At 60.3% G+C, this 55,820-nt stretch carries 60 protein-coding genes and 1 pseudogene (2 of these 61 running past the window's edge); 56 read left to right on the top strand and 5 right to left on the bottom strand.

Translation table 11 applies throughout. From position 1 onward, the window contains the following. The 45 genes from pseG to AB4N43_RS08585 form a co-directional block, all read left to right on the top strand. A protein-coding gene (gene pseG, locus AB4N43_RS08805) for a UDP-2,4-diacetamido-2,4,6-trideoxy-beta-L-altropyranose hydrolase (protein WP_410921348.1) crosses the window boundary here: on the top strand, positions 1-522 show its 3' end. The gene continues 984 nt to the left of window position 1, outside the view; the window shows 522 of its 1,506 coding nt (coding positions 985-1,506); the start codon falls outside the window, past its left edge; its stop codon occupies positions 520-522. After that, complete coding sequence (pseI, locus tag AB4N43_RS08800) at positions 515-1,567, top strand: pseudaminic acid synthase (RefSeq protein ID WP_027922343.1); 1,053 nt, start codon at positions 515-517, stop codon at positions 1,565-1,567. The genes pseG and pseI overlap by 8 nt, the downstream gene beginning before the upstream one ends. A gap of 227 nt (positions 1,568-1,794) precedes the next feature. Next, a complete protein-coding gene (locus tag AB4N43_RS08795) occupies positions 1,795-2,721 on the top strand; it encodes a ketoacyl-ACP synthase III (RefSeq protein ID WP_027922344.1) in 927 nt (308 codons plus the stop codon). 96 nt (positions 2,722-2,817) lie between these two features. Continuing rightward, positions 2,818-4,110, top strand: a complete 1,293-nt coding sequence (locus AB4N43_RS08790; RefSeq protein ID WP_027922345.1) for a motility associated factor glycosyltransferase family protein — start codon at positions 2,818-2,820, stop codon at positions 4,108-4,110. Continuing rightward, positions 4,107-4,376 carry a hypothetical protein gene (locus AB4N43_RS08785; RefSeq protein ID WP_027922346.1) on the top strand — a complete coding sequence of 90 codons (270 nt, stop codon included), beginning with the start codon at positions 4,107-4,109 and terminating at the stop codon, positions 4,374-4,376. Before AB4N43_RS08790 ends, AB4N43_RS08785 begins: the two co-directional genes overlap by 4 nt. A gap of 254 nt (positions 4,377-4,630) precedes the next feature. Then, positions 4,631-5,482: a flagellin domain-containing protein gene (locus AB4N43_RS08780; protein ID WP_027922347.1), complete on the top strand. Its 852-nt coding sequence runs from the start codon at positions 4,631-4,633 to the stop codon at positions 5,480-5,482. 74 nt (positions 5,483-5,556) lie between these two features. Further along, entirely contained in the window at positions 5,557-5,922 is a 366-nt protein-coding gene (locus AB4N43_RS08775) for a flagellar protein FlaG (RefSeq protein WP_027922348.1), read from the top strand. An 82-nt stretch (positions 5,923-6,004) separates the two neighbouring features. Continuing rightward, positions 6,005-7,411, top strand: a complete 1,407-nt coding sequence (fliD, locus tag AB4N43_RS08770; protein WP_027922349.1) for a flagellar filament capping protein FliD — start codon at positions 6,005-6,007, stop codon at positions 7,409-7,411. Between the two features lie 128 nt (positions 7,412-7,539). Then, on the top strand, positions 7,540-7,935 hold the full coding sequence (gene fliS / locus AB4N43_RS08765) for a flagellar export chaperone FliS (RefSeq protein ID WP_027922350.1): 396 nt from the start codon (positions 7,540-7,542) through the stop codon (positions 7,933-7,935). Positions 7,936-7,945: 10 nt separating this feature from the next. After that, positions 7,946-8,242 carry a hypothetical protein gene (locus AB4N43_RS08760; RefSeq protein ID WP_008044601.1) on the top strand — a complete coding sequence of 99 codons (297 nt, stop codon included), beginning with the start codon at positions 7,946-7,948 and terminating at the stop codon, positions 8,240-8,242. A gap of 174 nt (positions 8,243-8,416) precedes the next feature. Then, positions 8,417-9,892: a sigma-54 dependent transcriptional regulator gene (locus AB4N43_RS08755; RefSeq protein WP_027922351.1), complete on the top strand. Its 1,476-nt coding sequence runs from the start codon at positions 8,417-8,419 to the stop codon at positions 9,890-9,892. Positions 9,893-10,019: 127 nt separating this feature from the next. After that, positions 10,020-11,225: a sensor histidine kinase gene (locus tag AB4N43_RS08750; RefSeq protein ID WP_460153779.1), complete on the top strand. Its 1,206-nt coding sequence runs from the start codon at positions 10,020-10,022 to the stop codon at positions 11,223-11,225. A gap of 5 nt (positions 11,226-11,230) precedes the next feature. Then, a complete protein-coding gene (locus tag AB4N43_RS08745) occupies positions 11,231-12,616 on the top strand; it encodes a sigma-54-dependent transcriptional regulator (RefSeq protein WP_027922353.1) in 1,386 nt (461 codons plus the stop codon). A gap of 171 nt (positions 12,617-12,787) precedes the next feature. Continuing rightward, a complete protein-coding gene (gene fliE / locus AB4N43_RS08740) occupies positions 12,788-13,117 on the top strand; it encodes a flagellar hook-basal body complex protein FliE (RefSeq protein ID WP_008072611.1) in 330 nt (109 codons plus the stop codon). 14 nt (positions 13,118-13,131) lie between these two features. After that, positions 13,132-14,919: a flagellar basal-body MS-ring/collar protein FliF gene (gene fliF, locus AB4N43_RS08735; RefSeq protein WP_059181381.1), complete on the top strand. Its 1,788-nt coding sequence runs from the start codon at positions 13,132-13,134 to the stop codon at positions 14,917-14,919. Beyond that, positions 14,912-15,931, top strand: coding sequence for a flagellar motor switch protein FliG (gene fliG, locus AB4N43_RS08730; RefSeq protein ID WP_007894195.1), 1,020 nt, complete (start codon positions 14,912-14,914; stop codon positions 15,929-15,931). The genes fliF and fliG overlap by 8 nt, the downstream gene beginning before the upstream one ends. A gap of 7 nt (positions 15,932-15,938) precedes the next feature. Then, positions 15,939-16,748, top strand: a complete 810-nt coding sequence (fliH, locus tag AB4N43_RS08725; RefSeq protein WP_027922355.1) for a flagellar assembly protein FliH — start codon at positions 15,939-15,941, stop codon at positions 16,746-16,748. After that, positions 16,738-18,096, top strand: coding sequence for a flagellar protein export ATPase FliI (gene fliI, locus AB4N43_RS08720; RefSeq protein ID WP_027922356.1), 1,359 nt, complete (start codon positions 16,738-16,740; stop codon positions 18,094-18,096). Before fliH ends, fliI begins: the two co-directional genes overlap by 11 nt. Before the next feature lie 6 nt (positions 18,097-18,102). Further along, entirely contained in the window at positions 18,103-18,552 is a 450-nt protein-coding gene (fliJ, locus tag AB4N43_RS08715) for a flagellar export protein FliJ (protein WP_027922357.1), read from the top strand. Between the two features lie 214 nt (positions 18,553-18,766). After that, entirely contained in the window at positions 18,767-19,078 is a 312-nt protein-coding gene (locus tag AB4N43_RS08710; protein WP_027922358.1) for an STAS domain-containing protein, read from the top strand. 5 nt (positions 19,079-19,083) lie between these two features. Continuing rightward, positions 19,084-20,787: an ATP-binding SpoIIE family protein phosphatase gene (locus tag AB4N43_RS08705; RefSeq protein WP_027922359.1), complete on the top strand. Its 1,704-nt coding sequence runs from the start codon at positions 19,084-19,086 to the stop codon at positions 20,785-20,787. Positions 20,788-20,817: 30 nt separating this feature from the next. Next, a complete protein-coding gene (locus AB4N43_RS08700) occupies positions 20,818-21,165 on the top strand; it encodes an Hpt domain-containing protein (RefSeq protein ID WP_027922360.1) in 348 nt (115 codons plus the stop codon). Positions 21,166-21,268: 103 nt separating this feature from the next. After that, positions 21,269-22,657 carry a flagellar hook-length control protein FliK gene (locus AB4N43_RS08695; protein WP_059181379.1) on the top strand — a complete coding sequence of 463 codons (1,389 nt, stop codon included), beginning with the start codon at positions 21,269-21,271 and terminating at the stop codon, positions 22,655-22,657. 222 nt (positions 22,658-22,879) lie between these two features. Beyond that, a complete protein-coding gene (gene fliL, locus AB4N43_RS08690) occupies positions 22,880-23,377 on the top strand; it encodes a flagellar basal body-associated protein FliL (RefSeq protein WP_027922362.1) in 498 nt (165 codons plus the stop codon). Between the two features lie 9 nt (positions 23,378-23,386). Next, complete coding sequence (gene fliM / locus AB4N43_RS08685; RefSeq protein WP_027922363.1) at positions 23,387-24,355, top strand: flagellar motor switch protein FliM; 969 nt, start codon at positions 23,387-23,389, stop codon at positions 24,353-24,355. Positions 24,356-24,423: 68 nt separating this feature from the next. Then, complete coding sequence (fliN, locus tag AB4N43_RS08680) at positions 24,424-24,882, top strand: flagellar motor switch protein FliN (protein WP_027922364.1); 459 nt, start codon at positions 24,424-24,426, stop codon at positions 24,880-24,882. Beyond that, positions 24,883-25,329: a flagellar biosynthetic protein FliO gene (fliO, locus tag AB4N43_RS08675; RefSeq protein WP_059181378.1), complete on the top strand. Its 447-nt coding sequence runs from the start codon at positions 24,883-24,885 to the stop codon at positions 25,327-25,329. It abuts the gene before it with no gap. Further along, the gene (fliP, locus tag AB4N43_RS08670; protein ID WP_027922366.1) at positions 25,329-26,087 is read left to right on the top strand and encodes a flagellar type III secretion system pore protein FliP; all 759 of its coding nucleotides are present in this window, start codon (positions 25,329-25,331) and stop codon (positions 26,085-26,087) included. Before fliO ends, fliP begins: the two co-directional genes overlap by 1 nt. Beyond that, a complete protein-coding gene (gene fliQ, locus AB4N43_RS08665) occupies positions 26,084-26,353 on the top strand; it encodes a flagellar biosynthesis protein FliQ (protein ID WP_007948918.1) in 270 nt (89 codons plus the stop codon). The genes fliP and fliQ overlap by 4 nt, the downstream gene beginning before the upstream one ends. Positions 26,354-26,356: 3 nt before the next feature. Then, the gene (fliR, locus tag AB4N43_RS08660) at positions 26,357-27,142 is read left to right on the top strand and encodes a flagellar biosynthetic protein FliR (protein ID WP_027922367.1); all 786 of its coding nucleotides are present in this window, start codon (positions 26,357-26,359) and stop codon (positions 27,140-27,142) included. A 3-nt stretch (positions 27,143-27,145) separates the two neighbouring features. Then, complete coding sequence (flhB, locus tag AB4N43_RS08655; RefSeq protein WP_059181377.1) at positions 27,146-28,285, top strand: flagellar biosynthesis protein FlhB; 1,140 nt, start codon at positions 27,146-27,148, stop codon at positions 28,283-28,285. 169 nt (positions 28,286-28,454) lie between these two features. Continuing rightward, positions 28,455-30,584: a flagellar biosynthesis protein FlhA gene (gene flhA, locus AB4N43_RS08650; protein ID WP_027922369.1), complete on the top strand. Its 2,130-nt coding sequence runs from the start codon at positions 28,455-28,457 to the stop codon at positions 30,582-30,584. An 11-nt stretch (positions 30,585-30,595) separates the two neighbouring features. Then, positions 30,596-31,930, top strand: a complete 1,335-nt coding sequence (gene flhF / locus AB4N43_RS08645) for a flagellar biosynthesis protein FlhF (protein WP_059181376.1) — start codon at positions 30,596-30,598, stop codon at positions 31,928-31,930. A 116-nt stretch (positions 31,931-32,046) separates the two neighbouring features. Continuing rightward, the gene (fleN, locus tag AB4N43_RS08640) at positions 32,047-32,877 is read left to right on the top strand and encodes a flagellar synthesis regulator FleN (RefSeq protein WP_003222917.1); all 831 of its coding nucleotides are present in this window, start codon (positions 32,047-32,049) and stop codon (positions 32,875-32,877) included. After that, the gene (gene fliA / locus AB4N43_RS08635; protein WP_007894214.1) at positions 32,874-33,614 is read left to right on the top strand and encodes an RNA polymerase sigma factor FliA; all 741 of its coding nucleotides are present in this window, start codon (positions 32,874-32,876) and stop codon (positions 33,612-33,614) included. The genes fleN and fliA overlap by 4 nt, the downstream gene beginning before the upstream one ends. A gap of 167 nt (positions 33,615-33,781) precedes the next feature. After that, the gene (locus tag AB4N43_RS08630; RefSeq protein WP_003183998.1) at positions 33,782-34,153 is read left to right on the top strand and encodes a chemotaxis response regulator CheY; all 372 of its coding nucleotides are present in this window, start codon (positions 33,782-33,784) and stop codon (positions 34,151-34,153) included. Between the two features lie 22 nt (positions 34,154-34,175). Then, the gene (locus tag AB4N43_RS08625; RefSeq protein ID WP_027922371.1) at positions 34,176-34,964 is read left to right on the top strand and encodes a protein phosphatase CheZ; all 789 of its coding nucleotides are present in this window, start codon (positions 34,176-34,178) and stop codon (positions 34,962-34,964) included. 54 nt (positions 34,965-35,018) lie between these two features. Next, positions 35,019-37,265 (top strand): chemotaxis protein CheA, encoded by a 2,247-nt coding sequence (locus AB4N43_RS08620; protein ID WP_460153774.1) that lies wholly within the window; start codon positions 35,019-35,021, stop codon positions 37,263-37,265. A 49-nt stretch (positions 37,266-37,314) separates the two neighbouring features. Next, on the top strand, positions 37,315-38,454 hold the full coding sequence (locus AB4N43_RS08615) for a protein-glutamate methylesterase/protein-glutamine glutaminase (protein ID WP_027922373.1): 1,140 nt from the start codon (positions 37,315-37,317) through the stop codon (positions 38,452-38,454). Further along, positions 38,454-39,194 (top strand): flagellar motor protein, encoded by a 741-nt coding sequence (locus AB4N43_RS08610; protein ID WP_027922374.1) that lies wholly within the window; start codon positions 38,454-38,456, stop codon positions 39,192-39,194. The genes AB4N43_RS08615 and AB4N43_RS08610 overlap by 1 nt, the downstream gene beginning before the upstream one ends. A 15-nt stretch (positions 39,195-39,209) precedes the next feature. Further along, complete coding sequence (motD, locus tag AB4N43_RS08605; RefSeq protein WP_027922375.1) at positions 39,210-40,100, top strand: flagellar motor protein MotD; 891 nt, start codon at positions 39,210-39,212, stop codon at positions 40,098-40,100. Between the two features lie 43 nt (positions 40,101-40,143). After that, the gene (locus AB4N43_RS08600) at positions 40,144-40,932 is read left to right on the top strand and encodes a ParA family protein (protein ID WP_027922376.1); all 789 of its coding nucleotides are present in this window, start codon (positions 40,144-40,146) and stop codon (positions 40,930-40,932) included. A gap of 27 nt (positions 40,933-40,959) precedes the next feature. Then, on the top strand, positions 40,960-41,832 hold the full coding sequence (locus tag AB4N43_RS08595; protein ID WP_059181374.1) for a CheW domain-containing protein: 873 nt from the start codon (positions 40,960-40,962) through the stop codon (positions 41,830-41,832). Between the two features lie 73 nt (positions 41,833-41,905). Further along, a complete protein-coding gene (locus AB4N43_RS08590) occupies positions 41,906-42,391 on the top strand; it encodes a chemotaxis protein CheW (protein ID WP_007946765.1) in 486 nt (161 codons plus the stop codon). Continuing rightward, entirely contained in the window at positions 42,392-42,784 is a 393-nt protein-coding gene (locus tag AB4N43_RS08585) for a DUF2802 domain-containing protein (RefSeq protein WP_027922379.1), read from the top strand. A 194-nt stretch (positions 42,785-42,978) separates the two neighbouring features. On the opposite strand, the gene AB4N43_RS08580 is transcribed toward AB4N43_RS08585, so the two are convergent. Beyond that, on the bottom strand, positions 42,979-43,308 hold the full coding sequence (locus AB4N43_RS08580; RefSeq protein WP_410921325.1) for an EscU/YscU/HrcU family type III secretion system export apparatus switch protein: 330 nt from the start codon (positions 43,306-43,308) through the stop codon (positions 42,979-42,981). Next, entirely contained in the window at positions 43,305-44,891 is a 1,587-nt protein-coding gene (fliK, locus tag AB4N43_RS08575; protein WP_460153771.1) for a flagellar hook-length control protein FliK, read from the bottom strand. Before fliK ends, AB4N43_RS08580 begins: the two co-directional genes overlap by 4 nt. Before the next feature lie 197 nt (positions 44,892-45,088). Between fliK and ccmA the strand changes: the two genes are divergently transcribed. From ccmA to AB4N43_RS08525, 10 genes are all read left to right on the top strand, one after another. Continuing rightward, a complete protein-coding gene (gene ccmA, locus AB4N43_RS08570) occupies positions 45,089-45,751 on the top strand; it encodes a cytochrome c biogenesis heme-transporting ATPase CcmA (protein ID WP_460153769.1) in 663 nt (220 codons plus the stop codon). Next, complete coding sequence (ccmB, locus tag AB4N43_RS08565; RefSeq protein ID WP_007946758.1) at positions 45,720-46,388, top strand: heme exporter protein CcmB; 669 nt, start codon at positions 45,720-45,722, stop codon at positions 46,386-46,388. Before ccmA ends, ccmB begins: the two co-directional genes overlap by 32 nt. 72 nt (positions 46,389-46,460) lie before the next feature. Beyond that, the gene (locus tag AB4N43_RS08560) at positions 46,461-47,216 is read left to right on the top strand and encodes a heme ABC transporter permease (protein ID WP_460153768.1); all 756 of its coding nucleotides are present in this window, start codon (positions 46,461-46,463) and stop codon (positions 47,214-47,216) included. Further along, positions 47,213-47,389, top strand: coding sequence for a heme exporter protein CcmD (ccmD, locus tag AB4N43_RS08555; protein WP_027922383.1), 177 nt, complete (start codon positions 47,213-47,215; stop codon positions 47,387-47,389). The genes AB4N43_RS08560 and ccmD overlap by 4 nt, the downstream gene beginning before the upstream one ends. After that, positions 47,386-47,841: a cytochrome c maturation protein CcmE gene (gene ccmE, locus AB4N43_RS08550; RefSeq protein ID WP_027922384.1), complete on the top strand. Its 456-nt coding sequence runs from the start codon at positions 47,386-47,388 to the stop codon at positions 47,839-47,841. The genes ccmD and ccmE overlap by 4 nt, the downstream gene beginning before the upstream one ends. 3 nt (positions 47,842-47,844) lie before the next feature. Further along, a complete protein-coding gene (locus tag AB4N43_RS08545) occupies positions 47,845-49,833 on the top strand; it encodes a heme lyase CcmF/NrfE family subunit (RefSeq protein ID WP_460153766.1) in 1,989 nt (662 codons plus the stop codon). Next, positions 49,830-50,366, top strand: a complete 537-nt coding sequence (locus tag AB4N43_RS08540) for a DsbE family thiol:disulfide interchange protein (RefSeq protein WP_059181373.1) — start codon at positions 49,830-49,832, stop codon at positions 50,364-50,366. The genes AB4N43_RS08545 and AB4N43_RS08540 overlap by 4 nt, the downstream gene beginning before the upstream one ends. After that, positions 50,363-50,833 (top strand): cytochrome c-type biogenesis protein, encoded by a 471-nt coding sequence (locus AB4N43_RS08535; protein WP_059181372.1) that lies wholly within the window; start codon positions 50,363-50,365, stop codon positions 50,831-50,833. Before AB4N43_RS08540 ends, AB4N43_RS08535 begins: the two co-directional genes overlap by 4 nt. Then, on the top strand, positions 50,830-52,032 hold the full coding sequence (gene ccmI / locus AB4N43_RS08530) for a c-type cytochrome biogenesis protein CcmI (RefSeq protein ID WP_027922388.1): 1,203 nt from the start codon (positions 50,830-50,832) through the stop codon (positions 52,030-52,032). The genes AB4N43_RS08535 and ccmI overlap by 4 nt, the downstream gene beginning before the upstream one ends. A 14-nt stretch (positions 52,033-52,046) precedes the next feature. Then, positions 52,047-52,451 (top strand): hypothetical protein, encoded by a 405-nt coding sequence (locus AB4N43_RS08525; RefSeq protein ID WP_027922389.1) that lies wholly within the window; start codon positions 52,047-52,049, stop codon positions 52,449-52,451. 47 nt (positions 52,452-52,498) lie between these two features. Here AB4N43_RS08525 and AB4N43_RS08520 read toward each other — a convergent pair whose 3' ends face one another. Continuing rightward, positions 52,499-53,386: a LysR family transcriptional regulator gene (locus AB4N43_RS08520; RefSeq protein WP_027922390.1), complete on the bottom strand. Its 888-nt coding sequence runs from the start codon at positions 53,384-53,386 to the stop codon at positions 52,499-52,501. Between the two features lie 148 nt (positions 53,387-53,534). After that, positions 53,535-54,254 (bottom strand): SDR family oxidoreductase, encoded by a 720-nt coding sequence (locus tag AB4N43_RS08515; RefSeq protein WP_123434066.1) that lies wholly within the window; start codon positions 54,252-54,254, stop codon positions 53,535-53,537. A 284-nt stretch (positions 54,255-54,538) separates the two neighbouring features. Here AB4N43_RS08515 and AB4N43_RS08510 point away from each other — a divergent pair. Next, positions 54,539-54,787, top strand: a pseudogene (locus tag AB4N43_RS08510) (type II toxin-antitoxin system HicB family antitoxin); the annotation flags it as partial. A 98-nt stretch (positions 54,788-54,885) separates the two neighbouring features. On the opposite strand, the gene AB4N43_RS08505 reads toward AB4N43_RS08510, so the two are convergent. Further along, positions 54,886-55,820 carry the 3' portion of an MFS transporter gene (locus AB4N43_RS08505; RefSeq protein WP_027922392.1) on the bottom strand. It continues 271 nt past the right edge of the window, so 935 of the gene's 1,206 nt are visible here — the last part of the coding sequence; its start codon lies off the right edge, out of view — the gene reads right to left on this strand; its stop codon occupies positions 54,886-54,888.

Below are 55,820 nucleotides of genomic sequence, written 5' to 3'. Positions count from 1 at the left end.
GCCGAACGCTCCCGGCAATGGGTCGATGGCCGTGGCGCGCAGCGTGTGGCGGCGGCATTGGCCGGTGCGGTTTTACAGATACGCCCGGCGACCCTGGGCGATTCGACGTTGTTGTTCGAGGGGCGCAATGCCCAGGCCGTGCGGCGCTGGTCGCTGGAGACCGGTGTCATTGACCGGCAAGCCCATCAAAACTGGCTGACCGCCAGCCTGAGCAATGACCAGCGCTTGTTATTGATCGCCGAGGCGGATGACGGCCCGGTCGGTGTGCTGCGTTATGACCGGCGTGGCGTTGAAGCCGAAGTGTCGATTTATCTGTTCGAAGGCCGTTTCGGGCTGGGCTGGGGCAGGGCGCTGCTGGCGCGGGGCGAGGCCTTCGTCACCCGTCATTGGCCACAACTGACCGCCATCACTGCTCAGGTTTTGCCGTCCAACCAGCCGTCGCTGAAGGTCTTTCGCGAAGCCGGTTTCACTCAGAGTGCCTGCGCGTTCACGCGCGTATTGAAGGATCACCGCAATGACTAGTTTCAAGATCGGCAACCGCTTGATCGGTGCTGACGCGCCGCCCTTCATCATCGCCGAGATGAGTGGCAACCATAACCAGTCGCTGGACATGGCGCTGCAAATCGTCGAAGCGGCGGCCAAGGCCGGCGCCCACGCCTTGAAACTGCAAACCTACACGGCCGAGACCATGACCCTGGACCTGTCCGAAGGTGAGTTCTTCATCAAGGACCCCAACAGTCTGTGGGCGGGCACATCGCTATATGCCTTGTACGAAAAAGCGCATACACCGTGGGAGTGGCATGCACCGATTTTTGCCCGGGCCAAGGAACTGGGGATGCTGGCATTCTCCACACCGTTCGATGACAGCGCCGTCGACTTCCTCGAAAGCCTCGACGTGCCGGCTTACAAGATCGCCAGTTTCGAGAACACCGACTTGCCGCTGATTCGCCGGGTCGCCGGCACGGGCAAGCCGTTGATCATTTCCACCGGCATGGCCAGCATCGCCGAGCTCGATGAAACCGTGCGCGCGGCCCGTGAGGCCGGTTGCAAGGACCTGGTGCTGCTCAAGTGCACCAGCACCTATCCCGCGACTCCGGCCAACAGCAATGTGCGAACGATTCCCCATCTGCGTGAATTGTTCGGTTGCCAGGTCGGTTTGTCCGATCACTCCATGGGGGTTGGCGTTTCCGTGGCCGCGGTGGCGCTGGGGGCGACGGTGGTGGAGAAGCACTTCACCCTCGACCGCGCGGCCGGTGGCGTGGATGCCAGTTTTTCGCTGGAACCGGCGGAGCTGGCCAGTCTGGTCGTCGAGACCGAGCGTGCCTGGCAGGCGATGGGCCAGGTGCATTACGGCGTGACAGAAGCCGAGCGCAAATCCCTTGTTTACCGTCGCTCGCTCTATGTCACCCAGGACATGGCCGCCGGCGAGCCCTTCACCACGGCCAATCTGCGCGCCATCCGTCCGGGGCTGGGCCTGGCCCCCAAGCACGCTGAAACCCTTCTGGGCCGCCGCGCCCGCCACGCTATCACGCGTGGAACCCCGCTGGACTGGTCCTTGGTCGAATAACACCTTATCGGCTTGATTCGGCAAAATAGAGTGACCTGTGAGTCATAACGCGCATCTTCACTGTATTGTATAAATCGGGAAGGTGGCGCCTGGCCTGTTTCTGGCCCAGTGATAGCCTTTTATTCTTCCCGCCGTCGCGGCTTCGGGGCGACGTTTTTCTCTGTTTGTCGGCGCCCTCGAATCCTTGCGAGCGGTGGTATTGGGCTGTTTATTATTGGGAAGCCGTAATGATTGGCATAAAAAGCATTGCGAGCTACGTTCCTGTAGCCGGCATAGACAATTACGCACAAGGTGCAAAATTCGAGAAGGATGAAGAATTCATCCTTGGCAAGATCGGTTCCGCTTTCCTGCCGCGCAAAGACGATGGGCAAGAAACCTCGGACCTGTGCGTCGAAGCAGCCAATGCGCTGTTCGCCAATAATCCTGATTTGAAACGTGAAGCGGTCGATGTGCTGATCGTGGTCACCCAGAACGGTGACGAAGAAGGCCTGCCACACACCGCGGCCATCGTTCAGGACAAACTCGGTCTGCCCACCACCGTGGCGGCGTTCGATATTTCCCTGGGCTGCTCCGGCTACGTCTATGGCATCTACGCAATCAAGGGCTTCATGGAAGCCGCCGGCCTGAAGAATGGCCTGCTGATCACGGCCGATCCATATTCCAAGATCGTCGACCCCGAAGACCGCAACACCACCATGCTGTTCGGCGATGCCGCCACCGCCACCTGGATGGGCGAAAACGCTCCATGGCAGTTGGGCAAGGCCAAGTTTGGCACCGACGGTTCCGGCGCGCCTCACCTGAAAGTGACCGATGGCGTGTTCTTCATGAACGGTCGTCAGGTGTTCAACTTTGCGTTGCTCAAAGTCCCGGCGCATTTGCATGAGCTGCTGGCCGATTCGCAACTGACGGCTGACGATGTCGATGCGTTCTGCATTCACCAGGGCAGTGCGGCCATTGTCGATGCCGTGGCACGGCGCTTCGAAGGCGAGCCGGAGAAGTTCCTCAAGGACATGGTCGAGACCGGCAATACCGTGTCGTCGAGCATTCCATTGCTGCTGGAAAAGCACGTACTGGATTCCAGCTGGAAGCGTGTAGCGCTGAGTGGTTTCGGCGTTGGTTTGTCGTGGGGCTCGGCGATCATCTATCGCCCTTGACGGCGACGCTTCAGTCAAAGAAAGCCAGACACAAAAAAAGCGCTCAAGGTGTAATCTTGAGCGCTATTTTTTTGCCCGGACAATAAGCGAGGCGGCATGAGCGAGTTCTTTGAGCACAACGTCGATGTCATCCAGCAGCGCTGGCCGGCATTGGCTGTGCGCTTGCTGGTGGAAGACACGAGCCTGTTGCAGGCGGATCTGGTGGAAGGCCTGGGCTCGACGTTGAGCATCAACGGCATTCAGTTGACCAGCCGCCATGATCGCAGCCGCGAGGCCAGGGTCCAGGCTGACAGCTTGCCGCTCGACAGCCCGGTGCTGCATGTTTACGGCACCGGTCTTGGCGATCTGCAAACGGCGTTGCTTGAGCGCATCGGGCTTGAGCGCTTGTACGTGCACATCCTCAACGGTGCGGTGTTCAACCTGGTGCTGCAATTGCTTGATCAGCAGCCGTGGCTCAGCGATCCGCGAGTCGAGCTGCTGTATGCCGGTGATCTTGCGGAAATCAAGCTGCCGTTTTTTGCCTTGCCGTCTGAACTGGTCCTGGCCGATGACTTCAGTGCGAAGATTCGTGATCGCCTGATCAGCGAAACTCACCTGGCCTTCAACAACCGAGAGTTCGACCCGCAGTCGCCCGAAATTATCGAGCGCATGCAAGCGTGTCTGGCGCTGGTGCAAACCGATCCTGACGTGACCGAATTATTCGCTACCCGTCCCGGCCAGGAGGTGTTCGTCATTGCCACCGGCCCGAGCCTGGAACAGCATTTCGAGACATTGCGCGTCATTCGCAGCCAGGCTGAGCGGCCGTTGTTCATCTGCGTCGACACCGCTTTTCGCCCATTGCTCAAGCATGGCATCCGTCCCGACGTGGTGGTCAGCATCGACCAGCGCATTTCAGCCCGGCACTTGCCGCCGGAAGACACGGCCGACATCACGCTGGTGTACATGCCCATGCTCGATCCATTGGTGCTCGAAGCCTGGCAAGGGACACGTCATTGCAGTTACTCCGCCAGTCCGATCTACCAGTCGTTGCGTGCGCAATTGCCCAGGGGCGAGTTGTATGTCGGCGGTAGCGTGATTCACCCGGCCGCCGACCTGGCGGTGAAGATGGGCGCAACGCAAATCACTTTGTTCGGTGCCGACTTCGCCTTCCCTGGCGACAAGACCCACGCAGGCTGGAACGACGGCGACCTGGGACCGCAACTGGGCGCCGCCAAACACTGGGTGCTGGATGGTCACGGGCAGCGCATCAAGACTCAGCTCAATTTCCGCAGCTATTTGTGTGAGCTGGAGCGGTTTATCGCCGGCCATCCGCAGGTGCGCTTCTATAACAGCAGTCGGGCAGGGGCGATGATCGCCGGAACCGTTTTTCATCCGGAGATCGCCTCATGAGTGCTCGTGAATCTTTTATTGCCGAAGCACAGCACTGCGCCACCTTGTTCCGTCTGGGGCGCGATGTAGAAGCGGGGCTGGCGATGACCGAGCTGGTTGGTGCGGTTCACCCGACGTTCGATACCAAGGCGCAGGACGTACAGCAGCAATGGGCGTTTGTGCTCGGTCAGATGTTTGCGTGTCAGGAAGCACAGAACTGGCTCGCCCTGGCAGATTATCTGGAGTACGAACTGGTCGAGTTGCTGACCGACAGCCTGTCCCTTTAAGCAATTTTTCTTCTGTCGGTGCAGGCGAGTCCTCGCCAATCCCGTCGCCGACAGTTCCCTGACGTCAGCTTTTCGTTGTTATCACGCTGCCAACCCCTTGATTTACAGGGGGTGGCAACGTGATGGCAAATATTTTTGAAAATCCCCTAAAGCAAGTTGCATTGGCGACGATAACTATTACGAAGGTTCTCTAGGCCATACCCGGCGGTTGCCAGGGCCGGAAGCCGCAGTACCCAACCAACGAGGAATTCGTCATGGCTTTAACAGTAAACACCAACGTCACATCGTTGAACGTTCAGAAGAACCTCAACCGTGCTTCCGACGCTCTGTCGACTTCGATGTCTCGCCTGTCTTCCGGCCTGAAAATCAACAGCGCTAAAGACGACGCCGCCGGCCTGCAAATCGCTACCCGTATGACCTCGCAAATCCGCGGTCAGACCATGGCTATCAAAAACGCCAACGACGGTATCTCGATCGCTCAGACCGCTGAAGGCGCGATGCAGGAATCGACCAACATTCTGCAGCGTATGCGTGAACTGGCTGTTCAGGCACGAAACGACTCGAACGGTACTCAAGACCGCGTCGCGCTGAACAAAGAATTCGCGGCAATGTCGGACGAACTGACTCGTATCGCCAAGTCGACCAACCTGAACGGCAAAAACCTGATCGACGGTACTGCTGGCACCATGACCTTCCAGGTCGGTTCCAACACCGGTTCGGCTAACCAGATCACTCTGACCCTGGCTTCCGGCTTCGACGCCGTAACCCTGTCTGTTGACTCGGCTACCCTGCAGATCACTGGTAACAGCTCGGCAACTGCTCAGGCTTCGTTCTCTGCTGCAATCACCAAGATCGACGTGGCTCTGCAAACCATCAACACCAGCCGTGCCGACCTGGGTGCTGCACAAAACCGTCTGACCAGCACCATCTCCAACCTGCAGAACATCAACGAAAACGCCGCCGCTGCACTGGGTCGCGTACAAGATACCGACTTCGCTGCTGAAACTGCACAGCTGACCAAGCAACAAACTCTGCAACAAGCTTCCACCGCAGTTCTGGCTCAGGCCAACCAACTGCCATCCGCTGTACTGAAACTGCTTCAGTAATAGCTGATTGAGTTTTGGCGAGGGGTGTGCGCTGGTCGTGCCCTCTCGCTTTTTTACTTTTAGAGGTGATGGACATGGATATGAGCGTGAAGCTGAACTTGTCTTATCCGGCGGCCAAGCACGCGACTCCGGTTGCCGACAAGGCTGCGGAAAAGCCTCAAGCGGCGCCCGCGAAAGTGGTCGACGTCAAGGACGCGCGCAAGACGGCTCAAACTGAACAGGACAAGCTGAAAATGGCGGTCCAGGAAATTGAAAAATTCGTTCAGTCGGTCAAGCGTAACCTGGAGTTCTCGATCGATGAGCCTTCAGGGCAAGTCGTGGTGAAAGTCATTGCCAGTGAGTCGGGTGAGGTGGTTCGCCAGATCCCCAACGAAGAAGTCTTGAAACTGGCCAATAGTTTGAATGATGCAAGCAGCTTGTTGTTCAGCGCGAAAGCCTGACAGCTGGCACGAATTTTGTTGCTATGTTCTTTTGGGCGTTGTAGTGGTCAAAAGACCGGCGACACACTGAAGGGAGTTCCACATGGCAAGTCCAATTTTACCGGGCACGGGTTTAGGTTCAGGCCTTGATACCGGTGCTATCGTCAAAGCCTTGGTCAACGCTGACAAAGCGGCCAAACAAGGTCAGATCGACCGTGGGACCACGACCAACACGGCGAGCATCTCCGGGATTGGTACGCTGAAGTCGCTGCTGGCCACGTTCCAGAAAGCACTCACCGATCTGGGCAGCACCACCACCCCTCAGTTCACGGGTTATTCGGCAACGTCCTCCGACCCCAAAGTACTGACTTCCACGTCCAGCAACACCGCTGTTGCCGGCAATTACGTGGTCAAAGTCACCAGTCTGGCTACCTCCTCGAAAGTCGCCTCTGCGGCCTTTGCTGGCGGCGCGACCAGTCCGATCACGGCAGGCACGCTGACCATCACCCAGAACGGCACCAGCTATCCGGTGACCGTCGGTGCGGGCGCCACGTTGCAATCGGTGCGTGATTCGATCAACAGCCAGTACCAGGCCAGCGGCCTGAGTGCCAACATCGTGACCGACAGCTTCGGTTCGCGCCTGGTGTTGGGTTCGACCACGACGGGTGCAGGTTCCGATATCTCCGCGACCGGTATCCCCGAGCTGACCATCGACGGCACAGCCCCTATGGCGGCCGTACCGACCGCCACTTCTTCGGGTGCGATTGGCGGCCTGGCGGCGGATGCGGTGTTCTCGGTGGATGGCCTGGCGATGACCAGCAAGTCCAACACCGTCGACAAGACGATCTCTGGCTTGAGCCTGGTCCTGACCGGCGCCGGTACATCGACCGTTAACGTTGCGACCAACAACGATGGTCTGAAGGCATCGATCCAGAAGTTTGTCGACGCCTACAACGCCGTTGCCAACGCGGTGACGTCCTTGACCAAGCCGTCCCTGGACGACGATGGCAAGCCGACTGTCTCGGCTGCGCTGACCGGTGACCCGTTGCCGCGCTCGCTGTTGGCTGCTATTCGTGGGCCGTTGTCCCAGACCGGTGCCGGCGACAAGCTGACCGTGCTCTCGCAGTTGGGGATCACCACGGACCAAAAGACCGGTGCGTTGAACTTCGACGGCACCAAGTTCACTGCTGCGATGAACGACAAGAAGCTCGGTGGCGAAGTCCAGACCCTGTTTACCGGCACCAACGGTCTGCTCGAACGCATGAACAATGTGATCAAGCCGTACACCGATACCGGTGGCATTCTCGACACTCGCACCACCAACCTGAATGTAACCAAAACCAAGCTGACGGCTGATCAGGCTGCCTTGGATCGTCGGGTCGAAACACTGACCGCTGTACTGACCAAAAAGTACAACGACATGGATACCCTCGTCGGTAAGTTGAAGGCAACCGCCAGCAACATCACCGGAATGTTCGAGGCCATGGCCGCGCAGCAGAAGAACTCGTAACACGCAAAACGCCAAAAGCCCGGCAGCGTTTTCAAGCGCTCCGGGCTTTTTGCATTTGAATCTAAAGTTTTTTGACGCGTTGTCGATACACTGGTTAGACGAACTACAGAATTTTGATGAGGTACAACATGAATCCAATGTTAGCCCTTCGCCAATACCAGAAGATTGGCGCTCAAGCGCAAACTTCCGAAGCCAGCCCTCATCGACTGGTACAGATGCTGATGGAAGGTGGTCTGGACCGTATTGCCCAGGCCAAAGGCGCCATGGAGCGTAAAGACATTCCTAACAAGGGTGTTTTGATCGGCAAGGCCATCGGCATCATCGGTGGTTTGCGTGAAGGTCTGGACCTTGAGAACTCCATCGAAACCGTCGGTGAGCTCGACAATCTCTATGCCTACATGATGAAGCGCCTGGCTGAAGCCAACATCAAGACTGACCCGAAGATTCTCGACGAAGTCGCTGATTTGCTTCGTACAGTCAAAGACGGTTGGGATGGTATTGCCGCACCGGGTCCGCAGTTTTAAGGAGATCACCATGAGTCTTGTATTGCAGCGAATCGAACACACCCGCGACGCCCTGGTCGGTGCATTGGCCGAGCGCAATTGGGAAGCCATCGGTGAGTTGGATCTGGCGTGCCGATCCTGCATGGAAGACGTTTTGAGTGAGGCTTCGGTGGACGAGGCCGCGTTGCGCGACAACCTTGAGGAGTTGCTGGGGGTCTACAAGCAGCTGCTTGAAGCCGCGACGGGGGAGAGGCAAGCGATAGTCGACGAGATGTCGCAGATCCATCAAGCACAGAACGCGGCAAAGGTTTACCATCTGTTTGGTTAATTAATCCTCGGTTAATCCAAACATAGTGCGCCATAAATTTGACTGTGCACGGTTTTTTGACTTAACTAGTGGCTGGTTACAGATTTCAGGCGTGTACAGGCAGAATGTGTCTGCAAGCGTCTAGCTTGCCCCATCATTTTTGGGCATTGAGTTGACTAGGGAAGTTGCTATTGCATGTGGCGTGAAACCAAAATTCTGCTGATTGATGACGATAGCGTCCGCCGCCGCGACCTGGCGGTGATTTTAAATTTTCTCGGTGAAGAAAATTTACCCTGCGGAAGCCATGACTGGCAGCAGGCTGTCGGCTCTTTGTCATCAAGTCGTGAAGTAATCTGCGTCCTGATCGGGACGGTCAATGCTCCTGGCGCACTTACGGGCTTGTTAAAGACACTCGCAACCTGGGATGAGTTCCTTCCGGTTTTGTTAATGGGCGATAATTCTTCCGTTGACCTGCCAGAAGACCAGCGTCGCCGAGTGCTTTCGACCCTCGAAATGCCGCCCAGCTACAGCAAATTGCTCGACTCCCTGCACCGTGCCCAGGTCTATCGCGAGATGTACGACCAGGCCCGCGAACGCGGTCGTCACCGTGAACCCAATCTGTTCCGCAGCCTTGTCGGCACCAGCCGGGCGATTCAACACGTCCGTCAGATGATGCAGCAAGTGGCCGACACCGACGCCAGCGTGCTGATTCTTGGTGAGTCCGGTACTGGCAAGGAAGTGGTTGCGCGCAACTTGCACTACCACTCCAAGCGTCGTGACGCGCCGTTCGTTCCGGTCAACTGCGGGGCGATCCCGGCCGAGTTGCTGGAAAGCGAATTGTTCGGCCACGAGAAGGGCGCCTTCACCGGGGCGATCACCAGCCGTGCAGGGCGTTTCGAACTGGCCAACGGCGGTACGCTGTTCCTTGATGAAATCGGCGACATGCCGCTGCCGATGCAAGTCAAGCTGCTGCGCGTGCTTCAGGAGCGTACGTTCGAGCGCGTGGGCAGCAACAAGACCCAAAGCGTCGACGTGCGCATCATTGCCGCGACTCACAAGAATCTCGAAAGCATGATCGAGATCGGCACCTTCCGCGAAGACTTGTACTATCGCCTGAACGTGTTCCCGATCGAGATGGCGCCATTGCGCGAGCGCGTCGAAGACATCCCGTTGCTGATGAACGAGTTGATTTCGCGCATGGAGCACGAGAAGCGCGGCTCGATTCGTTTCAACTCGGCAGCGATCATGTCGCTGTGCCGTCACGGCTGGCCGGGCAACGTTCGCGAACTCGCCAACCTGGTGGAGCGCATGGCGATCATGCACCCGTACGGAGTGATCGGCGTGGTCGAGTTGCCGAAGAAATTCCGCTACGTCGACGACGAAGACGAGCAACTGGTCGACAGCCTGCGCAGCGATCTGGAAGAGCGGGTGGCCATCAACGGTCACACCCCGGACTTCACCGCCAACGCCATGCTGCCGCCCGAAGGCCTGGACCTGAAGGACTACCTCGGTGGTCTGGAACAGGGTCTGATTCAGCAGGCGCTGGATGATGCCAATGGCATTGTCGCGCGTGCCGCCGAACGCCTGCGGATTCGGCGCACCACGCTGGTGGAAAAGATGCGCAAGTACGGCATGAGCCGTCGCGATGGAGATGAACAGGCGGAGGATTGACGCCTGTTTTTCAAGTCCTTCATTTTTCGGTGGTTTTTTTTAGGCACGGGTATTGCTACATCCCTCGCAACGTTCCGTTTAACTGACGGTCAGCCAGCGAGAGAGCACGATGCCCCAAGCCGCCCAGATGTCTCCTGTCCCAGACGCTTCGGGACAACCGTCGTCCGTAGAGCAGGCAAGCCGGCTTGGCCTTGAGCAGGCGTTTGCGCTGTTCAGCCAGATGTCGAGTCAGCTGACCGATTCCTACAGCATGCTTGAAGCCCGGGTCACCGAGCTCAAGGGCGAGTTGGCGGTGGTCAGTGCCCAGCGCATGCAAGAGCTGGCGGAAAAAGAACGCCTGGCCAATCGTCTGCAAAATCTCCTCGACCTGTTGCCCGGTGGTGTCATCGTCATCGATGCCCAAGGCATCGTGCGTGAAGCCAATCCGGCAGCGTGTGAATTGCTCGGGCTGCCGCTCGAAGGCGAACTCTGGCGTCACGTCATCGCCCGATGCTTCGCGCCTCGCAAGGACGACGGTCACGAAATCTCGCTCAAGGACGGTCGGCGACTTTCGATCGCCACTCGCTCGCTGGACGCCGAGCCGGGTCAATTGGTGCTGCTTAACGACCTGACTGAAACCCGTCATCTGCAAGATCAACTGGCTCGCCACGAACGCTTGTCTTCCCTGGGGCGAATGGTTGCCTCGCTGGCGCATCAGATTCGCACGCCGTTGTCGGCCGCATTGCTGTACGCCAGTCACTTGACCGAGCAGGAACTGCCGGTCGCTACACAGCAGCGGTTTGCCGGTCGCCTGAAAGAGCGTCTGCATGAGCTGGAGCATCAGGTTCGCGACATGCTGGTGTTTGCTCGCGGCGAGTTGCCACTGACCGATCGCGTCACGCCCAAGCAACTGATGCAATCGCTGCAAGCGGCGGCACTGACGCAGGTCCAGGACCTGCCCGTGCGTTGGCAGTGCGACAGTCATGCTGGCGAGTTGCTGTGCAACCGCGACACGCTGATCGGGGCGATCCTCAACCTGATCGAGAATGCAATCCAGGCGAGTGCCGGTGATGTCCGTTTGAAGGTTCACTTGTACACCCGCGAGGAGAGCCTGCGCGTGTGCGTCAGCGACAGCGGCAGTGGTATCGACAGCACGGTGCTGGCGCGTCTGGGTGAGCCGTTTTTTACCACCAAGACCACCGGAACCGGCCTGGGCCTGACCGTGGTCAAGGCCGTGGCCCGTGCGCATCAGGGCGAATTGCAACTGCGCTCGCGGCCGGGGCGTGGCACCTGTGCGCAGGTGGTCCTGCCGCTTTTTTCGGGTGACAAGTCCGGCGCTCAGGGAGCGGAATGAAAGGCATGGCAATCAAGGTTCTACTGGTCGAGGATGACCGCGCGCTACGCGAGGCGCTGGCCGATACGCTGATGCTGGCGGGGCACGATTTCAAGGCAGTCGGTTCGGCCGAGGACGCGCTGGCGGCAGTCGCCGTCGAGGCGTTCAATCTGGTGATCAGCGACGTCAATATGCCGGGCATGGACGGGCATCAGTTGCTTGGCTTGCTGCGATCGCGTCAGCCGCAACTGCCGGTATTGCTGATGACCGCTCATGGCGCCGTCGAGCGCGCAGTCGATGCGATGCGCCAGGGCGCTGCGGACTATCTGGTCAAGCCGTTCGAACCGAAGGCCTTGCTGGATTTGGTCGCGCGTCACGCGTTGGGCAATCTCGGTACGGCCGAGGGCGAAGGTCCGGTGGCGTTCGAGCCGGCCAGCGCGCAATTGCTGGAGTTGGCCGCCCGAGTGGCGCGCAGTGATTCCACGGTATTGATCTCTGGCGAGTCCGGCACTGGTAAGGAAGTGCTGGCCCGCTACATTCACCAGCATTCCCACCGCGCCAGTCAGCCGTTTATTGCGATCAACTGCGCCGCGATCCCCGACAACATGCTCGAAGCCACGTTGTTCGGCCATGAAAAGGGTTCGTTCACCGGTGCCATCGCAGCGCAGGCGGGCAAGTTCGAGCAAGCCGACGGCGGCACCATTCTGCTCGACGAAATCTCCGAAATGCCCCTTGGGCTGCAGGCCAAGCTGCTGCGGGTTTTGCAGGAGCGTGAAGTCGAGCGCGTTGGCGCACGCAAAACCATCACCCTGGACATTCGGGTCGTTGCCACGACCAACCGTGATCTGGCCGGTGAAGTGGCGGCGGGGCGTTTTCGTGAAGACCTTTACTATCGACTGTCGGTGTTTCCGCTGGCCTGGCGTCCGCTGCGCGAGCGCACCGCCGACATCCTGCCGTTGGCCGAGCGACTGCTGGCCAAGCACGTCAATAAAATGAAGCACGCGGCGGCGAAACTGTCGCCCGAGGCGCAGGCGTGCCTGATCGGCTATCCGTGGCCGGGCAATGTGCGTGAGCTGGACAATGCGATCCAGCGTGCGTTGATTCTGCAGCAGGGTGGTTTGATCCAGCCGCAGGATTTCTGCCTGTCGGGGCCGGTGGCCTGTGCGCCGTTGCCGACGTTGGCAGCCGCACCGTTGCGAGCAGTCGAGGTGGATGCTGAGTCGGCTGGCGCATTGGGCGATGACCTGCGGCGTCGGGAATTCCAGATGATCATCGATACCCTGCGTTCCGAGCGCGGTCGTCGCAAAGAGGCCGCCGAGCGCCTGGGCATCAGCCCGCGCACCTTGCGCTACAAGCTGGCGCAGATGCGTGACGCCGGCATGGACGTGGAAGCGTACCTGTTCGCCACCTGACCCCTGTGGCAGCCGGACGGAGGCTTCGCCAGCTGCTAAATAGTGCGTTATGGCTTGAATAGGGGAGCGCTTTTGTTTGCAGTGGCCACGGAGCTGGCACCCTTGTTGCTAACACCTCAGTACCCGCCGAGTGAGTGTCAAAAAATTGCGGGTCGCCAACGAGAGTAGATCATGAGCCAAGGTATTGAATTTAATCGGTTGATGCTGGATATGCGCTCCATGCAAATGGATGCCATGTCTGCGCCGAAATCGACTGCCGCAGTCCCTGAATTGGGTGGCAGCAGCTTTTCCGACATGCTCGGTCAGGCCGTCAATAAAGTGAACGACACTCAGCAGGCATCCAATCAGCTGGCCAGTGCCTTCGAAATCGGCAAAAGCGGCGTTGACCTGACGGACGTGATGATTTCCTCGCAGAAGGCCAGCGTGTCTTTCCAGGCGTTGACGCAAGTGCGCAACAAACTGGTTCAGGCTTACCAAGACATCATGCAGATGCCGGTTTAAGGACGAATTGAGTCATGGCAGAAGCAGTCGCCGATAACGTTCCGGCCAAGGCCACCCCAATAGACGGCAAACCGCCGCTGTTCGGGTTGTCCTTCCTGGAAAACCTCTCCGAGATGACCATGTTGCGTCAGGTAGGCCTGTTGGTCGGCCTGGCTGCGAGCGTGGCGATTGGTTTTGCCGTGGTGCTGTGGTCGCAGCAGCCGGACTACCGGCCTCTGTACGGCAGCCTTGCCGGTATGGATGCCAAGCAGGTCATGGACACCCTGGCCTCCGCCGATATTCCTTACACCGTTGAACCGAACTCCGGTGCCTTGTTGGTCAAGGCCGATGATTTGTCCCGTGCACGACTGAAACTCGCGGCGGCTGGTGTCACTCCCAGCGACGGCAACATCGGTTTTGAAATCCTCGACAAGGACCAGGGTCTGGGGACCAGCCAGTTCATGGAAGCGACCCGTTATCGTCGCGGCCTCGAAGGCGAACTGGCGCGGACCATTTCCAGCCTGAACAACGTCAAGGGTGCCCGCGTGCACCTGGCGATTCCGAAAAGCTCGGTGTTCGTGCGTGATGAACGCAAGCCAAGCGCTTCGGTACTGGTTGAGCTGTATTCCGGTCGTTCGCTGGAACCGGGCCAGGTGATCGCGATCATCAACCTGGTCGCGACCAGTGTTCCTGAACTGAGCAAATCGCAGATCACCGTCGTCGACCAGAAGGGCAACCTGCTGTCGGATCAGGCGGAGAACTCCGAACTGACCATGGCCGGCAAGCAATTCGATTACAGCCGCCGCATGGAAACCATGCTGACCCAGCGCGTGCACAACATCCTGCAACCGGTGCTGGGCAACGATCGCTATAAAGCCGAAGTGTCTGCCGATGTTGATTTCAGCGCCGTCGAGTCGACCTCCGAGCAGTTCAACCCGGATCAGCCGGCGTTGCGCAGCGAGCAGTCGGTCAATGAACAACGCACCGCCAGCAATGGCCCGCAAGGTGTGCCGGGGGCCTTGAGCAACCAGCCACCGTCGCCAGCCTCGGCACCGCAAACCACCGGCGGCTCGACGGCCTCGGCCGGCATGGTGCAGCCAGGCCAGCCGTTGATCGATGCCAACGGTCAACAAATCATGGACCCGGCCACCGGTCAGCCAATGCTGGCGCCGTACCCGGCGGACAAGCGTCAACAATCCACCAAGAACTTCGAACTCGACCGTTCCATCAGCCACACCAAGCAACAGCAGGGCCGATTGAATCGCCTGTCGGTGTCGGTGGTGGTCGACGATCAGGTCAAGGTCAACGCGGCTAACGGCGAAACCACCCGTGCGCCGTGGAGCGCCGACGAATTGGCGCGCTTCACTCGCCTGGTGCAGGACGCGGTCGGTTTCGACGCCAGCCGTGGCGACAGCGTCAGCGTGATCAACATGCCGTTCTCCGCAGAACGCGGTGAAGTGATTGCCGACATTCCGTTCTACTCGCAGCCGTGGTTCTGGGACATCGTCAAGCAAGTGCTGGGCGTGTTGTTCATCCTGGTGCTGGTGTTCGGTGTGCTGCGTCCGGTGCTCAACAACATCACCGGTGGCGGCAAAGGCAAGCAACTGGCCGGCATCGGCAGCGACGTCGAGTTGGGTGGCATGGGCGGCCTGGACGGCGAACTGGCCAACGACCGCGTCAGCCTCGGCGGCCCGCAAAGCATCCTGCTGCCGAGCCCGAGCGAAGGCTATGACGCACAGTTGAATGCAATCAAGAGTCTGGTGGCAGAAGACCCGGGTCGCGTGGCCCAGGTCGTGAAAGAGTGGATTAACGCAGATGAGTGATAACCGAGCCGTTGCCGCCAAACTGACCAAGGTCGACAAAGCCGCGATCCTGCTGCTGTCCCTCGGTTCGACCGATGCTGCCCAGGTGTTGCGCCACATGGGGCCTAAAGAGGTCCAGCGCGTGGGTGTAGCGATGGCCCAGATGGGCAACGTGCACCGCGAGCAGGTCGAACAGGTCATGAGCGAGTTCGTCGACATCGTCGGCGACCAGACCAGCCTGGGCGTCGGTTCCGACGACTACGTGCGCAAAATGCTCACTCAGGCATTGGGCGAAGACAAGGCCAACGGCCTGATCGACCGTATCCTGCTGGGTGGCAACACCAGCGGCCTCGACAGCCTGAAGTGGATGGAACCGCGCGCCGTCGCCGACGTGATCCGTTACGAGCACCCACAGATCCAGGCCATCGTGGTCGCGTACCTTGACCCGGATCAGGCCGGCGAAGTGCTCGGCAACTTCGACCACAAGGTACGCCTGGACATCATTTTGCGAGTCTCCTCGCTGAACACTGTGCAGCCAGCGGCCCTGAAAGAACTCAACCAGATTCTCGAGAAGCAGTTCTCCGGCAACTCGAATGCCTCGCGCACCACCCTGGGTGGCATCAAGCGTGCGGCCGACATCATGAACTTCCTCGACAGCTCGATCGAAGGTCAACTGATGGACTCGATCCGCGAAGTCGACGAAGACCTGTCCGGTCAGATCGAAGACCTCATGTTCGTGTTCAACAACCTGTCCGATGTCGACGACCGCGGGATTCAGGCGTTGCTGCGCGAAGTGTCTTCCGACGTGCTGGTGCTGGCCCTCAAGGGTTCGGACGAAGGCGTCAAGGAAAAGATCTTCAAGAACATGTCCAAACGGGCGGCCGAACTGTTGCGCGACGACCTCGAGGCCAAAGGCCCGGTGCGCGTCAGCGACGTGGAAACCGCGCAGAAAGAAATCCTCACCATTGCCCGCCGTATGGCCGAAGCCGGAGAAATCGTTCTCGGCGGGAAGGGCGGCGAAGAGATGATCTAAGGTCACTATGTCGTCCAAACATGATGAGTCCCAGACCGACCTGATTCGCGGCAAGCACGTTGCCGGTTTCGACGTCTGGGCGCTGCCCAGTTTCGACCCTTTCGTCCCGGAACCCGAGCCAGAACCTGAGCCCGAGCCGCCGGAGATGGAAGAAGTGCCGCTGGACGAAGTCCAGCCACTGACCCTCGAAGAACTCGAAGCGATTCGCCAGGAAGCCTACAACGAAGGCTTCGCGGTGGGCGAGAAAGAAGGATTCCACAGCACCACGCTCAAGGTTCGTCAGGAAGCCGAAGCAGCGTTGGCGCCGAAGATTGCCGGTCTTGAGCAGCTGATGGTCAACCTGTTCGAGCCTATCGCCGAGCAGGACACCTTCATTGAGAAGTCCCTGGTCGACCTCGTGCAGCACATCACCAAACAAGTGATTCAGCGCGAACTGGCCATCGACTCGACACAGATCGAACACGTCATGCGTGAAGCGCTCAAGCTGCTGCCGTTGGGCGTGGGCAATGTGCGCCTGTACATCAATCCGCAGGACTTCGAACAAGTCAAAGCCCTGCGCGAGCGCCACGAAGAAACCTGGCGCATCGTCGAAGACGAGTCGCTGTTACCTGGCGGTTGCCGGGTTGAAACCGAACACAGCCGTATCGACGCCACCGTCGAAACCCGCGTCGCCCAGGTCATGGCCAAACTGTTCGATCAGTTGCACGATCAGGCGTTGCATCCGTCTGCGCCGGATCTGCATCTGGAACTGCCGGTCGATGAAAAGCCTGCTGTCGCGCCGGTCGACGCGGAACTGGACGTCCCTGATGCGCCTTGACCGCACCAGCTTCGCCAAACGCCTGGGCGGTTACGCCGAGGCCACTGAACTGGCTGGCGCGCCGATCCTTGAAGGCCGCTTGCTGCGCATGGTCGGCCTGACCCTCGAAGCCGAAGGCTTGCGCGCCGCCATGGGCAGTCGCTGCATGGTCATCAACGACGACAGCTACCACCCGGTGCAAGTCGAAGCCGAAGTGATGGGCTTCTCCGGCAGCAAAGTCTTCCTGATGCCCGTCGGCAGCGTCGCGGGTATTGCGCCCGGTGCCCGTGTGGTCCCGCTGGCCGATACCGGTCGTTTGCCAATGGGCATGAGCATGCTCGGTCGGGTGCTTGATGGCGCCGGTCGTGCGCTGGACGGCAAGGGCGGGATGAAAGCCGAAGACTGGGTGCCGATGGACGGCCCCACCATCAACCCGCTCAAGCGCGAACCGATCAGCGAACCGCTGGATGTCGGCATTCGTACGATCAACGGGTTGTTGACGGTCGGTCGCGGTCAGCGGCTCGGGCTGTTCGCCGGTACCGGTGTCGGTAAATCGGTGTTGCTGGGCATGATGACGCGCTTCACCGAAGCCGACATTATCGTCGTCGGGCTGATCGGTGAGCGGGGTCGAGAAGTTAAAGAATTCATCGAGCACATTCTCGGTGAAGAAGGGCTCAAGCGTTCCGTGGTCGTGGCGTCGCCGGCGGACGATGCGCCGCTGATGCGTCTGCGCGCGGCGATGTACTGCACGCGTATCGCCGAATATTTTCGCGACAAGGGCAAGAACGTCCTGTTGCTCATGGATTCCCTGACCCGTTTCGCCCAGGCCCAGCGGGAAATCGCGCTGGCCATCGGCGAACCGCCCGCCACCAAGGGCTACCCGCCGTCGGTGTTCGCCAAGTTGCCCAGACTGGTGGAGCGCGCCGGTAACGCCGAGAAGGGCGGTGGTTCGATCACGGCGTTCTACACCGTGTTGTCCGAAGGTGATGACCAGCAGGACCCGATTGCCGATGCTGCGCGAGGCGTGCTCGACGGCCACATTGTGTTGTCCCGGCGTCTGGCCGAAGAAGGTCACTACCCGGCCATCGACATCGAAGCGTCCATCAGCCGGGTCATGCCGTCGGTGGTCAGTCCGGAACACATGGCTCGCGCGCAGATGTTCAAGCAGTACTGGTCACGCTATCAGCAGAGTCGCGATTTGATCAGCGTCGGCGCGTACGTGCCGGGCGGTGATCGTGAAACCGACACCGCGATCTCCCTCCAGCCAGCCATGGTCACTTACCTGCGTCAGGGTTTGAACGACAACATCGGCATGGGCGCCAGCGTCAACCATCTCGCGTCCATCTTCGCTCCTGCCGCGGGCGGCTAACCGGCCATGGCACTGAGCCGAGCCGCGCGCCTGGCGCCCGTGGTGGACATGGCCGAAAAGGCCGAGAAAGCCGCAGTCATGCGCCTCGGGCATTTTCAGGGTCAGGTGCGAGTGGCGGAAAGCAAGCTCGCCGACCTTGAAGCCTTCCGCCTCGAATACCAGGAACAATGGATCGTGCGCGGCAGCAGTGGCGTTTCCGGCCAGTGGTTGCTGGGGTATCAGGGCTTCCTGGCGCAACTCGGTACGGCCATCGATCAGCAGCGGCAGAGCCTGAACTGGCACCAAAACAACCTGAACAAGGCGCGCGATACCTGGCAGCAGGCGTTTGCCCGTGTCGAAGGCCTGCGAAAACTTGTACAGCGCTACATGGACGAGGCACGGCAGCTGGAAGACAAGCGTGAGCAGAAATTGCTCGATGAGTTGTCGCAGCGCTTGCCCAGACAGGATCCGTATTGAATCAGTGGTTCCGTGTCATCGTTCTTCTCGGGCAAGCCACGCTCCCACAGGTCTTGTGTTGATCGTATTTGCTTTGCACGACACGAATCCTGTGCGAGCGAGGCTTGCCCGCGAAGGCGTACTCGAAGACACTGCAAACTATCAATCTTGCTCCCCTTCCAACCAAGTGCTAAACCTTGTACAGCACGTTAGCCAATGACAGGGAAGCCGTTAAATGTCAGTCAATGCAGAAGTCTCCCAGGATGGGAAAAAGCTCACGATTTCGATCAAGGGGCGATTCGATTTCGCCAAGCACCAGGAATTTCGTGAGTCGTACGAGCGTCACAATGGCGGAAAAATGCCGAATTCGGTCGTGGTTGACTTAAAAGAAGCGACCTACCTCGACAGCTCCGCGCTGGGCATGTTGCTACTGTTGCGGGATCACGCCGGGGGTGACAACTCCGACATTCGCGTGGTCAACAGCAATTCGGACGTGAGAAAGATCCTCGCCATCTCCAATTTCGACAAGCTGTTCAACGTCACTTGACTGCCATGCAGTCGCTCGAACCCCTGACGATCCTCATCGCCGAAGACAGCGCGGCCGATCGCATGCTGCTGTCGAGCATTGTCCGCCGCCAGGGCCATAACGTGCTGACGGCCGCCAATGGTGCCGAGGCGGTCGAAACGTTTCGTCAGCAGCAACCGCACCTGGTGTTGATGGACGCGATGATGCCGGTGATGGACGGTTTCGAGGCGGCACGGCAAATCAAGCTGCTCGCCGGGGAAACCCTGGTGCCGATCATCTTCCTGACCTCGCTCACCGAAAGCGAAGCCCTGGCCCGATGCCTGGAGGCTGGCGGCGACGACTTTCTGGCAAAGCCTTATAACCCAGTGATCCTCGCCGCCAAGATCAAGGCGATGGATCGCTTGCGTCGCTTGCAGGCCACGGTGTTGCAGCAGCGCGACCTGATCGGCAGGCATCATGACTATTTGCTCAATGAGCAGCGGGTGGCCAAGGCGGTTTTCGACAAGGTCGCGCATTCCGGCTGCCTGAATGCACCGAATATCCGCTACCTGCAATCGCCTTATGCGCTGTTCAACGGTGATCTGCTGCTGGCTGCCTTTACCCCGGCGGGCGACATGCACGTGCTGCTGGGGGATTTCACCGGCCATGGTTTACCCGCGGCCGTGGGCGCCATGCCCCTGGCCGAAGTCTTCTATGGCATGACCGCCAAGGGTTACGGCCTGTCCGAAACCCTGCGCGAGATGAACGCCAAGCTCAAACGCATCTTGCCGGTGGACATGTTCTGCTGCGCAACCTTGCTGTGCCTGAGCTTTCAGCGACGCTCGGTGGAGGTCTGGAATGGCGGAATGCCGGATGGGTATCTGCATTCCATCGCCACGGGTGAACGCAAGCCGCTGACGGCCCGTCACTTGCCACTGGGCGTGCTGAGCCCGCAAACGTTCAATGACCGCACCGAAGTGTTCCCGATGGCTGTCGGGGACCGAGTGTTCCTGTTGTCCGACGGGGTCATCGATACGTGCGATGGCAATGAGCAGTTGTTTGGTGTGGACCGGTTGCAGCAGGTGTTTGCAGCCAATCGTCAACCTGACGCATTGTTTGGGGAAATCAAGCAGGCGCTGCGCAATTTTGGCGGTGAGGCCCGGGATGATGTGAGCATGGTCGAGGTCAGCCTGCTGGAGGCGACGCAACTGACGCCGCCGGCGCTGGTGTACTCCGACAGTGGCCAGTCCTGTCCACTGGACTGGTCGGTGAATTTCGAGTTTCGCGCCGAGACCCTCAAACGCTTTAATCCGCTGCCGTACCTTTTGCAGTTACTGCTTGAGGTCCACGGGTTGCGGGCTCAAAGCGGCGCGCTCTACAGTGTGCTCGCCGAGCTGTACTCCAATGCGCTGGAGCACGGCGTGCTGGGGCTGGACTCAAGCCTCAAGCGCGATGCGTCGGGTTTTGCACGCTATTACCAGCTACGCAATGAGCGGTTGGAGGGATTGCAGGACGGTTTTGTGCGGGTGCATTTGCAGGTGACGCCAGAAGGCAAGGGCGGTTGCCTGGTCGTTCGGGTTGAAGACAGCGGCAAGGGATTTGACGTGGCGCGTGTGCTGGAACGCCCCCTGGATGGCGTCCGTTTGTCGGGACGTGGTGTCAGTCTTGTCCGCCAGTTGGGCCGTAACGCCAGTTGGTCTGACGAGGGTCGTTGCGCACGCGTGGAGTTTTCCTGGGAGGCTCTGGCATAATTCACCCATTCTTGATCAAGGAGTGAGCAAGTGGCTGACACACATCTGGACCCAAACGTGCTGAGCGCGTTGCAGGAAGTGATGGAGGATGAGTATCCGGAGCTACTGGATACGTTCATTCGCGACTCCGAAGAGCGTTTGAAGCTTCTGCAGAATTATGCCGATGCCATGCAACTCAGGGATGCTGCCCACAGCTTCAAAGGCAGCAGCAGCAACATGGGCGCCACTCGCCTGGCTGAGCTGTGTCATGAGCTGGAGCAGCGCGCCAACCAAAAGAGCCTCGCGGGCATTGAAAAGCTGGTGGGGGAAATCGACGGCGAATTCGCCATCGTCCGACCGCTTTACGAGGCAGAAAAACAGCGTTCTCTCTCCGAGTAACCTGACCACCCGGCGCTTTTAGCGCCGGATGGTTAAACCTGGCTCGACCCTTGCAGACATCTCGCTCACTGTACCTACGATCCCAGTGCAGCGGAGACCGTTTATGCCCGTTACCCCTAATTCACTTCTTCAGGCCAGCACAGCGGCCAAGACGCTTGCCGCGTCCGCCAATACCCCGGCGGTGGCTGCCGAGCCAGGGGACAAGGCGTCCAGCTTTGCTGAGGTCTACGCCAATCAGGCTCAAGACAAGCCTGTCGCGGCCGCTGATAAACCGGCCAAGCCAGCGACGGACAATGCGCCGCAAGGCACTGCAAAAACAGACGGCAGCAGTGACAAGGCTGCCGCCCCGGAACCTGCGGTTGCCGATAGCGGCAATTCCTTGCCCGCCGAAAAACCGGCGCCGGCCGAGGATGCGGTTGCCGATGATGTCGCACCGGATACCTCCGAGACGCCGGTGGCCGACACCGCGCCAGCCGACCCAAGCCTCGATCCGTCCCTTGATCCAGCCTTGATGGCAGTCGTGCAGCCGGTGATCGCGGCACCCGTCGAGCCCGCTGCGCCGGTGGCCGTTACCGCACAACCGGCAGTGGCATCACCCGTTGCGGCGACCACGGCTGCCGCCCCTGCGCAAACGGCTCCTGCGCCCGTCGCTGCAACCGCCGACAGTGATTTCGATCCTGAAGCCGATCCGCTCGATGCCCTGCCGGCAGTGCGCCTGGCCATGGAGCAGAGTGGTCACGTTTCCGCGTCCAGCCAGTCCCAGCCCAAAGCGTCGCCGGCCCAGGCCCAGGCTGACGGCGAACTGACCTCGGCGCAGAATTTTGCCGCCGGCATGGCGAACATGCTCGACGTGCAAGCCGACAAGGACAGTACCAGCCAGGGCGGCGAGAAGGCGTTCAGCGGTCTGATCGATGACGGCCTGAAAGACCTGAAATCCGCCAGCAGCGACACCCGTGTCGATGACTTCGCCAACCGTCTGGCGGCATTGACTCAGGCGGCCACGCCGAAAACAGCCAACGCCTTGCCGGTGAATCAGCCGATCGCCATGCACCAGAGTGGCTGGACCGAAGAAGTGGTCAATCGGGTCATGTACCTCTCCAGCGCCAATCTCAAGGCGGCCGACATTCAGTTACAACCGGCCGAACTGGGGCGCTTGGACATTCGGGTGAACATGGTCCCGGATCAACAGACTCAGGTCACCTTCATGAGTGCCCATCCAAGCGTTCGTGAAGCGCTGGACAGCCAGATGCATCGCCTGCGTGACATGTTCACCCAGCAGGGCATGGGGCAGGTCGACGTCAACGTGTCCGACCAGTCCCGTGGCTGGCAGGGACAGGGCCAGGAACAGGCGCAACAGGGGCAGGGTGGTCGCACCCATGCCAGTGGTGGTCGCCTCGACTCAATGGATGAAGAACTCGCGCCGACGGTGGCTGAAGTGGCGCAAGCTGCTACCAGCGTGATTGGCTCCAGCGCCGTCGACTACTACGCCTGATAAAAACGCAAAACCCTTGTAGGAGTGAGCCTGCTCGCGATAGCGGTGTAACAGTCAACGAAGCGGTTGAATGTTACTGCCTTATCGCGTTCAGGCTCGCTCCTACATTTTTTGTGGTGTCCCTGAAATCCCCGCCCAGCGCCCTCCCGACACTTCTGGCATAACACTTGCTCTTGCCTTGCCGTGCGACTGTGAAAACCCGAATAGTGACGGATTATTGGCATGGCGAAGAGCGAAGCAGTAGTAAAAGACCCCGCAACCAAAGGCAAGATCAAGCTGATTGTTTTGATCGTGGTGGCCTTGCTGCTGGCGATCGGCATGTCCGTGGGGGCGACCTGGTTCTTCATGCACAGCGCCCAGAGCAAACCGGTTGCGGCGGAAACCGCCGTGGTCGGCAAGCAGCCCGCGATTTTCGAGCCCATGGCGCCGGCCTTCGTGGCTAACTACAACCAGAATGGCCGTCAGCGCTACATGCAGGTGAGCATCACCATGCAGGGCCGCAACCAGGCCGATCTGGACGCGCTCAAGGTGCACATGCCGGTGATCCGCAACAACCTGGTCATGCTGTTCTCCGGTCAGGATTTCAACACCCTGGCCACGCCGGTTGGCCAGGAAATGTTGCGTCAGAAGGCCACGGCCAGCGTGCAGGAAGTGGCGCAGAAAGAACTCGGCAAAGTGGTTATCGAACAGTTGCTTTTCACTAATTTCGTACTGCAGTAGGAACACGACATGGCCGTGCAGGACCTGCTGTCCCAGGATGAGATCGATGCGCTGTTGCATGGCGTCGACGATGGTCTGGTACAGACCGATAACGTTGCTGAACCCGGCAGCGTCAAAAGCTACGACCTGACCAGCCAGGATCGCATCGTCCGCGGACGCATGCCGACTCTGGAAATGATCAACGAGCGTTTCGCCCGCTACACCCGCATCAGCATGTTCAACATGCTGCGCCGCTCGGCGGACGTTGCCGTCGGTGGTGTGCAGGTGATGAAGTTCGGCGAATACGTGCACTCGCTGTACGTGCCGACCAGCCTCAACCTGGTCAAGATCAAGCCGTTGCGCGGCACTGCGCTGTTCATCCTCGACGCCAAGCTGGTGTTCAAGCTGGTGGACAACTTCTTCGGCGGCGATGGCCGTCACGCCAAGATCGAGGGGCGTGAATTCACCCCGACCGAACTGCGCGTGGTGCGCATGGTGCTGGAGCAGGCCTTCGTCGATTTGAAGGAAGCCTGGCAGGCGATCATGGAAGTGAACTTCGAGTACATCAACTCGGAAGTGAACCCGGCCATGGCCAACATCGTCGGCCCCAGCGAAGCGGTGGTGGTGTCGACCTTCCACATCGAACTCGATGGCGGTGGCGGTGACCTGCACGTGACCATGCCGTACTCGATGATCGAGCCGGTGCGCGAAATGCTCGACGCCGGTTTCCAGTCGGACCTCGACGATCAGGACGAGCGCTGGGTCAACGCCCTGCGTCAGGACGTGCTGGATGTCGACGTGCCGATCGGCGCTACGGTTGCCCGTCGCCAGTTGCGCTTGCGCGACATCCTGCACATGCAGCCGGGGGACATTATCCCGGTCGAGATGCCGGAAGAAATGATCATGCGCGCCAATGGCGTGCCTGCGTTCAAGGTCAAGATGGGCTCGCACAAAGGCAACCTTGCGTTGCAGGTGATCGAGCCGATCGAGCGCCGCTGACCGGCGCTCAAACCTCCTTGTTTTAACAGACTGCTACTAACCGAATTTTTGCCCGCCGAGGACAAATGATGAACGACGATATGAACGCGCAGGACGACCAGGCGCTGGCTGATGAATGGGCTGCGGCCCTGGAAGAAACCGGTGACGCCGGTCAGGACGATATCGACGCCTTGCTGGCTGCCGATACCGCTGGCTCGTCGTCCAACCGTCTGCCGATGGAAGAGTTCGGCAGCGTGGCGAAGAACAACGACCCGGTGAGCCTGGAAGGTCCGAACCTGGACGTGATCCTTGATATCCCGGTGTCGATTTCCATGGAAGTGGGCAGCACCGACATCAACATCCGTAACCTGCTGCAACTCAACCAGGGTTCGGTGATCGAGCTCGATCGTCTGGCCGGTGAGCCGCTGGACGTACTGGTCAACGGCACGCTGATCGCTCACGGCGAAGTGGTCGTGGTCAACGAGAAGTTCGGCATTCGCCTGACGGACGTGATCAGCCCAAGCGAACGCATCAAGAAGCTGCGCTAAGTGAAAAAGGTTCTGGGGTGTGTACTGGCGATGCCCTTCAGTGCGCTGGCCGCCGAGACGGTTGCGACCGCTACGACGGCGGCCGCGCCGGCGGTCAGCAGTGGCGTGGCCGGGCAATTGACGCAGTTGGTCTTCGGCTTGCTGCTGGTGCTGGGGTTGATCTTCTTCCTCGCCTGGCTGTTGCGCCGGGTCCAGCAGGCCGGGCCGGCCGGCAAAGGGCAGGTGATCGAGTTGATCGGTTCCCGCGCACTCGGTCCCCGTGATCGTCTGATGCTGGTGCAGGTCGGCAACGAACAGATTCTGCTTGGCCTCAGTCCTGGCACCATCACCGCGTTGCATGTGCTCAAAGAGCCGGTGCAAGTGCCGGGCGTGACTGAAAAAGCGACCCCGGAGTTTGCCCAGCGTCTATTGGAGATGCTCGGCAAGGATCAAAAGGATAAGAAGTAATGGGTGCGTTACGCATCGTCTTGACGCTGGCCCTGATGTTGGCTGCGCCGCTGGCGTTCGCCGCCGATCCGTTGTCGATCCCTGCGATCACCTTGGGCACCAACGCCAATGGTGCTCAGGAATACTCGGTCAGCCTGCAAATCCTGCTGATCATGACCGCGCTGAGTTTCATCCCGGCGTTCGTCATGCTGATGACCAGCTTCACGCGGATCATCATTGTCTTCTCGATCCTGCGCCAGGCCCTGGGCCTGCAACAGACACCGTCGAACCAGATCCTCACGGGCATGGCGCTGTTTCTGACGCTGTTCATTATGGCGCCGGTGTTTGACCGGGTGAATCAGGACGCCTTGCAGCCGTATCTGGCGGAAAAACTGACCGCCCAGGATGCCGTCGCCAAGGCTCAGGTGCCGATCAAGGACTTCATGCTGGCGCAGACGCGCAGCAGCGATCTTGAATTGTTCATGCGCCTGTCCAAGCGCACCGACATCGCGTCGCCCGATCAGGCGCCGCTGACCATTCTGGTGCCGGCGTTTGTCACGTCTGAGCTGAAAACCGCGTTCCAGATCGGCTTCATGATTTTCATTCCGTTCCTGATCATCGACCTGGTGGTGGCCAGTGTGCTGATGGCGATGGGCATGATGATGCTCTCGCCACTGATCATTTCCCTGCCGTTCAAGATCATGTTGTTCGTGCTGGTGGATGGCTGGGCGTTGATCATCGGTACGTTGGCGAGCAGCTTCGGCGGTGTCTCGCCATGACGCCGGAAGTCGCGGTAGACATCTTTCGCGAAGCGCTGTGGCTGACCACGATGATGGTTGCCGTGCTGGTGATCCCGAGCCTGCTGGTCGGCCTGTTGGTGGCGATGTTCCAGGCCGCCACGCAGATCAACGAACAGACCCTGAGCTTCCTCCCGCGCTTGCTGGTCATGCTGGTCACGCTGATCGTTGCCGGCCCATGGCTGGTGCAGACGTTCATGGAATACATCCTGCAGTTGTACGGCAGCATTCCTCAGGTCATTGGCTAAACCATGCCGTCGCTGTTGCAACTGACCGACACCCAGATCAGTACCTGGGTGGCGACGTTCATGTTGCCGCTGTTTCGCATCGGCGCCCTGCTGATGGTCATGCCGGTGTTCGGTACAACGCTGGTGCCCAAACGTGTGCGTTTGTACTTTGCGTTGGCGATCACCGTGGTGATCGCTCCGGGGCTGCCGCCGATGCCGCCGGTCAATGCGCTGGACTTGAGTGGGCTGCTGCTGATCGCCGAGCAGATCCTGATTGGCGCGATTCTGGGTTTTTCCTTACAGCTGTTCTTTCAGGCCTTCGTGGTCGCCGGGCAGATCGTTTCCATTCAGATGGGCATGGGCTTCGCGTCGATGGTCGACCCCACCAACGGCGTTTCGGTGGCGGTGATCGGGCAGTTCTTCACCATGCTGGTGACACTGCTGTTCCTGTCTATGAACGGGCATCTGGTGGTGTTCGAAGTCCTGACTGAAAGCTTCACCACCCTGCCGGTTGGCAGCGGATTGTTGGTCAATCATTTCTGGGAACTGGCCGGCAAGCTCGGCTGGGTCCTCGGTGCGGCGTTGTTGTTGGTGTTGCCAGCGATCACGGCGCTGCTGGTAGTCAACATCGCGTTCGGCGTGATGACCCGGGCCGCGCCGCAGCTGAATATCTTCTCTATCGGTTTTCCGCTGACCCTGGTGCTCGGGCTGTTCATCGTCTGGGTCGGGCTGGCGGACATCATCAATCAGTATCAACCGCTGGCCACCGAGGCCTTGCAGTTTTTACGCGAACTCGCACGGGCGCGCTGAGTCATGGCTGAGAGCGAAAGCGGTCAGGACAAAACAGAAGACCCCACGGAGAAGCGCAAAAAAGACTCACGGGACAAGGGTGAGATTGCGCGTTCCAAGGAGCTCAACACCCTGGCGATCATGCTCGCCGGCGCCGGCGGCCTGCTGGTTTTCGGCGGCGCCCTCGCGCAGGAAATGATGGAGCTGATGCGGATGAACTTCACGCTCTCGCGGGAAGTGATTCTGGATCAACGCAACATGGGCACCTTCCTCCTGCATTCGGGGCAGATTGCGCTGGTGGCGATTCAGCCGTTGATGATCACCTTGCTGCTGGCCGCGTTGATCGGTCCGATTTCCCTGGGTGGCTGGTTGTTCGCAGCGGGTTCCATGGCACCGAAGTTCAGTCGCATGAATCCTGGCGCGGGGCTCAAGCGGATGTTCTCGGCCAAGGCCATCGTCGAGCTGCTCAAGGCGTTGGCGAAGTTTCTGATCGTGCTGTTCGTGGCACTGGCGGTGTTGTCTTCCGACATCGACGACCTGATGCGCATCGCGCACGAGCCGTTGGAGATGGCGGTCATTCACAGCCTGCAAGTGGTGGGCTGGAGCACCTTGTGGATGGCCTGCGGGCTGATCATCATCGCCGCCGTCGACGTGCCGGTGCAGTTGTGGGAAAGCCACAAGAAACTGCTGATGACCAAGCAGGAAGTGCGCGACGAGCACAAGGATCAGGAAGGGCGGCCGGAGGTCAAACAGCGCATCCGCCAGTTGCAGCGCGAGATGTCGCAACGGCGGATGATGGCGGCCATTCCCGAGGCCGATGTGGTCATCACCAACCCGACCCACTACGCCGTGGCGCTCAAGTACGACCCGGACAAAGGCAGCGCGCCGGTGCTGCTGGCCAAGGGCAGTGACTTCCTGGCCTTGAAAATCCGCGAAATCGCCGTGGCCAACAATGTCTTGCTGCTCGAATCGCCCGCCCTGGCGCGTTCGATCTATTACTCCACCGAGCTGGAGCAGGAAATACCCGGTGGCCTGTACCTGGCGGTCGCCCAGGTATTGGCTTACGTCTACCAGATCCGCCAGCACCGCGCCGGCAAAGGCAAGCCGCCTGAGCCGCTCAAGGATGACCTGCCGATTCCACCGGATCTGCGCCGCGATTCCTGACCCACCCCTGTAGCAGCTGTCGAGCCTCGCAGGCTCGACAGCTGCTACAAAAAAACTCCAATCAATCCCTCTATTTACCTCCTCTGCAAAAGTTGGAAGGCTTCTTGCAATAGCCGCTTTGCGCCAGCTTCAGGCGTCAAAAGTTTGCTTTAAAGGAACGGGGAAAACCGTGGATCGCTCTCAGTTATTCAACAGTGCTCGCACAAACGTTGCCGACTTAAGTCGGGGCAATCTGGGCGTGCCGTTGTTGCTGCTGGTCATGCTGGCCATGATGATGCTGCCGGTGCCGCCGTTCCTGCTGGACGTGTTCTTCACGTTCAACATCGCACTGTCGATCGTCGTTTTGCTGGTCTGCGTCTACGCCTTGCGGCCGCTGGACTTCGCGGTGTTCCCGACCATTCTGCTGGTCGCGACGTTGCTGCGACTGGCGCTGAACGTGGCCTCCACGCGGGTGGTGATGCTCCACGGTCAGGACGGCCACGCCGCCGCCGGTAAGGTGATCCAGGCCTTCGGTGAGGTGGTGATCGGCGGTAACTACGTGGTCGGTATCGTGGTCTTCGCGATTTTAATGATCATCAACTTCGTCGTGGTGACCAAGGGTGCCGGGCGGATTTCCGAGGTGAGCGCGCGCTTCACCCTCGATGCGATGCCCGGCAAACAAATGGCAATCGACGCCGATTTGAACGCCGGCCTGATTGATCAGAACCAGGCCAAACTGCGCCGGATGGAAGTCGCCCAGGAGGCTGAGTTCTACGGTTCCATGGACGGTGCCAGCAAATTCGTGCGCGGTGACGCCATTGCCGGCCTGTTGATTCTGTTCATCAACCTGATCGGCGGCATGGCGGTCGGTATCTTCCAGCACGGCATGACCTTTGGCGATGCCGGTCGGGTGTACGCGCTGTTGACCATCGGTGACGGTTTGGTGGCGCAATTGCCATCACTGCTGTTGTCCACGGCCGCCGCGATCATGGTGACCCGTGCTTCCGGTTCGGAAGACATGGGCAAGCAAATCAATCGCCAGATGTTCGCCTCGCCGAAAGCGTTGGCTGTCGCGGCGGGACTGATGGCAGTGATGGGCCTGGTGCCCGGCATGCCGCACTTTTCCTTCCTGAGCATGGCTGCTCTCGCTGCCGGTGGTGCGTACCTGTTCTGGAAGAAGCAGAACGTGGTCAAGGTCCAGGCGCTGCAAGAGGTCAAGCGTCAGCAGGAACTGCTGCCATCGCCGGCCCGCGCCATGGAGACCAAAGAGCTGGGCTGGGATGACGTCACGCCTATCGACATGATTGGCCTGGAAGTCGGCTATCGCCTGATTCCGCTGGTAGACCGCAATCAGGGGGGGCAACTGCTGGCGCGGATCAAGGGCGTGCGCAAGAAGCTGTCCCAGGACCTGGGCTTCCTGATGCCGACGGTGCATATCCGTGACAACCTCGACCTGGCGCCGAGTGCCTACCGCCTCACGCTCATGGGCGTGATCCTGGCAGAAGCCGAGATTTACCCGGATCGCGAACTGGCGATCAACCCGGGGCAGGTCTACGGCACGCTTAATGGCATAACCGCCAAAGATCCGGCTTTTGGCCTGGAGGCGGTCTGGATCGAAATCAGCCAGCGCGCCCAGGCGCAATCGCTCGGTTACACGGTGGTCGATGCCAGTACCGTGGTTGCCACGCACTTGAACCAGATCCTGTACAAGCACTCCAGCGAACTGATCGGTCACGAAGAAGTCCAGCAACTCATGCAATTGCTGGCCAAAAGCTCGCCTAAACTGGCTGAAGAGCTGGTGCCGGGCGTGGTTTCGCTGTCGCAGCTGCTCAAGGTGTTGCAAGCGCTGCTGGCCGAACAGGTGCCTGTGCGCGACATTCGCAGCATCGCCGAGGCGATCGCCAACAACGCCGCCAAGAGTCAAGATACTGCCGCTTTGGTGGCCGCTGTGCGGGTCGGTGTATCCCGCGCAATCGTCCAAAGCATTGTAGGTACTGACTCCGAGCTACCAGTGATCACCCTGGAGCCAAGGTTGGAACAGATATTGCTCAATAGTCTTCAGAAGGCAGGACAAGGCTCGGAAGAGGGCGTTCTGCTGGAGCCAAGCATGGCAGAGAAGCTGCAGCGCTCGTTGATCGATGCGGCGCAGCGTCAGGAAATGCAAGGTCAGCCGGTGATTCTGCTGGTGGCCGGCCCGGTTCGCGCCATGTTGTCGCGATTTGGCCGACTGGCAGTCCCGGGTTTGCATGTGTTGGCTTATCAGGAAATCCCTGACAACAAGCAAGTGACCATCGTTGCGACAGTAGGGCCCAACGGCTGAGGTAGTGGTTTATGCAAGTTAAGCGTTTTTTCGCCGCCGATATGCGTCAGGCCATGAAACTGGTTCGTGATGAGCTGGGCGCCGATGCCGCCATTATTGGCAATCGCCGGATCGCCGGCGGTGTCGAGCTGACGGCTGCGCTGGATTACAAATTGTCGGCGCTGGCCCCGCGCGTTCCGAACATGGAACTCGAGGATGAGCTGCGCAAGACCCAATCGCGCATTGTGACTGCCCAGGCCGAATTGAGCCTGCGTGGCGATGGCGAGACCGAAGGCGACAAGACCACCAATCGCCAGTTGTTCGCCGGCCTGCCACTGACCGCTGCCGAGCCACTGATCGAACCGACCTACGCCGAACCGCGTCGCTCGGCGCCTGCCCCGGCACCGGCTGCTGGCGGCGTTGATCCACGTGCGTTCGACTCGATGCGCTTCGAACTCAACAGCCTGCGTGAACTGATGGAAGTACAGCTCGGTTCGCTGGCCTGGAATCAGCTGCAAGGCAGTCGTCCGGCCCAGGCCAACCTTTGGCGTCGCCTGCAACGCATCGGCCTGTCCGGCCCGTTGTCGCGCGATCTGCTGGCCATGATCGGTGATATCGATGAGCCCCGTCAGGCCTGGCGCATGTTGCTGGCGCACCTGGCGCGGATGATCGCCACACCGGAAGTCGAGCCACTGGAAGAGGGCGGCGTGATTGCCATGGTCGGCCCTGCCGGCATGGGCAAGACCACCACCCTGGCCAAGCTCGCTGCCCGTTACGTGCTCAAGTACGGCGCGCAGAACATCGCGCTGGTGAGCATGGACAGCTTTCGCATTGGCGCCCAGGAGCAGCTCAAGACGCTGGGGCGCATTCTCAATGTGTCGGTGACCCACGTCGATCCGGGCCAGTCGCTGGTTCAGGCGCTGGAGCCGCTGCTGCGCAAACGCGTGGTGCTGATCGATACCGCAGGCCTTCAGGCCAGCGATCCGGCCCTGCGCATGCAGCTCGAAAGCCTGGCCGGGCGTGGCATCAAATCAAAAAATTACCTGGTGCTCGCAACCACCAGCCAAAAACAGGTTCTAACAGCCGCTTATCACAGTTACAAGCGCTGCGGGCTCGCTGGCTGCATCCTGACTAAACTGGATGAAACGGCAAGTCTGGGCGAGGTGCTGAGCCTGGCGATCAGTCATGAATTGCCGGTGGCGTACCTGACCGATGGTCCGCGGATTCCGGATGATTTGCATCTGCCGCGCCGTCATCAGTTGGTCAGTCGCGCCGTGAGCGTGCAAATGCAGGAAGAACCCAGCGAAGAAGCCATGGCTGATATGTTCGCTGATATTTACCACAGCCCGACCAAGCAGGTTGGCTAAGGTAGTCATGAACAGTTTTTGTACCTACATCGATGGTCTGCCATGCATTGTTCCATTTGCGAACGCGCAGCCAGTAATGTGGCCTCCGTCTATGCAAGACAAGGTAAAGAAATAACATGGGCAGCATGCATCCCGTACAGGTGATCGCGGTGACCGGCGGCAAAGGTGGCGTCGGCAAGACTAACGTGTCAGTGAATTTGTCACTGGCCCTGGCTGAACTCGGCCGTCGCGTCATGCTGTTGGACGCTGACCTGGGCCTGGCGAACGTCGACGTTCTGTTGGGACTGACACCCAAACGTACCCTGGCCGACGTGATCGAAGGCCGCTGCGAGCTGCGCGACGTTCTGTTGCAGGGCCCGGGCGGTATTCGAATTGTTCCGGCCGCGTCCGGTACCCAGAGCATGGTTCATTTGAGCCCGGCTCAACACGCCGGCCTGATCCAGGCGTTCAGCGACATCGGCGACAACCTCGACGTATTGGTGATCGACACCGCTGCGGGCATAGGTGACTCGGTAGTCAGCTTTGTTCGCGCAGCGCAAGAAGTCTTGCTGGTGGTCTGCGACGAGCCGACCTCGATCACCGACGCCTACGCGCTGATCAAACTGCTTAACCGCGATTACGGCATGAACCGCTTCCGTGTCCTGGCCAACATGGCCCAGAGCCCGCAAGAAGGTCGCAACCTGTTCGCCAAGTTGACCAAGGTCACCGACCGCTTTCTCGACGTTGCCTTGCAATACGTCGGCGCGGTGCCTTACGACGAAAGCGTGCGCAAGGCTGTGCAGAAACAACGTGCCGTGTATGAAGCCTTCCCGCGTTCCAAGTGCGCCCTGGCGTTCAAGGCCATCGCGCAGAAAGTTGATACCTGGCCGCTGCCTGCCAACCCGCGCGGGCACCTTGAGTTTTTCGTCGAGCGCCTCGTGCAACAGACCGCAGGACCCGTCCTATGACAGCCAGTGGCTACAACCTCTACAAGAAGTCGGCACGTGACGCGCAGTACGAGCTGATCGAGCGTTACGCGCCACTGGTCAAACGCATTGCTTACCACTTGCTGGCCCGTCTGCCGGCCAGTGTCCAGGTTGAAGACCTGATCCAGGCCGGGATGATCGGCCTGCTCGAAGTATCGACCAAATACGACGCCAGCAAAGGCGCCAGTTTCGAGACGTACGCGGGCATACGAATCCGCGGCGCCATGCTCGATGAAGTACGCAAGGGGGACTGGGCGCCACGTTCGGTCCACCGAAATACCCGTATGGTCAGTGACGCAATTCGCTCTATTGAAGCTAAAACCGGCCGTGACGCTAAAGATCACGAGGTTGCGGCCGAACTCCAATTGAGTCTCGACGATTATTACGGGATTTTGAACGACACCCTGGGCAGCCGCTTATTCAGTTTCGACGATCTGTTGCAGGACGGCGAACACGAAGGGCTGCACGAGGATGGCGCGAGTGCTCATCTCGAGCCGTCACGCGATCTGGAAGATGAACGCTTCCAGGCGGCGCTGGCGGACGCGATTGCCAATTTGCCGGAGCGCGAGCGACTGGTGTTGGCGCTGTACTACGACGAAGAGTTGAATCTCAAGGAAATCGGTGAGGTCCTGGGGGTCAGCGAATCGCGGGTCAGCCAGTTACACAGCCAGTGCGCGGCCCGTTTGCGGGGGCGTTTGGGGGAGTGGCGAGCGCGCTGAAGGCAGTGTGGGGACACTGCGAACGGGGCTGGTGCGGATTTGAACGGCACCGGTCGCGATCTGTTGTGCTCCAGACAGTCATCGAGTGAATTGCCGAATTGATTGAAATGGCGCGTCCAGGTGCTGGGCGCGTTTAAGACTGCTTGGAGGTCGAATTGGACAAGAACATGAAAATCCTCATCGTTGATGACTTCTCAACGATGCGGCGGATCATAAAAAACCTGTTGCGTGACCTTGGGTTCACCAACACGGTCGAGGCTGACGATGGCACTACCGCCATTCCGGTTCTCAACAGCGGGAGCATCGACTTTCTGGTAACGGACTGGAACATGCCTGGCATGACCGGTATCGATCTGCTGCGCCACGTGCGCGCCGATGAAAAGCTCAAGCACCTGCCGGTGTTGATGGTGACCGCTGAAGCCAAGCGCGAGCAGATCATCGAAGCGGCCCAGGCCGGTGTAAACGGCTATGTGGTCAAACCCTTCACGGCCCAGGCGTTGAAAGAAAAAATCGAGAAGATTTTCGAACGCATCGGTTGATCCACTGCGCCACGGGGGAGCTATGGAGCATAAAGAATCTTCACAGGGCGATTTTGAATCGACCCTGAAAAAACATGCCGTCGAACTGGTCGCCAGCCTTGAAAAAGGCAGGTTCGGCGAGGCTGTGCAACTGATCCATGAGCTCAATCAGACCCGTGACCGTGGCCTGTATCAGGAAGTGGGCAAGCTCACTCGCGAGCTGCACAGCGCGATCGTCAATTTCCAGATTGACCCGAACATGCCGCAAGCCGAGGAAGTGTCGCAGATCACGGACGCCACCGAGCGCCTGGGGTATGTGGTCAAGCTGACCGAGGCCGCGGCCAACCGCACCATGGACCTGGTGGAAAGCGCCACGCCGCTGGTCAACAGCCTGAGCGAAGAAGCCCAGGCGTTGAGCACGGACTGGAGCCGGTTCATGCGCCGCGAAGTCGGGGCTGAAGAGTTCCGTGAGCTGGCCCGCCGCGTCGACGGTTTCCTGACACGCAGCACCGAGGACAACCGCACGGTGTCGAGCAACCTCAACGACATCCTGCTGGCTCAGGATTACCAGGACCTCACCGGTCAGGTGATCAAGCGCGTGACCCAGTTGGTCACCGAAGTTGAAAGCAATTTGCTCAAGCTCGTCCTCATGGCCAGCCAGGTAGACCGCTTTGCGGGTATCGAACATGACCGTGAATCGATGCTCGCCGAAAAAGATCCACAAAAACATCTCTCTCAGGGTGAAGGTCCGCAGATTCATGCCGATAAAAGAGAAGACGTTGTGTCCGGTCAGGACGATGTGGACGATTTGCTATCCAGCCTGGGATTTTAGCGTTTCAGCATTCTAGGTTTTTTAGGTTTTTAGACCTGTAGGAGCACCCCCTTAATGAGCTTCGGCGCCGATGAAGAGATCCTTCAGGATTTCCTGGTTGAGGCCGGCGAGATTCTAGAGCAACTGTCCGAACAACTGGTCGAGCTGGAAAGCCGACCGGATGATGCGGACTTGCTCAATGCAATTTTTCGCGGTTTTCACACTGTAAAAGGGGGCGCCGGCTTCCTCCAGCTCAACGAGCTGGTGGAGTGCTGCCACATCGCCGAAAACGTGTTCGACATCCTGCGCAAGGGTGAGCGTCGCGTCGATTCGGAACTGATGGACGTGGTCCTCGAAGCGCTGGACGCGGTGAACAGCATGTTCGGCGAGGTCCGCGAGCGCAGCCCGGTTACGGCGGCGACACCTGAATTGCTGGAGGCCCTGGCCCGTCTGGCCGAGCCGCAAACGGCAGATGAAGCTGCACCGGCTGCTCTCGTGGCTGAAGCACCTGCCGCCGAAAGCGAATCGGGCGACATCACCGATAACGAATTCGAGCAACTGCTGGACTCGCTGAACGCCGTCAAGGCTCAGGCCGAAGCGCCAGTGGCTGCAGCACCAACGCCTGCCAGCGATGCTGCTGCCAGCGACGAAATCACCGATGCCGAGTTCGAGTCGTTGCTCGATCAATTGCACGGCAAAGGCCAGTTCGCCGTTGATGCCGTGGCCCCTGCGCCAGCCGCACCGGCTGCGCCAAAAGCGGCGGGCGACAGCTCCGACATTACCGACGACGAATTTGAAGCACTGCTCGACCAGTTGCACGGCAAAGGCAACTTTGCGGTGGATGCGCTGGAGTCGGCCATTGCTTCGGTACCGGCTACACCTGCGCCAACTGCGGCGGCGGTGGGTGGGGATCTGATCTCCGATCACGAGTTCGAATCGCTGCTCGACGAATTGCACGGTAAAGGCAAGTTCACCGATGTGGCGACAGGCACTGTCGTCACTGCCCCGGCGCCCGCTGCCAAGGCAGCGGCACCGGCGGCCAAGGCACCAGAACCGAAAGCCGAGGCACCGAAACCGGCTGCCGCTGCCGCTGCTGCACCGGCCCCGGCCCGTGCTCCGGCTGCGCCGCCACCGGAAAAACCGGCGAGCGAAGCCGAGACCACCGTGCGGGTCGATACCGCGCGTCTCGACGAAATCATGAACATGGTCGGCGAACTGGTACTGGTGCGTAACCGTCTGGTTCGCCTGGGTGCCAACAGTGCCGACGAAGCCATGTCCAAGGCGGTGTCGAACCTCGACGTGGTCACGGCTGACCTGCAAACCGCGGTCATGAAGACCCGGATGCAACCGATCAAGAAAGTCTTCGGGCGCTTCCCGCGCCTGGTTCGCGACCTGGCTCGCCAGCTCAAGAAAGAGATCAACCTGGAACTGGTCGGCGAAGAAACCGACCTCGACAAGAACCTCGTCGAGGCCCTGGCCGACCCGCTGGTCCACTTGGTGCGCAACGCGGTCGACCACGGCATCGAGTCGCCGGAAGAACGCGAAGCCTCGGGCAAGTCCCGTGGCGGTCGAGTCGTACTTGCGGCGGAACAGGAAGGTGACCACATCCTGCTGTCGATCTCCGATGACGGCAAAGGCATGGACCCGCACGTCCTGCGTTCCATCGCGGTAAAACGCGGTGTGATGGACAAGGATGCGGCGGATCGCTTGAGCGACACCGAGTGCTACAACCTGATTTTCGCGCCAGGGTTCTCGACCAAGACCGAGATCTCCGACGTGTCGGGTCGTGGCGTGGGCATGGACGTGGTGAAAACCAAGATTTCCCAGCTCAACGGTTCGATCAACATCTACTCGACCAAGGGCCAGGGCTCGAAGATCGTCATCAAGGTCCCGCTGACCCTGGCGATCATGCCGACGCTGATGGTCATGCTCGGCAACCAGGCGTTTGCGTTCCCGCTGGTGAACGTCAACGAGATCTTCCACCTCGACCTGTCGACCACCAACGTGGTGGATGGTCAGGAAGTGGTGATCGTGCGCGACAAGGCGCTGCCACTGTTTTACCTCAAGCGCTGGCTGGTCAGCTCCGCCGCTCACGAAGAGCAGCGCGAAGGCCATGTGGTGATCCTTTCGGTGGGCACGCAGCGGATCGGCTTTGTCGTCGATCAGTTGGTGGGCCAGGAAGAAGTGGTCATCAAGCCATTGGGCAAAATGCTCCAGGGAACCCCGGGCATGTCGGGCGCCACCATCACCGGTGACGGCCGCATTGCGCTGATTCTCGATGTTCCGAGCATGCTCAAGCGTTACGCCACGCGGCGTATTTGATTCTGGTGGAGCGGGGCGACTGAGCCTCGCTCCGTCTAACGGAGTGTTTATGGCAGTCAAAGTCCTGGTGGTGGACGATTCGGGGTTTTTCCGCCGCCGCGTCTCGGAAATTCTTTCAGCGGATTCGAATATCCAGGTCGTCGGCACGGCGACCAACGGAAAAGAGGCGATCGATCAGGCCCTGGCCCTCAAGCCGGACGTGATCACAATGGACTACGAAATGCCCATGATGGACGGCATCACGGCCGTGCGGCACATCATGCAGCGCTGCCCGACGCCGGTGTTGATGTTCTCCTCGCTGACCCACGAAGGCGCCCGGGTCACCCTCGATGCGCTGGATGCCGGCGCCGTGGATTTCCTGCCGAAGAATTTCGAAGACATCTCCCGTAACCCGGAGAAGGTCAAGCAACTGCTGTGCGAAAAGATCCTGAGCATTTCGCGCAGTAACCGTCGCGCCAATACCTACAGTGCTCCGGCCCCGGTCGCCGCGCCTGCTCCAACTCCTGCGCCTGCAAGCGCCAGCAGTTACGGCAGCCATGCACCGTCGCGTCCGGCGCCGGCGCCGATTCCGGCACGCACCCATGCGCCTGTGTCGTCCGGCCCATCGTCGCCTGCACCAAAACGCAAAGCCTACAAACTGGTGGCCATCGGCACGTCCACGGGCGGTCCGGTAGCGCTGCAACGGGTCCTGACCCAGTTGCCGGCCAACTTCCCGGCGCCGCTGGTATTGATCCAGCACATGCCGGCGGCGTTCACCAAGGCCTTCGCCGAACGCCTGGACAAGCTCTGCCGGATCAGCGTCAAGGAAGCCGAGGATGGCGACATCCTGCGTCCTGGCCTGGCGTTGCTGGCACCGGGTGGCAAGCAAATGATGATCGATGGCCGTGGCGCGGTGAAAATCCTGCCGGGCGACGAGCGTCTGAATTACAAACCAAGCGTGGACATCACCTTCGGTTCTGCTGCCAAGTCCTACGGTGACAAAGTTCTGGCGGTCGTGCTGACCGGCATGGGCGCCGACGGTCGTGAAGGGGCTCGCCTGCTCAAACAGAGCGGCAGCGCGATCTGGGCTCAGGATGAAGCCAGTTGCGTGATCTACGGCATGCCGATGGCCATCGTCAAAGCCGATCTCGCCGATGCGATCTACGGGTTGGAAGATATTGGCAAGCACCTGGTCGAGGCGTGTATCTGATGGATGTTTTAAGCCTGATTGGCATCATCATGGCGTTCGTCGCCATCATTGGCGGCAATTACCTTGAAGGAGGCCACCTTGGCGCGCTGGCCAACGGCCCGGCAGCCCTGATCGTATTGGGTGGCACCATCGGCGCAGCCTTGTTGCAATCGCCGATGAGCGCCTTCAAGCGCGCCATGCAAATCCTTGGCTGGATTCTGTTTCCGCCGCGCGTTGACCTGGCCGGTGGCATTGATCGCGTGGTGAACTGGAGCCTGACCGCCCGCAAGGAAGGCCTGCTCGGCCTGGAAGGGGTGGCCGATGCCGAACCTGACAGCTACTCGCGCAAAGGCCTGCAACTGCTGGTTGACGGTGCCGAACCGGAAGCGATTCGCAGCATCCTGGAAGTGGATTTCTACACCCAGGAAAGCCGCGACATCGAGGCCGCCAAAGTCTTTGAAAGCATGGGCGGCTACGCGCCGACCATCGGGATTATCGGGGCAGTGATGGGCCTGATCCATGTCATGGGCAACCTGGCCGATCCGACCCAACTGGGCAGCGGCATTGCCGTGGCCTTCGTCGCGACCATCTACGGTGTGGCCAGTGCCAACCTGGTGTTGCTGCCGATTGCCTCCAAGCTCAAGTCCGTGGCCTTGCGTCAGTCGCGTTATCGCGAAATGTTGCTGGAAGGGATCCTGTCGATCGCTGAAGGTGAAAACCCTCGCTCTATTGAGTTGAAGCTTCAGGGCTTCATGGATTGATGGGAGACATGGACCATGGCACGTCGTCGCCAACCTGAAGAACATGTGAACCACGAACGCTGGCTCGTTTCCTATGCCGACTTCATCACGTTGCTGTTCGCGTTCTTCGTGGTCATGTACTCGATCTCTTCGATCAACGAAGGCAAGTACAAAGTCATCTCGCAAGCGTTGATCGGGGTCTTCACCGACGCCGATCGTTCGCTCAAACCGATTCCGGTCGGTGAAGAGCGGCCGATGACCGTGACGCCGGCAAAACCGTTGGTGAAAGACAGCGAGCAGGTCGATGCCGGGGTTGCCGGTTCCAACGACCCGCTGAAAAGTATCGCCGATGACATCAGTGCCGCGTTTGGTGACCTGATCAGCTCCAACCAGATGACCGTGCGTGGCAACGAGTTGTGGGTCGAGATCGAACTCAATTCCAGCCTGTTGTTTGGCAGCGGCGATGCCATGCCCAGCGACATCGCGTTCAACATCATCGACAAGGTCGCCGGGATTTTGAAGCCATTCGACAACCCGATCCACGTCGAAGGTTTTACGGACGATCAACCGATTCGCACCGCGCAGTACCCGACCAACTGGGAGCTGTCCTCGGCCCGTTCCGCGAGCATCGTGCGCATGCTGGCGATGCAGGGTGTGAACCCCAGCCGCCTGGCGTCCGTGGGCTACGGCGAGTTCCAGCCGGTGGCCAACAACGCCACTGCCGAAGGCCGCGCACGCAACCGTCGTGTGGTGCTGGTGGTGTCGCGCAATCTCGATGTGCGCCGCAGCCTGACCGGCACCGGTACCGCTCATGCACAACCGGACGCCGCGTTGAAGCGTGCTGGCACACAAACTGCACCGACCCCGGTCAAGTCGCCGGTACGAGAGAGCGCCGTCAATTCTCCGTCACCCGTATTAACACGCTGAGCTATTTCTCGGTCGACCCAGTCGGCCGGGCGGAACCCTTCGAATGAGAGTCTGGGCAGTTGCCAATCAAAAGGGTGGTGTTGGTAAAACCACTTCCTCTATCGCTTTAGCCGGTTTGCTGGCCGAGGCGGGCAAGCGCGTGGTTGTGGTCGATCTCGACCCGCACGGCTCCATGACCAGTTACTTCGGCTACGACCCCGACACCCTGGAACACAGCAGCTACGACTTGTTCCTGCACAAGGGCAGCGTGCCGCAAGGCTTGCCCGGTCAGTTGCTGTTGCCCACCAGCCACGAAAGCATTTCCCTGTTGCCCTCCAGCACCGCGCTGGCCACCCTTGAGCGTCAGTCGCCGGGGCAGAGTGGTTTGGGCCTGGTGATTGCCAAGAGCCTGGCGCAGTTGTGGCAGGACTTCGATTATGCGGTGATCGACAGTCCGCCGTTGCTCGGCGTGCTGATGGTCAATGCCTTGGCGGCGAGCCAGCAATTGGTGATCCCGGTGCAGACCGAGCATCTGGCCGTCAAAGGCCTGGAGCGCATGGTCAACACCCTGGCGATGATCAATCGCTCACGCAAACAGGCGCTGCCGTTCACCATCATCCCGACCTTGTTCGACCGCCGCACGCAGGCTTCCCTCGGGACTCTGCGGGTGCTGCGCGACCTGTACCCGGAAGAAATCTGGCAAGGCTACATTCCGGTCGACACGCGTCTGCGTGACGCAAGCCGGGCCGGGCTCACGCCTTCGCAGTTCGACGGCAAGAGCCGCGGCGTTCTGGCTTACCGCGCGCTGCTCAAGCATTTGCTGGCGCAGCAATCCGTTGCGCAGGTGGCGTGAGATGAACCTTCCTTGCGTGGTGCTTAAATGAATCGGCCGGTGAAAATCACCTCTCGCCCGCAACTGGCGCTCCAGAGCTATCTGGACAGCTTGCTGCAGGACGCGACCGAGGAGCTGGCGCCCGTCATCGAAGCGCCCGTCGAAGTGATCGAGCCTGAAAGCACCCTCGACGAGTTTCAGTTGGCGGTGCTCGAAGAGCAGGCGCGTGATGCCGCGGTGGTTGTGGCCCCTGTCGTTGCCCCTGTCGTTGCGCCAGTCGTGAAGGCGCCAGCACCTGTCATGGAAGCACCGGCACCGATCCTCGCGCCGGTATCGACCATCGCACCGCTGCTGCAAACGCTGGTGCCGCCGGTTGTCGAAGTTCATCTCCCGCCGAGCAACACGCCGCCTCCGGTCGAAGCTGACGGGCGTCCATCGTGGGCCGCCGAGCCCTTCGAATGCCTGTTGTTCGATGTCGCCGGCCTGACGCTGGCGGTGCCGCTGGTGTGCCTCGGTTCGATATATTCGTTGGCTGGTCACGAGCTGACGCCGCTGTTCGGTCAGCCGGAGTGGTTCCTCGGGATTCTCCCGAGCCAGGCCGGCAACCTGAAAGTCCTCGATACCGCGCGTTGGGTCATGCCCGACCGCTACCGCGATGACTTCCGCCAGGGCCTGCAATACGTCATTTCGGTCCAGGGTTATGAGTGGGGGCTGGCCGTGCATCAGGTCAGCCGCTCGTTGCGCCTGGACCCCAACGAAATCAAATGGCGCAGCCACCGGGGTCAACGACCTTGGCTGGCGGGCACCGTGATTGAACACATGTGTGCCTTGCTCGACGTTTCCGCACTGGCCGAACTGATCGCCAGTGGCGGGGCAAAGCACATGAGCAGCATCAAGAAACCGGCTCACAAACCGACATAACAAACACGCATCGGCAGTCACTGCCGATGCACAGAACACACACCGCCAGGGCGGTTTTTCGAGGGGTCAGGGTATGAATGATAAGGCGACGGCTGCAAAGGGTTCCGAAGATCCGATCCTGCAATGGGTAACCTTCAAGCTGGACAACGAAACCTACGGCATCAACGTGATGCGCGTTCAGGAAGTCCTGCGCTACACCGAAATCGCCCCGGTACCGGGTGCTCCGAGCTACGTGCTGGGCATCATCAACCTGCGCGGTAACGTGGTTACTGTAATCGACACCCGTCAGCGTTTCGGCCTGATGAATGCCGAGATCAGCGACAACACCCGTATCGTCATCATTGAAGCCGACAAGCAAGTAGTCGGGATCATGGTCGACAGCGTGGCCGAAGTGGTTTACCTGCGTCAGTCGGAAATCGAAACCGCGCCAAACGTCGGTAACGAAGAATCCGCCAAGTTCATCCAAGGCGTATGCAACAAGAACAACGAACTGCTGATCCTGGTCGAGCTGGACAAGATGATGAGCGAAGAAGAATGGTCGGACCTGGAGAACATCTGATTGATTCTTGAGGTAGCGGTCATTGTCCTGTTCCTTTTCTGGGCAGGCACGCTGGCGATGTTTCTGGCGTACATACGCGGTCAACGATTGATCGCCGCGCAACAGGCTCAGGGCGATGCGCTGCGGGATCAGCGCATCAAGGACCTGGCCAAACGCGTGGACGACTACCAGCGCGGCAACGTGCGCATGGGTGAAGACCTGCACGAGCTGCGCGCGGTGGTCGGCCCGCTGCCGGACAAACTGGCGCAACTGGAACAGCGCGACCCGTCGAGCCTGTCGTTTGCCCAGGCGGCGCGACTGGTCGGGATGGGCGCTACGGTGGATGAACTCACGCAGTCCTGCGGCTTGACCCAGGCTGAGGCGGAGTTGATGCGCAAGCTTCACAAGAACTGATTTTTGCAACTCGGCTGAAATTGCTTTCGCGAGCTTGCTCGCGATGGCGGTGCGTCAGTCACCGTAGATTTGAAAGTGCCGCCCTCATCGCGGGCAAGCCTCGCTCCCACAGGTATTGCGGTCGCGCACAAAGTATGTGAACGCCGCCGAACCCTATGCGAGCCGGGCTTGCCCGCGATGGCGTCCTTGAAGCCTCAGTAATTGTCACCGCGTTCGGTGATGTCCTTCTCCAGCATGACCGCATCGGGATCATGCCCCGCCGGAAACTTGCCCTTCAGGTTCCATGCAAACGCAATAATCTCGGCAATCGTGCGGTACAACTCCTCCGGAATACTCTCGCCCAGCTCCATCCGCGCCAGCAGCTTTACCAGCTCGGCGTTTTCGTAGATCGGCACTTCGTAGTCGCGAGCGATCCGCAAAATCTCTTCCGCCAGCGCTTCGTCACCCTTGGCCGTGAGGGTAGGGGCGTGGCTGCCGTCGTATTTGAGGGCGATGGCCTGGCGTGGGGCGTTGGGGTTTTTCATGCGGTTTCGTCGACCCAGCGTTGTTCAAGACGGGTTTGCGGGCCTTGTGGCGGTTTGCCGAGGTGGCAATTCAGATCGCCGACGTTCAGTCCCGACGCCAGCAGGCGTTCGCGCAGCCCGGCCAGGTTGCTTTCGATCAGGCTCGCGGTGTACGGGCGTTCGGCCCAGAGTTGGCTGGACAGGCTGCCCTTGATCAGCTGCGCCTGAATCTGCAACGGGCCTAGCGGTTCCATGTCGAACGCCAGGTCGACGCGCCACAGTGGCTGCTTGGGCTCGCGTTCGTCGCGACGTTCGTGCGGCTGTTCTTTCTCTGGGGCTTCTTCGCGCTGGAACTTGACCTGCAATGGCACGATGTCCTGCAGGTTGCGCATGGGGATTTCCAGCTGCCAGGTGCTGACCAGCCGCCCATCATCCGTCAGACCGGTTTGTTCCAGGCTCGACAGTTGATGGCTTTGCAGGCGCGAAACCGCCGCCGCTGCCAAACGCAGCAAGTGCTCCAGATCACCTTCACCGTCCTGGCTTTGCAGCAGGCGCTCGGGCAGCGGGAAACTGGTCGGCAGCGGTTTGGCGCTGACCTGGCCGAGCATGCCGAGGGCGCTGCGCACGAAACTCGGCATCGCCTGCACCAATGTGTTGGCGGCGATCAGTGCGTTGAGGTTGGTGTTGGCCGGCAGCCCCGGTGTCAGTTGTGCGATCAGCTTGAGCAAATCGCCCTTCATGTCTGGAGCCAGCGTCGGATTCTGTCCGGTCAGCAATTTCGCTTCGAGGAACAGGCCGCTGTTGGCCAACGCTTGAGCAAGACCCTTTGGCGTGCTCAATTGCTGAACGTCCGGGAGGCCAGCGAGGAGTCTTTCCACGGCAACACGCAGGTCGTTGGAAGTCGGATCCGACGACGGTGGAGGCAACGGCAGGTTTTGCAGGACTTTGATCAAGCCATCCAGCGAGCCTTGGCGGCTTTGTTGGCTGACCAGTTGCTGGGTCACCGCCAATTGTTCCTGGCGGCTGCTCAGCGGGACGAATTTCAGCGTCTGGGTGTCTTGCACCATGGCGCTCAACAACGTGCCGATGCGCAGCGGCGTCGGGCTGTCGATACTCAAGGTGCTCCCGCTCAGCACGGTGTTTAACAAGCTCACCATCGAGCGAAACACCGTCGGTTGCCCTGGCACCTGCGGCAGCACCTGCGAGGTCAGTACTTTGCCTTGCAGCAAGGTGCCGACCGGCAGTTGCGCGGTGTCGATGCGGGTAAGGGTGGCAATGCTGGAAGCGATGGCCTGTTGCACAGTGATTGCCAGATTGCTCGCCGACGGCTGCGTGATCGCCAGGCTGGTGCCTTGAGGCAGCGGCTGGGTGCTGGTGGCCTGCACCGTGGTCTGGCGACCGCTGTCGAGGGTGACTTTGAGCAACAGTTGAAAAGTCTGATCCGTCTGCTTGAGTGACAGCACTTCAGCCTTGGCGGTCTGCCCGACGTCGATCAGGCCCTCCATTGGCTTTAGCAACTGCAGCAGGTCGCCACTCATCACCAGCGGCCGCGAAGTCGCGGGCGTGGTCTGGGGTAGCGGGAGGATGTTCATTTCGCCTGTCATACGCGGTCACAACCTGAGGAAATTGCACTCTTTAGAGTAGGGCATGGCATGTATAATGCCGCCCGTCTTTCGGGGAGTGGCGAAAACATTGCAATTGTTTGACGCAGCTCTCTAGAACAGACCGCCAATGCATCTATGCTGCATCTCTTTAGCGGCCGCTTTGCCGCCGACTTGAACCGCAAAAGGCCCGTGATCCCTTGACCAGCCCAGTCCTGCAAACCGTTGCCCTCGCTTGTGAGCGAGACCTTCGGCTGCTCTTCGAAAATCTCGATTTGAGACTGGCCAGTGGCGAAATGGTGCAAATCAGCGGCCCCAACGGCAGTGGCAAGACCAGCCTGTTGCGTCTGCTGTGCGGGCTGATGCAGCCGACCGCCGGTCAGGTGCTGCTCAACGGCCAGCCGCTCAATGAGCAACGTCTTGAGCTGGCGCGCAACCTGCTGTGGATCGGTCATGCCGCCGGCATCAAGGAACTGCTGACCCCCGAGGAAAACCTCAGCTGGCTTTGCGCCTTGCATCATCCGGCGTCCCATGAGGCCATCTGGCAAGCCTTGGCGGCTGTCGGACTGCGCGGTTTCGAGGATGTTCCCTGCCACACCCTGTCTGCTGGCCAGCATCGTCGCGTGGCGTTGGCGCGGTTGTACCTGGACAGCCCGCCGCTGTGGATTCTCGATGAACCGTTCACCGCGCTCGATAAACAAGGCGTGGCGCAACTCGAAGAACACCTGGCCGCGCACTGCGAGCGGGGCGGCATGGTCGTGTTGACCACGCACCACACGCTGACCCGGATGCCGGCCGGCTATCGCGACATTGACCTGGGAATTGGGCCGTATGAGTGTTTTCGGCCTGTTGGTCGCCCGTGAGGCCCGTTTATTGTTCCGCCGTCCTGCGGAACTGGCTAATCCGCTGGTGTTCTTCGCTATCGTCGTGGCGCTGTTCCCGCTGGCGGTCGGCCCCGAGGCTCAATTGTTGCAAACCTTGTCTCCGGGACTGGTCTGGGTGGCAGCGCTTTTATCGGTTCTGCTCTCGCTGGACGGGCTTTTCCGCAGTGATTTCGAAGACGGTTCCCTCGAACAGTGGGTCCTTTCGTCGCACCCCCTGCCTCTTCTGGTTTTGGCCAAGGTACTGGCACACTGGGCCTTCTCAGGCCTGGCACTGGTTTTGCTCGCGCCACTGCTGGCGTTGATGCTCGGTTTACCTGCCGCTTGTCTGCCGGTGTTGCTGCTTTCCTTATTGCTGGGTACACCGGTGCTGAGCCTGCTCGGTGCGGTGGGCGCAGCCCTGACGGTCGGATTGAAGCGCGGTGGCCTGTTGCTGGCACTGCTGATTCTACCGCTGTACATCCCGGTGTTGATTCTCGGCAGTGGCGCCTTGCAGGCAGCCTTGCAGGGCATGCCGGCGACCGGTTATCTCTTGTGGCTTGGTAGCCTGACCGCCCTGGCGATAACCCTGACACCTTTTGCAATAGCTGCTGGCCTGAAGATCAGCGTCGGCGAATAATGAGGTCTGGTTAAAATTTAATCAGTAAAGACCCAGCCCTTCACAGCGAAGGGCAACCGTGATGGAAACAGTATGAACTGGACGTGGTTTCACAAGCTCGGCTCGCCCAAATGGTTTTACGGCATCAGCGGCAAACTGCTGCCCTGGCTGAGCGTCGCGGCGTTGCTGCTGATCGGTGTCGGTGTCGTTTGGGGCCTGGCCTTCGCGCCGCCCGACTACCAGCAAGGCAACAGCTTTCGCATCATCTATATCCATGTTCCGGCCGCCATGCTGGCGCAGTCCTGCTATGTGATGCTGGCCGTGTGTGGCATCGTCGGGCTGGTCTGGAAGATGAAACTGGCCGACGTCGCCCTGCAATGCGCGGCGCCCATCGGGGCCTGGATGACCGCTGTGGCGCTAGTCACCGGCGCGATCTGGGGCAAACCGACCTGGGGTTCGTGGTGGGTCTGGGATGCGCGACTGACGTCCATGCTGATCCTGCTGTTTCTGTACTTCGGTCTTATTGCGCTGGGCAACGCCATCAGTAATCGTGACAGCGCCGCGAAGGCCTGTGCGGTGTTGGCGATTGTCGGCGTGATCAACATCCCGATCATCAAGTACTCGGTGGAGTGGTGGAACACCCTGCACCAGGGCGCGACCTTCACCCTCACCGAAAAACCGGCGATGCCGGCCGAGATGTGGCTGCCATTGCTGCTGACGGTGCTGGGTTTCTACTGTTTCTTCGGCGCGGTCCTGTTGCTGCGCATGCGCCTTGAAGTGCTCAAGCGCGAAGCGCGGGCCAGCTGGGTCAAGGCCGAGGTACAAAACAGCCTGGAGGCCGTTCGATGAGTTTTGCTTCATTCGGCGACTTCCTCGCCATGGGCCATCATGCCCTGTATGTCTGGTCCGCCTATGGCATCTGCCTGGCAGTGCTGGTCCTCAACGTGGCGGCGCCGATCCTGGCCCGCAAGCGGTATCTGCAACAAGAGGCGCGTCGTCTGCGCCGGGAGAACGGCAAGTGAATCCGCTGCGCAAAAAGCGTCTTATCATCATTCTCGCGATCCTGGTGGGTGTCGGCGCTGCCGTCGGCCTGGCCCTGAGCGCCTTGCAGCAGAACATCAATCTGTTTTACACCCCGACCCAGATCGCTAACGGCGAAGCGCCGCAAGACACGCGTATTCGGGCGGGCGGCATGGTCGAGAAAGGTTCGTTGCAACGTTCCGGCGATTCGCTGGACGTCAAATTCGTCGTCACCGATTTCAACAAATCCGTGACCATCACCTATCGCGGCATTCTTCCGGACCTGTTCCGTGAAGGGCAGGGCATCGTTGCCCTGGGCAAAATCAACGCCGACGGCGTGGTGGTGGCCGACGAAGTGCTGGCCAAGCACGACGAAAAATACATGCCGCCGGAAGTGACCAAAGCCCTGAAAGACAGCGGCCAGTCGGCACCCACACAAGCCAAAGAGGGTTAATTGATGACATCCGGAATCTTTATCCCTGAGCTTGGCCACCTGGCCATGATCCTGGCGCTGTGTTTCGCGCTGGTTCAGGCCGTGGTGCCATTGCTCGGTGCCTGGCGCGGTGATCGACTGTGGATGAGCCTGGCTCAGCCAGCCGCCTGGGGTCAGTTCACTTTCCTGGTGTTCGCTTTTGGTTGCCTGACCTACGCGTTCATGACCGACGACTTCTCGGTCGCCTACGTCGCGAGCAACTCCAACAGTGCCTTGCCGTGGTACTACAAGTTCAGCGCAGTCTGGGGGGCACACGAAGGGTCATTGCTGTTGTGGGCGTTGATCCTCGGTGGCTGGACCTTCGCGGTATCGGTGTTCTCCCGGCAGTTGCCGCGGGACATGCTGGCCCGCGTGCTGGCGGTGATGGGCATGATCAGCACCGGTTTCCTGCTGTTCCTGATCCTCACGTCCAACCCGTTCAAGCGCATCCTGCCGCAAGTGCCCAGCGATGGCGCCGACCTCAATCCGTTGCTGCAAGACATCGGCCTGATCGTTCACCCGCCGATGCTGTACATGGGTTACGTCGGTTTCTCCGTGGCTTTCGCCTTCGCCATCGCGGCGCTGATGGGCGGTCGCCTTGATGCGGCGTGGGCGCGCTGGTCGCGTCCGTGGACCATCGTCGCCTGGGCTTTCCTTGGTATCGGCATCACCCTCGGTTCGTGGTGGGCGTATTACGAACTCGGCTGGGGCGGCTGGTGGTTCTGGGACCCGGTGGAAAACGCCTCTTTCATGCCTTGGCTGGTCGGTACGGCGCTGATTCACTCGTTGGCCGTCACGGAAAAACGTGGCGTGTTCAAGAGCTGGACCGTGTTGCTGGCCATCGCCGCATTCTCGCTGAGCTTGCTCGGTACGTTCCTCGTGCGTTCCGGCGTGCTGACGTCGGTTCACGCGTTTGCGTCCGACCCTGAGCGCGGTGTGTTCATCCTGATTTTCCTGCTGTTCGTGGTCGGCGGTTCGCTGACGCTGTTCGCCCTGCGCGCGCCGGTGGTCAAGAGCCAGGTCGGCTTCAACCTCTGGTCCCGGGAAACCCTGCTGCTGGGTAACAACCTGGTGTTGGTGGTGGCGGCTTCGATGATCCTGCTCGGCACCTTGTACCCGCTGATTCTCGATGCGATGACCGGCGCCAAACTGTCGGTCGGCCCGCCGTACTTCAATGCGCTGTTCATTCCGTTGATGGCGTTGCTGATGGTGGTGATGGCAGTCGGCATGCTGGTGCGCTGGAAAGACACCCCGGTCAAATGGCTGATGAGCATGCTGACCCCGGTACTGCTCGGCAGTGCTGCGCTGGCGGTTGTGGCCGGCGTCGCTTATGGCGATTTCAACTGGGCGGTGATTGCAACCTTCATGCTGGCAGCGTGGGTATTGCTCGCCGGTGTCCGGGATATCCTCGACAAGACTCGCCACAAAGGCCTGATCAAAGGCCTGCCGACCATGACCCGCAGTTATTGGGGCATGCAGATCGCTCACCTGGGCATTGCCGTGTGTGCGCTGGGCGTCGTGTTGTCGAGCCAGAACAGTGCCGAGCGCGACTTGCGCCTGGCGCCGGGCGAGTCCATGGACCTGGCCGGTTATCACTTCGTGTTCGAAGGCGCCAAGCACTTCGAAGGCCCGAACTTCACCTCCGACAAGGGCACCGTTCGGGTGATCCGCGATGGCAAGGAAGTCAGCGTGCTGCACCCGGAAAAACGCCTGTACACCGTGCAGAACTCGGTGATGACCGAAGCCGGAATCGACGCCGGTTTCACCCGTGACCTCTACGTCGCCCTCGGCGAACCGCTGGGCGATGGCGCCTGGGCTGTGCGCGTTCACGTCAAACCGTTCGTGCGCTGGATCTGGTTCGGCGGTCTGCTGACTGGCTTCGGCGGGTTGCTGGCGGCGCTGGATCGGCGTTATCGGGTCAAGGTGAAAAGCCGGGTGCGTGAAGCACTGGGCATGACGGGAGCGACTGCATGAGACGTTGGTTGATGCTGTTGCCACTGATGATTTTTCTGGTGGTGGCTGTTTTCCTGTATCGCGGGTTGTACCTCGACCCGGCCGAGTTGCCTTCGGCGATGATCAACAAACCGTTCCCGGCGTTTTCCCTGCCAAGCGTGCAGGGCGACAAAACCCTGACCAAGGCTGACATCGTGGGCAAACCGGCACTGGTCAACGTCTGGGGCACCTGGTGCATTTCCTGCCGGGTCGAGCACCCGGTGCTGAACAAACTGGCCCAGCAGGGCGTGGTGATTTACGGCATCAACTACAAGGACGTCAACGCCGACGCCTTGAAGTGGCTCGTGGAGTTCCACAACCCGTATCAACTGGACATCCGTGACGACGCCGGCACCCTGGGCCTGAACCTCGGTGTGTATGGCGCGCCGGAAACCTTTTTCATCGACGCCAAGGGCATCATCCGCGACAAGTTCGTCGGTGTGATCGACGAGCAGGTCTGGCGTGAAAAACTGGCTGCCAAGTATCAGGCGCTGGTCGATGAGGCCAAGCCATGAAGCGCTGGATAGCAGCGACGGTACTGGGCTTGAGCATGGCCGGCGTGGCCCACGCCGCCATCGATACCTACGAGTTCGCCAAAGAAGGTGATCGCGAGCGTTTTCGCGAGCTGACCAAGGAACTGCGTTGCCCCAAGTGCCAGAATCAGGACATCGCCGATTCCAATGCACCGATTGCCGCCGACCTGCGCAAAGAGATTTTCCGCATGCTCGGCGAGGGCAAGGACAACCAGCAGATCATCGACTTCATGGTCGACCGCTACGGTGACTTCGTCCGCTACAAACCGGCTCTCAACGCCAAGACTGCACTGCTCTGGTTCGGCCCGGCCGGCCTCCTGCTGGGCGGTTTCGTGATCATCGCCGTGATCGTCCGCCGTCGTCGCGTGCAACGCGCCGAAACCCCGGACGCGCTTTCTGCCGAGGAGCGTGAGCGCCTCGACCACCTGTTGGATAAAAACCAAGAATGATTGATTTCTGGCTCGCTGCAGGTCTGCTGCTTCTGGTTGCCCTGAGTTTTCTGTTGATCCCGGTTTTGCGCGGTCGTCGTGCTCAACTTGAAGAGGATCGTACCGCCCTGAACGTTGCGCTGTACCAAGAGCGCGTGGCTGAGTTGCAGACTCAGCAGGAAGAGGGTGTGCTCGACGCCGGGCAAATGGACGCCGGCCGCGCCGAAGCGGCCCGTGAGCTACTCGCCGATACCGAAGGCGTTGCAGCGCCTCGCGTGGGTCGCCTGGGCAAGCCGTTGCCGTTGTTGGCGGCAGTGCTGGTTCCGGTGCTCGGTCTTGGCTTGTACCTGCATTTCGGTGCCAGCGACAAAGTCGAACTGACCCGCGAATTTTCCCAGGCACCGCAGTCGATGGAAGAGATGACCCGTCGCCTGGAACGCGCCGTCGCCGCTCAGCCGGAATCGGCTGAAGGCTTGTATTTCCTTGGTCGCACCTACATGGCCCAGGACCGTCCTGGCGATGCAGCGAAGATCTTTGAGCGCACGGTGAACCTGGCCGGGCGTCAACCGGAACTGCTCGGCCAATGGGCGCAGGCCCAATACTTTGCCGATGGCAAGAAGTGGTCGGACAAGATTCAGGCCCTGACTGATGAAGCGCTGAAAGCCGATCCAAAAGAAGTCACCAGCCTTGGACTGCTTGGCATCGCAGCTTTCGAAGCCCAGCGTTATCAGGACGCTATCGACTATTGGAATCGCCTGCTGGCGCAACTGCCGCCCGAGGACAGCTCCCGCGCCGCCCTGCAAGGTGGTATCAGCCGGGCCACCGAGAAGCTGGAAGCCAGCGGTGGCAAGGTTGTCCAGGCACCTGCGGCGAAGGCGGCAGCGTTGCTGAAAGTCACCGTAGACCTGGCGCCAGCGCTCAAAGCCAAGGTCCAGCCGGGTGACACTGTCTTCATCTTCGCCCGCGCCACCTCAGGTCCACCTGCGCCGTTGGCGGCCAAACGCCTGACCGTGGCCGACTTGCCGGTGACTGTCGAACTGGGTGATGCCGACGCAATGATGCCGCAGTTGAAACTGTCGAACTTCCCTGAAGTCCAACTGGTTGCGCGCGTCTCCCGTGCCGGCCAACCGACTGCCGGTGAATGGGTCGGTCGCAGCCAGCCTCTGGCCAGCAGCACCACCGCGACGCAGACACTGACCATCGACAGCCCGGACAAATAACAGGAAGCACCGCCATGACCGCTATTGCTCGTATCACCCTGCTCAGTCTGGTTTTGGGGTTAAGTGCATGTGCGGTCCAGCGGCCAGAGCCCACGACACCACCACCGATCCCGCCATCGCAGCCAAGGCCGACACCGTCCACGACACCCTCGCCGGGCAAACCGGGCATCCCCGCCAAGCCGGCCAAACCGATGCCGCGCACCTCCGCCAGCTTCGCACCGCCACCGGGTGGTAATAGCCATTGGGACGCCAAGCTTGGCGTCTATGTGCTGGAGGATCAGACCAACACCTTCTACCGCCAGCGCACCTACTACCGCTGGAACAACGGCTGGAGCCGTTCGGTCAGCCCCGACGGGCCTTGGGAAGACACGGATATCCATGGCGTTCCGGGCGGGTTGGGACGGCAATTCGGGCAGTAAATGAAAACGGCGATCTGAGGATCGCCGTTTTGCCGCTTGAGTCCTGTTCAGGTTCTATTCACCAACAACCCCTGCACATACTCCACAAACGCCCGAGCCTTCGCGCTGGCCATTCTTCCGGTGGGAAACACCGCCCACAAATCCTGGTTCGGCAGGGTCCAATCCGTCATCACTTCCCTGACGGCACCGCTGGCCAGCTCCGGAGCAAACATCCATTCGGAGGCCATGGTCAATCCCAGATGGGCGAGGACCGCTTCACGCAAACCTTCCGCGGCGCTGACGCGAATTCGGCCATTGATGATCACGGACTGTTCTTCGCTCGCGTTGCGAAATTGCCAGTTGGCGCCGCCGCCCAAGGCGTAGACCACTGCCTGGTGTTTGCACAGGTCAGCCGGGCAGGTGGGTTCGCCGTGTTTGTCGAAGTAAGCCGGTGTGCCGAGTACAACACGTCGGCATTCGGCGATCTTGCGGGCGGTGAGGCCGGAGTCGCTCAGGGCGCCCATGCGCAGTGCGACGTCGACGCCTTCTTCGACCAGATTGAGGTTACGGTCGTCGAGCAGCAGGTCGATGTTCAGGTCTGGATTCTGATCGAGGAACGGCCCGAGGTGCGGCACGATATGGATTCGGCCGAAGGTCACGGCGGCGCAAATGCGCAGGTTGCCGGTCAGCCCGCTGGCGGCACCGCGCGCGGCGTTGTCGGCCTCGTCAACTTCTTCGATGGCACGTTTGGCGCGTTCGAAAAAGGCCAGGCCGGCCTCGGTGGGCGTCAGGCCTCGGGTCGAACGCAACAACAGTCGCACGGCCAGGCGTGATTCGAGTTGCGCAATGGCTTTCGACACGGCGGGCTGGCCGATATTCAGGCGCCGGGCGGCGGCGGAAAACGAGCCGGTTTCCACGACGTAGACGAAGGTTTCCATTGCGGCGAGGCGGTCCATTCGAAACCCTTGTGCAGTCTGATGCCTTTAGGAATTCCCCTGTAGGAGTGAGCCTGCTCGCGATGGCGGCCTGACATTCAACAACGATGTTGGCTGTCAGGACCTCATCGCGAGCAGGCTCACTCCTACAGGGGTTTTGTATTGTTGGTTAGAACGCGGCTTTGCCGATGGAGGAGCCGCCGTCGACAAACAGCGTTTGCCCGGTGATAAACCCGCTCTGCTCGGACAGCAAAAACGCGATCGCCGCCGCAATCTCCTGCGGCTGCCCCAAACGGCCCATCGGCACGCCCGCCAGATACCGCGCTTCACCCTCACTGCCCGGTGGATTGTTGGTGCGGAACAATTCGGTTTCAGTCGGCCCCGGTGCCACGGCATTCACTGTCACGCCAGTTTTCGCCAGCTCCAGCGCCCACGATCGCGTGAAGCTGATCAGCGCCGCTTTCGCCGCCGCATACGCCGTGCGTTGGGTGATCCCCAGCACGGTCAAACTGGAAATATTCACCACCCGACCCCAGCCCTTGGCACGCATATTCGGCAGCAGTGCCTGGGTGGCCTGCAACGCCGAATGGAGGTTGACCCGCATCACATCGTCGAACGTATCCAGATCGATCTCGCCCAACACCTGCGGGCGTACCAGACCGACGTTGTTCACCAGCCCATCAAACTCGTACGTCCTGGCCAGATCCGCCAGGACTTCCTGGGTCAGCGCCCTGTCGCTCAAATCCAGTGGAAACAGAATGCCGGGGAACGTCAGGTCAGGGGTTCGTGCGATCCCGACCACCCGGTGCCCGGCGCGATCCAGATGCTCGGCCACCGCGCGACCGATGCCTTTGCTGGCGCCTGTGATGAGAAAAGTACGACGGGTCATTTCACACTCCTTGAAAAGAACCTGCCGCCGGGGCGGGCGGCGGTGAAAGGGGCAGCCGCGAATCGCATCCAGCATCGCTTCAGGCTCAGGACGCTGAGTGTAATCCGGGTTGACCTCGGCGTAACGACTCACACCATCCTGATCGATCACATAATCGTGCCGGCATCGACACTCTTGGGGGAATGAGTGAGCTCACATCCTGAAAAACAACGTGAACAGATCCTGTCCGGATTCTATGGTCCAGTGACGCTTTATTAAGGTGATGTTTTGCGGGAGGAACGCCTGTGCACCATCCCATCATTATCGAGTGGGGAGACGAGAGAACGGCAATCGGTATTCAAATACCTGACATCCCTGGCGCGGTGACCGCCGGGGATACGTTTGAGGAGGCATACAACGCTGCTGTCGAAGTCGCACGGATCCTGCTGCAAAAAATGGTGGAGGAGGGGTTTATTGTTCCAACACCAACGTCAGTAAGCACGCATCGGGACAATCCGGAATTCGCAGGCAGGGGATGGGGAATGTTGAACGTTTGAATCAGGCGATTGCCGTCATATCGCATCGCGAGCAGGCTCGCTCCCACAGGTTGGGCGATTACCTGTGGGAGCGAGCTCGCGAGGGTTTAAAAAGCTTAAGCCGTCGCCAGCGAAGCCTTCTGCGAAGCACTCAAAAACCGCAGCAACGCCAACAGCGGAAACGTACTCCCCACAATCACGATCCACAACCAGCCGCCGTGTTCATACACCGCACTGGCCACCGACGAACCAAACGCACCGCCGATGAAGATGCTGGTCATGTACAGCGCGTTCAAGCGACTGCGGCTTTTGGCGTCGAGGGCGTAGACCGCGCGTTGGCCGAGGACCATGTTCATCTGAACGCAGAAGTCGAGTACCACGCCGGTCACGGCCAGGCCTATGACGCTGTAGAGCGGATGGATGAACGCCGGCAGGAAGCTCAGGCTGGCGAATATCAGGGCCAGCAAAGACGCGATGCGGGTGTGACCGGCATCAGCCAGGCGACCGGCGATGGGCGCGGCGATGGCGCCGATGGCACCGACCAGGGCGAAGATCGCGATCTGGGTTTGCGACAGGCCATGATTGCGGGCGAGTTCCAGCGGCACGGCGGTCCAGAACAGGCTGAACGTGGCGAACATGCAACCCTGATAAAACGCCCGCTGACGCAAGACCGGTTGTTGGCGCAACAGTGTCCACAGCGACCCCAGCAACTGCCCGTAAGAAGCACTGTGATCAGGCTGGCGCTTGGGAATGGTCAGCGCGAGCACGATGCTGATCGCCGCCATCAACGCGGCCGCAATCATGAACATCGCGCGCCAGCCGAAGTGGTCAGCCACCACGCTGGACACCGGTCGTGCCAGCAGAATACCCAGCAGCAAACCGCCCATGATTCCGCCGACCACCCGGCCGCGAGATTCTTCCGGTGCAAGATGCGCGGCCAGTGGAATCAGGATCTGCACCGATACTGAACTGAAGCCTACCAGCAACGAGATCAGCAAAAACACATTGGGCTGATCGGTGAACGCAGCGCCCAGCAAACTGGCAATCGCCA

The organism is Pseudomonas sp. S2_B07 (assembly GCF_054668435.1).
The sequence above is the reverse complement of the archived record's forward strand: the minus strand, read 5'-3'. Positions and strand labels throughout refer to the sequence as shown.

Bases quoted from the DNA above. Each gene is read 5' to 3' on its own strand.
- AB4N43_RS08775 (WP_027922348.1), top strand. From the start codon at position 5,557: ATGGATATGAGCGTGAAGCTGAACTTGTCTTATCCGGCGGCCAAGCAC.
- fliA (WP_007894214.1), top strand. From the start codon at position 32,874: ATGACAGCCAGTGGCTACAACCTCTACAAGAAGTCGGCACGTGACGCG.
- fliR (WP_027922367.1), top strand. From the start codon at position 26,357: ATGCCGTCGCTGTTGCAACTGACCGACACCCAGATCAGTACCTGGGTG.
- AB4N43_RS08545 (WP_460153766.1), top strand. From the start codon at position 47,845: ATGACATCCGGAATCTTTATCCCTGAGCTTGGCCACCTGGCCATGATC.
- motD (WP_027922375.1), top strand. From the start codon at position 39,210: ATGGCACGTCGTCGCCAACCTGAAGAACATGTGAACCACGAACGCTGG.
- fliD (WP_027922349.1), top strand. From the start codon at position 6,005: ATGGCAAGTCCAATTTTACCGGGCACGGGTTTAGGTTCAGGCCTTGAT.
- fliH (WP_027922355.1), top strand. From the start codon at position 15,939: ATGTCGTCCAAACATGATGAGTCCCAGACCGACCTGATTCGCGGCAAG.
- ccmD (WP_027922383.1), top strand. From the start codon at position 47,213: ATGAGTTTTGCTTCATTCGGCGACTTCCTCGCCATGGGCCATCATGCC.
- fleN (WP_003222917.1), top strand. From the start codon at position 32,047: ATGGGCAGCATGCATCCCGTACAGGTGATCGCGGTGACCGGCGGCAAA.
- AB4N43_RS08710 (WP_027922358.1), top strand. From the start codon at position 18,767: ATGTCAGTCAATGCAGAAGTCTCCCAGGATGGGAAAAAGCTCACGATT.
- AB4N43_RS08785 (WP_027922346.1), top strand. From the start codon at position 4,107: ATGAGTGCTCGTGAATCTTTTATTGCCGAAGCACAGCACTGCGCCACC.
- fliE (WP_008072611.1), top strand. From the start codon at position 12,788: ATGAGCCAAGGTATTGAATTTAATCGGTTGATGCTGGATATGCGCTCC.
- fliQ (WP_007948918.1), top strand. From the start codon at position 26,084: ATGACGCCGGAAGTCGCGGTAGACATCTTTCGCGAAGCGCTGTGGCTG.
- AB4N43_RS08540 (WP_059181373.1), top strand. From the start codon at position 49,830: ATGAGACGTTGGTTGATGCTGTTGCCACTGATGATTTTTCTGGTGGTG.
- AB4N43_RS08580 (WP_410921325.1), bottom strand. From the start codon at position 43,308: ATGAAAAACCCCAACGCCCCACGCCAGGCCATCGCCCTCAAATACGAC.
- ccmI (WP_027922388.1), top strand. From the start codon at position 50,830: ATGATTGATTTCTGGCTCGCTGCAGGTCTGCTGCTTCTGGTTGCCCTG.
- AB4N43_RS08780 (WP_027922347.1), top strand. From the start codon at position 4,631: ATGGCTTTAACAGTAAACACCAACGTCACATCGTTGAACGTTCAGAAG.
- fliG (WP_007894195.1), top strand. From the start codon at position 14,912: ATGAGTGATAACCGAGCCGTTGCCGCCAAACTGACCAAGGTCGACAAA.
- fliM (WP_027922363.1), top strand. From the start codon at position 23,387: ATGGCCGTGCAGGACCTGCTGTCCCAGGATGAGATCGATGCGCTGTTG.
- AB4N43_RS08745 (WP_027922353.1), top strand. From the start codon at position 11,231: ATGGCAATCAAGGTTCTACTGGTCGAGGATGACCGCGCGCTACGCGAG.
- AB4N43_RS08630 (WP_003183998.1), top strand. From the start codon at position 33,782: ATGAAAATCCTCATCGTTGATGACTTCTCAACGATGCGGCGGATCATA.
- fliP (WP_027922366.1), top strand. From the start codon at position 25,329: ATGGGTGCGTTACGCATCGTCTTGACGCTGGCCCTGATGTTGGCTGCG.
- AB4N43_RS08755 (WP_027922351.1), top strand. From the start codon at position 8,417: ATGTGGCGTGAAACCAAAATTCTGCTGATTGATGACGATAGCGTCCGC.
- ccmB (WP_007946758.1), top strand. From the start codon at position 45,720: ATGAGTGTTTTCGGCCTGTTGGTCGCCCGTGAGGCCCGTTTATTGTTC.
- fliJ (WP_027922357.1), top strand. From the start codon at position 18,103: ATGGCACTGAGCCGAGCCGCGCGCCTGGCGCCCGTGGTGGACATGGCC.
- AB4N43_RS08795 (WP_027922344.1), top strand. From the start codon at position 1,795: ATGATTGGCATAAAAAGCATTGCGAGCTACGTTCCTGTAGCCGGCATA.
- AB4N43_RS08790 (WP_027922345.1), top strand. From the start codon at position 2,818: ATGAGCGAGTTCTTTGAGCACAACGTCGATGTCATCCAGCAGCGCTGG.
- fliL (WP_027922362.1), top strand. From the start codon at position 22,880: ATGGCGAAGAGCGAAGCAGTAGTAAAAGACCCCGCAACCAAAGGCAAG.
- AB4N43_RS08515 (WP_123434066.1), bottom strand. From the start codon at position 54,254: ATGACCCGTCGTACTTTTCTCATCACAGGCGCCAGCAAAGGCATCGGT.
- AB4N43_RS08750 (WP_460153779.1), top strand. From the start codon at position 10,020: ATGTCTCCTGTCCCAGACGCTTCGGGACAACCGTCGTCCGTAGAGCAG.
- fliS (WP_027922350.1), top strand. From the start codon at position 7,540: ATGAATCCAATGTTAGCCCTTCGCCAATACCAGAAGATTGGCGCTCAA.
- AB4N43_RS08590 (WP_007946765.1), top strand. From the start codon at position 41,906: ATGAATGATAAGGCGACGGCTGCAAAGGGTTCCGAAGATCCGATCCTG.
- AB4N43_RS08615 (WP_027922373.1), top strand. From the start codon at position 37,315: ATGGCAGTCAAAGTCCTGGTGGTGGACGATTCGGGGTTTTTCCGCCGC.
- AB4N43_RS08610 (WP_027922374.1), top strand. From the start codon at position 38,454: ATGGATGTTTTAAGCCTGATTGGCATCATCATGGCGTTCGTCGCCATC.
- fliK (WP_460153771.1), bottom strand. From the start codon at position 44,891: ATGACAGGCGAAATGAACATCCTCCCGCTACCCCAGACCACGCCCGCG.
- AB4N43_RS08595 (WP_059181374.1), top strand. From the start codon at position 40,960: ATGAATCGGCCGGTGAAAATCACCTCTCGCCCGCAACTGGCGCTCCAG.
- AB4N43_RS08625 (WP_027922371.1), top strand. From the start codon at position 34,176: ATGGAGCATAAAGAATCTTCACAGGGCGATTTTGAATCGACCCTGAAA.
- AB4N43_RS08600 (WP_027922376.1), top strand. From the start codon at position 40,144: ATGAGAGTCTGGGCAGTTGCCAATCAAAAGGGTGGTGTTGGTAAAACC.
- fliF (WP_059181381.1), top strand. From the start codon at position 13,132: ATGGCAGAAGCAGTCGCCGATAACGTTCCGGCCAAGGCCACCCCAATA.
- AB4N43_RS08535 (WP_059181372.1), top strand. From the start codon at position 50,363: ATGAAGCGCTGGATAGCAGCGACGGTACTGGGCTTGAGCATGGCCGGC.
- AB4N43_RS08560 (WP_460153768.1), top strand. From the start codon at position 46,461: ATGAACTGGACGTGGTTTCACAAGCTCGGCTCGCCCAAATGGTTTTAC.
- AB4N43_RS08620 (WP_460153774.1), top strand. From the start codon at position 35,019: ATGAGCTTCGGCGCCGATGAAGAGATCCTTCAGGATTTCCTGGTTGAG.
- pseI (WP_027922343.1), top strand. From the start codon at position 515: ATGACTAGTTTCAAGATCGGCAACCGCTTGATCGGTGCTGACGCGCCG.
- AB4N43_RS08760 (WP_008044601.1), top strand. From the start codon at position 7,946: ATGAGTCTTGTATTGCAGCGAATCGAACACACCCGCGACGCCCTGGTC.
- AB4N43_RS08695 (WP_059181379.1), top strand. From the start codon at position 21,269: ATGCCCGTTACCCCTAATTCACTTCTTCAGGCCAGCACAGCGGCCAAG.
- AB4N43_RS08705 (WP_027922359.1), top strand. From the start codon at position 19,084: ATGCAGTCGCTCGAACCCCTGACGATCCTCATCGCCGAAGACAGCGCG.
- fliI (WP_027922356.1), top strand. From the start codon at position 16,738: ATGCGCCTTGACCGCACCAGCTTCGCCAAACGCCTGGGCGGTTACGCC.
- AB4N43_RS08525 (WP_027922389.1), top strand. From the start codon at position 52,047: ATGACCGCTATTGCTCGTATCACCCTGCTCAGTCTGGTTTTGGGGTTA.
- AB4N43_RS08520 (WP_027922390.1), bottom strand. From the start codon at position 53,386: ATGGACCGCCTCGCCGCAATGGAAACCTTCGTCTACGTCGTGGAAACC.
- fliN (WP_027922364.1), top strand. From the start codon at position 24,424: ATGAACGACGATATGAACGCGCAGGACGACCAGGCGCTGGCTGATGAA.
- flhB (WP_059181377.1), top strand. From the start codon at position 27,146: ATGGCTGAGAGCGAAAGCGGTCAGGACAAAACAGAAGACCCCACGGAG.
- flhF (WP_059181376.1), top strand. From the start codon at position 30,596: ATGCAAGTTAAGCGTTTTTTCGCCGCCGATATGCGTCAGGCCATGAAA.